This is a genomic window from Sulfuritalea sp. (assembly GCF_031426875.1).
Taxonomy (GTDB): Bacteria; Pseudomonadota; Gammaproteobacteria; order Burkholderiales; family Rhodocyclaceae; genus Sulfuritalea.
The window spans coordinates 48148-101323 of sequence record NZ_JASJPC010000024.1; the positions used below are offsets into that span (position 1 = coordinate 48148).

Consider the following 53176-nt stretch of genomic DNA (forward strand, 5'->3'; position numbering starts at 1 on the left):
TGATGCTGCCGCCTTCGGTCACGCTCGCCGCCGAGGCGGTCAGGGTCACGATGGTGGCATCGGCATCGTCGGTGACGTCGGTGCTGACCGTGCTGCTGATCGTCTTGGCTTCGAAGTTGCCGCCGGTGGCGCTGGTGATGCCGACCGTCAGGGTGTCGGTGCCCTGCAGGTAGGCGTCGTCGGCGCGCACGGTGTAGGCGGTGCTGTCGGCGGTGCTGTCGCCCACGGCGATGGTGATGATCTTGCCGTTGTCCAGGGTGACCACCAGCGGGCTGCCGGTGACCGGGTTGTTCACCGTCGCGGTGTAGATGATGCTGCCGCCTTCGGTCACGCTCGCCGCCGAGGCGGTCAGGGTCACGATGGTCGTCTCAGGCACCTCCCCTATCGGCGCGTTCCCAAAACCTCGTTCCGCATTCTCCTCGGCACCTAAGACGTCTTCGCCAGGAATGTCGCCCAGCCGTCCTCCATCCCTGATTCCAAATGCGTACCCCAAAGGATCAATGGCCTCGACAATACGCAACAACTGAACAAACGAATGGCTATCATCCAAATTGCCAACAATTCCCGCACGACCTGCGGCAGTTTCTTCCAGAAGTCTGTCGAGGCTATTACCTTCTGCAATCGCGCGGGAAATATCATCCAGTTCGCCAGCACGTTGCGGCAAAAGGGCAGCCTCCTTTGCATCCAGTATCCGGCCACCAAGTACCATGTCGTCCAGCGTGACAGCTTCCCGATTGCGGAGAAAGTAGGCAGTACCGTCATTAAGGGCCAACTCGACGCGACCGGCTTCAGAGGTCTGGATCACATCCCCCTCGTACACCGGATCACCGACCTTTAGCAGGCGCGTCGCACCGTCGAGCCCCTTGGCGGAGACCTGTCCCTGAACCAACGAGACCTTGCCAACAAATGCGCCTGATTCAGCCATGATGATTGCTCCGCACGAGACTATGGAATGCTCGTGACTCTACCTGCAGGAAGCAACACCCGCTATTGGACCAAAGGACAGTATCGGGGGAATCAGGTCGGCCGTTGGCCGTTGATGATCAAGGCAAGGTGTAGTCGGTCCCGCGCATTGAGTTTCCGGAACACAGAACCTACGTGAGCTTTCACCGTACGTTCGGTGATATCCAGCTGACGGGCGATTTCCTTGTTGCTGGAACCCCTGGCAACCGAGCGAGCTACTTCCTGCTCACGTCTGGTCAAGGCAGGCAAATGGTCAACGCGGTGAGGTTCGTTCAGCGGCAACTTAGCTGTCGGAATTCTTGCCATGGCTGCCTGAGTAGATGCAAGCAACCTCTGCATCAGCGCTTCACCAATCCATAATCCACCAGCCCGGACAACATTTGCGACCTGACGCAGATTCGGCGCTGTTGCGTGCGCATTGCAGTAGCCGCGAATACCGGCTGAAAACATGGCGAGCGCTTCTTCGCTGTCAGGACGATTCGCCAGCACGATAATGCGGGTAGCGCCGACTGCCTTGCGCAGTGCGGTCAACTGCTCCAGCGCCGGGGGGCCATCATCAAGTCTCAGCCACACGAGTGCCGCAGCAGATGGCAGTTTGATCGAAGCTCCAGGACAGGCTACCGCCGCCGACGGAAACGCCTGCAACCAGCGCGGCAACGCCGCTCCCGACGGAGACACAAAAAGATGCTGAATGGGGCGAGATGAACGAGACGGCACTGCATTCAACGCTCAGTCAGCGCCCCCTGCTTGGCTCTGAGCACCGGCTTCAGCAGATAAGCAAGAATGCTCTTCTGCCCGGTGATGATATCCACCTCGGCAACCATTCCGGGGATGATAGGCAAATTGGCACCGAGAGAGGACTTGTTGGTACGCACCTTGACGAGAAAAAAGGTATTCCCTTTCTCATCCGTGATCGAATCTGCGCCGATATGCTCCAGTTTCGCCTCGAGGCCACCATATGTGGAAAAATCATAGGCAGTGAACTTAACCATGGCCGGCTGGCCGGGACGCAAAAAAGCGATGTCCTTCGGGGCGACCTTGGCTTCCAGAATCAATGCGTCGTCGAGTGGCACAACCTCGATCAAGTCTCTCCCGGGCTGTACAACCCCACCCACCGTGTTCACCAGAAGCCGCTTGACGGTACCCTTGACCGGCGAGCGTACTGCAGCGTGCTTCACCTTGTCGGCGAGAGCCACTCCACCTTCGGTAAAGGCGTTGAGTCTGGCCATGGTGTCGCCAAGGTCCTTGCGCACTTCGTTGCGGGCGTTCAATTCGATCTCCTCGATCTTGCGTGACGCCTCCGCCATCGCCGCTTGCGAGCGCAATATCTGTGCTGCGGCCATGTCACGCTCACCCCTGAAACGAGTCGTATCTCGCTCCAACCTCAGTAATTCGACTTCGGATACCGCCCCCGAATTGATTAACGGTTTGGTAAGCGTCAATTCCTTGGCCGTAAGTTCATATGCTTGGGAGGCTTGTTCGCGTTTGACACGCATTTCCGAGAGTTCCTGCTGGCGTTGCACCAATTGCTGACGAGCGATCGATATCTGTGCCTCGACGTTCGACCGCGCAGTTTCATACAGACGCTGTTCATCCTGAACCGTTTTCGGGTCCTCAACCAGCACTTCCGGTGGAGGAACGAAAGGCAATCCTTCGGCCAATGCACGCAAACGTGCGGCCTTTGCTGTCAACGCAAGGTACTGCGAACGATTCTCACGTACCGATGACTCGAAGCGCGTCGGGTCGACGCGCAATAGAATTTGTCCCGCATCGACAACCTGGCCTTCCGTGACGTTGATTTCAACCACGATCCCGCCGTCCAGGCTCTGCAGTATCTGTATTTGACTTGATGGAATCACCTTGCCGTCGGCCTTGGTGATCTCGTCGACCAGGGCGACCGCCGTCCACATGACGAACAGCGCCAGTGCAATCAAGATGGTCCTGACCAATACCCGAGCCCGCAACGGCTCCTGGTGGATCATGAAGTAGTCGGCATCCTTGACAAAATCCGCCTCACGAATTTCCGGATTCTCTTCCCAGTCGGCCAACCAGCGGTCCACGCTCGGCTGCACCCGCAACCGGATCACTTCGAGCCAGTTCCGAACGCGGCCAACCACACCCAAGAATCGTTGCGCCAAAGCCTCAAGGCTCATGTCGCCCTCCCAACCCGCCCGGACTGGAGCGACTCGACCACCTGCTTCCGGGGGCCGTCGGTCACGATCTTGCCGTCGTCGATAACAATCATCCGCTCAGCCAGATCAATCAGGCTCATGCGGTGGGTCACGATGATCATGGTCTTGTGTTGCATGAAGCGACGCAGGCTTTCCTTGAACTGGCTTTCCGAGGTGAAGTCCATGGAACTGGTCGGTTCATCGAGCAGCAACACCGGTGGATCAAGCAGTACAGCACGGGCGATCGCAACGCCCTGGCGCTGGCCGCCGGACAGCGAAGCGCCGCGCTCCCCGATTACCATGTCGTAACCTTCGGGGTGCCGATTGACGAAATCCGTCAGACCGCCGACTTCGGCCGCAGTGACGATTGCCAGATCGTCGGCGTAAGGAGCACGCAAAGCAATATTATCCCGAAGGCTGCCGTAGAACAGCAGCGTATCCTGCTCAACATAACCGACATTGCGCCGTAAATCGGCAGGATCTAGCTGCCGCAAATCGACGCCGTCGAGGAAAACCGCCCCTTCCGTTGGCTGGTAGAGCCCCAGCATCAGCTTGTGCAAAGTGGTCTTGCCCGATCCGACCCGCCCGAGCACAACCACTCGTTCGCCAGGTCTGATGCGAAACGAAACACCGCGCAACACTTCTTGAGTGTGGCCAGGATAAGAAAAGCTGACATTACGAAATTCGATTTCACCGCGAATTTCAGGGCGATGAATAAACGAACTTTCCTCCGAGCGCTCGCCCGGCGTCGTCATGGTCGTCTCTAACGCAGAGAGAGCCATCTTGGCATTCTCGAATTGCATCAGCAAACCCACCACCTGGCCCAATGGCGCCATGGCGCGACCAGCAAGCATGGTGCAGGCAATCAGCCCACCCATTGTGAGCCAACGCTCGTGTATCAGATAGACCCCGGCGATGACTATCGTCAGGCTAACCAGCTGCGTCAGCGTCGCGGCTCCGTTCATGGCGGACGAGGAAAGCAGTCGCAGGCGGGCGCTGGTCCGCGCCAGAAACGCCGCTGTCTTTTCCCACTTCGCCTGCATCAGGCCCTCGGCTCCGTTGGCCTTGATCGTTTCCAGGGCCGTCAGGCTTTCCACCAATGTGGCATTACGCAAGGCCGCGGCGCGGAAAGTGGTTTCCGACAGTTCGCGCATCTTGTACTGGATCACGTAGCTATAGATCAGCACCCCAATGATGCCGAGTATCGGCAGGATCACCAGCGGCCAGGATATCCAGAGAATGACCAATAAAAAAAGTATCGCGAACGGCAGATCGATCACGGCGGTCACGGTGGCCGAGGCGATGAAATCCCGTACGGTCTCAAACGAACGCAAATTGGAAGCGAAGGACCCCACCGATGCCGGACGATCGGCCAGTCGCATGCCCAACACGCGCTCCATGATCAGAGCCGACAACTTCAGGTCGATCCGGGAACTGGCCAGATCGACAAAGTGTCCCCGCAACAAGCGGATGGCGTAGTCGACACCGAGCACCAGTAACAATCCCCCAGCCAACATCCACAGCGTCTCGACCGCGTTGTTGGGCACCACGCGGTCATACACGTTCATGGTGAATATCGGCATCGCCAGCGCAAAGACATTCACCAGGGCGGCGGCACCCAGAATGTCGCGATAGACCGGTAACTGTTCCATGATCGCGCCCCAAAACCAATGCCGCTGGGCGACTTCGACTACCTCCGGCGTGCGCTGATCGAAGCGGAAATGTGGCCGGGCAAACAGCGCAATGCCCGCATAGCGTGCCGCCAGAGTTTCACGCGACAGCAATACCGCACCCTGAGCGGTATCCGGGAACAGCAATCTGGCGTTGCCGCCGTCCTCGTCCCAGTCCAGCAAAATGCAGGCTTCATTGCCATTGAGTAGCAGGATGACGGGCAGCAAGGCCACGTCTATCTTGTCCAGAGGACGCCGTACCAGCTTGCTGGCGAACCCCGCCCGCTGCGCCGCACGAACAAACAGGGAAGGCGTCAATCCCTCGGCAGGCAGGGGCAAACCAGCCGTCAGTGCCGCGGGGGTACTCGGTCGTCCATGTATGCGCGTCAGCTCGACCAGGCAATCGAGCAGGGGATCGTGGTGAAGCAGATCCTCGCGGACCCCATCGACTCGCGCGTACAGCCCGAGACGCCGTTCCGGACCAGCATAGTCCGGATCATCGCCTTGGCGGCGATCGGCACCATCCCACTTGGCACCTGGACTCATGTCCACCTCGCTTCAGGCCGTCGAAAAGCTCGCGCGGATCCATCCATATTAGATTCCCGCCAATACCGTACAGAGAAGTATGGATTATGCCTTCAAACCTTCCGATTGCGAGTCGTCGCGCATAAAGCGATGAATCACTACATCATGTCAGATCGCAGACAGGCGAGCCGCACTTTCACACTTTGTGCAGCCTGCGCGCCAAATTGGCGACTGCCATCCACTTGTTCGCAGAACGGCTTGACGACGAACTCAAACGCTGGGTGCGAAAGCGCCCGTCATCAAACGATCTCAGCCCGCCAGCGCCGCCTTGATCTGTTCCAGGGTCGACGGATCGTCGATCGTGGTCAGGTCGCCCGCATCGCGTCCTTCGGCCAATGCCTGAATCGACCGGCGCAGCATCTTCCCCGAGCGTGTCTTGGGCAGGCCCGTAACGAAATGAATCCGTTTCGGCCGTGCAATGGCACCCAGACTGTTGTCGACCGCTTTCTTGATCTCCGCCTCCAGCGCGGTACGCAATTCAAGGGTGGCAACCCGCGCCGCGTCCTTGACCACCACGAAGGCGACCGGTTCCTGACCCTTCAACTGATCATTGACGCCCACCACCGCGACTTCGGCGACCGCTGTGTGGCCTTGTACCGCCTCTTCGATCTCGCGCGTGCCAAGACGATGGCCGGCAACGTTGATGACGTCATCGGTGCGGCCGAGAATGTAATGATAGTTCTCCTCGTCCCTGATGCCCCAGTCAAAGGAGGAGTAGACCAGCGGTTCCTTGAACAGACTGAAATAGGTACTGACAAAGCGCTCGTCGTCGCCCCACACGGTGGACAGGCAACCCGGCGGCAACGGCGGGACGATGCCGACGATACCCTTTTCATTGGCGTCGCACACCGTGCCGTCTTCGCGGAAGATGCGCAAATCGTAGCCATAAACCGGGAAACTCGGCGTGCCGAACTTGATCTTGGTGTCCTCGACGCCGCGCACGGCGGACAACATCGGCCAACCGGATTCGGTCTGCCAGTAATGGTCGATCACCGGCAACTTCAATTCGCCCATGATCCATTCGTGGGTCGGCTGGTCCAGCGGTTCGCCGGCGAGGAACAGATGCTTCAGCGAAGACAGGTCGTACTTGTGCAGCCAGCTGTTGTCGCTCTTCTTCAGCACGCGAATCGCAGTGGGCGCCGAGAACATGACGCTGACTTTGTATTTTTCGACGAGTTGCCACCAGATTCCGGGGTCCGGACGAATCGGCGTGCCTTCGTACATCACGGTGCACATGCCGGCGATCAGCGGACCGTAGACGATGTAGCTATGGCCGACCACCCAGCCGATGTCGGAGGTGGAGAACATCGTCTCGCCCTCGAAGCCGGTGAAAATATGCTTCATGGACGATGCCAGGGCGACTGCGTAGCCGCCGGTGTCGCGCTGCACACCCTTGGGCTTGCCGGTGGTACCCGACGTGTAGAGGATGTAGGACGGCTCGGAGGATTCCATCCAGACGCAGTCGACCTGGGCATCCATGTGCTGGGTGCGCAGACTGGAGTAATCGACGTCACGCCCCGCAATCTTCGGAAAGTTCTGGTCAAGGCCGCGGTCGACCATCAACACCTTCTGGGGCGGGAACTCGGCCAACTTGCAGGCCTCGTCGAGCAGATTCTTGTAGGGCACCGCCTTGCCGCCGCGCATGCCCGCATCCGCCGACACGATCAGCCTGGGCTTGGCGTCGTCGATGCGAGTTGCCAGCGAACCCGAGGCGAAACCGCCGAACACCACCGAATGGATGGCACCGATGCGCGCGCAGGCAAGAATGGCAAAGGTCGCCTCGGCGATCATCGGCATATAAATCAGCACGCGGTCGCCCTTGACCACGCCGAGCGACTGCATGAGCGCCGCCATGCGCATCACTTCCGCCTTCAACTCGGCGAAGGTGTAGATCTTCTCCTCGTTGGTCTCGGTCGAGACGTAGATCAGTGCGCGGTCATTGGGGCGCTTGGCGGCATGGCGGTCGACGGCGTTGTAACAGAGGTTGATTTCGCCGCCGGAGAACCACTTTACAAACGGCGGCTTGCTGTAATCGCGGATCGTCTGTGGCGACTTGTGCCAATCGACAAGTTTCGCCTCGTCAGCCCAAAAGGCCTCGGGCTGCTCGATGGAACGCTTGTAAAACTCGCTGTATTTTCCCATGACATTCCTCGCTGAATTTTTTTGTAAGGGTAAACGCTTGCTGACTTCAGGCCGCAATATTGACCACGACACGGCCTTTGGCCCGCCCCTGGATATAGTCGTCAAATGCCGATGGCAAATCGGCGAATGCAATGTCGCGGATCATCCGGTCCGAGCCAGGTGCCAGATGGGCCGGGCGCATGTCCGTCGCAAGATGTCGCCACACTTCCGCCCGCAGCGCCATAGGACAATTTACCGAATCGATTCCGAGCAGACTGACGCCGCGCAGGATGAAAGGCATGACCGTGGTGTTCAGGCTGAAGCTTGCGGCGAGGCCAATCGAGGCCAGCGTTCCGCCCACCTGCATGGTGCTGGCCATCCAGGCCAACACATCGCCGCCCAGATTGTCGACCGCGCCGGCCCAGGTTTCCTTGGCCAGCGGCTTGATCTTGGCCAGGTCGAGCGACTGGCGCAGCAGCACCTCCTTGGCTCCCAGGCCTTTCAGATAGTCGCTCTCGGCCTCCTTGCCGGTCAGGGCGACGACGTGATAGCCGCGCTTGGCAAGTATTTCGATCGCAATGCTGCCGACCCCGCCGGTGGCGCCCGACACCACCACCGGCCCCTTGTCCGGGGCCAATCCGTCGTGCTCCATGCGCACCACTGCCAATCCCGCCGTGAAGCCAGCGGTACCCAAAGCCATGGCGTCATGCAAGGAAAGACCGGGCGGCAGCTTGACTACCCAGTCGGCCGGCAGGCGCGCCTGTTCCGCATAACCGCCATGGTGTGCCACACCGATGTCGTAGCTGGTGGCCAGGATCTCGTCGCCGGCCTTGAAACGGGGATCCGTGCTGGCCTTTACGCGGCCGGCGAGATCGACGCCGCCGATACAGGGAAAGCGTCGAATGATGCGTCCCGCCCCGGTCGCCGCCAGGGCGTCTTTATAGTTGATGCTGGAGTGAGTCACGTCGATGGTGACTTCGCCGGGATCAAGTTGCGACTCGTCCAGGTCGACGAATCGGCTGACAATCTTGCCTTCCTCCTGATTGATCAGGTAAGCCTTGAAACTCACGGTAATCTCCTCGAATTCGAGCCTTGACAGCACCCGATTTTATTGTCGTATTCGGACTGGAGCGATCGATTATAGACAGCCGAGACTTACAAGACCCTGAATCAGCATGTAATGTGGGGTTTACAGCCTATCCCGGTCGGGGCTATAGTCCGCCCCCATGCAAGGCCTACCCATCCATGCGGTGAGAGCTTTTCTGCTCGCCGCCGTGCTGATCTCCCCCTGTGCTCATGCCGACGAACCGATTCTGGTTCCACCGCCATCGCAGGTGTCCTTCGTGGACCGCGCCACGGCAACTGCACAGGGTGCCATCGATCAGGCCATGGATCTGCTCGGCATCCGCTATCGGCGCGGCGGCAGTTCGCCTGAAGCCGGTTTTGATTGCTCCGGTTTCGTCAGTCATGTCTTCCGCGAAGGCCTGGGGCTGGTACTGCCGCGCAGTTCCAAGGAAATGAGCAAGGCAGGTGACCCCATCGGCCGGGACGAGCTCCGCCCCGGCGACCTGGTCTTCTTCAATACCATGCGCCGCGCCTTCTCCCACGTCGGCATCTATCTCGGCAACAACCAGTTTGTCCATGCACCGCGCAGCGGCGGACATGTCCGCATCGAAGACCTGAGCGAGGGTTACTGGAAAAAACGCTTCAATGGAGCTCGTCGCGTTAATCCCGACCAGCCCTAGCACCTGTCCAGATACCAGCCGCGCGCTGGTTTTATTTTGACTTGATATTGCGAATGATTCTTAATACAATTCTTAAGAATCTCAACTCGGCCTGGAACTGAACACTATGAACCTATCTCGCCTGCTTCTCGCCTTGCTTGCTCTCAGCGTAACTGCCACTGCCTCGGCACAGGAAAAAGTCCTCAATCTCTACTCGGCCCGCCATTACCAGACGGACGAAGCGCTCTATGCCAATTTCACCCGGCAGACCGGCATCAAGATCAACCGCATCGAAGCCAAGGAAGACGAGTTGCTCGAACGCATCCGCAACGAGGGCGCCAACAGTCCGGCCGACATTTTCCTCACGGTCGATGCAGCGCGCCTTGCCAAGGCAGACGAGTTGGGTCTTTTTGCACCGGTGAAGTCCAAGCTGCTGGAGCAGCGCATTCCGCCCAATCTGCGCAGCCCGGACTGGTTTGCCTTCTCGACCCGAGCCCGCGTCATTGTTGCCAACAAGGAACTGGTCAAGGCCGAAGATGCACAAAATTACGAAGACCTCGCCAGTCCCAAGCTGAAGGGCAAGGTCTGTTCGCGCTCGGGCAGTCACCCCTACAACATCTCGCTGATGGCCTCATTGGTCGCACACCTGGGCGAAGCCAAAGCAGAGGAGTGGGCGCGTGGCGTCGTCGCCAACTTCGCACGCTCGCCGAAAGGCGGCGACACCGACCAGATCAAGGCCGTCGCCGTCGGCGAATGCGGCGTGGCGGTGTCCAATAGCTACTACCTGGCCCGCCTCCTACGCTCGGACAAGGCGGAAGATCGCCGCCTGATGGAGCGCGTCGCCATCATCTGGCCGAACCAGAAAAGCTTTGGCGCCCACATCAACATCTCCGGCGGCGGCATGCTGAAGACGGCTCCGAACAAGGAAGCGGCGGTCAAGTTCCTCGAATACCTGGCCAGCGACGATGCGCAGCGCTATTTCGCCGACGGCAACAATGAATGGCCCGCCGTCGCCAGCGTCGCGGTGAAGAACCCGGCGCTGGAAGCCATGGGCAAGTTCAAGGCCGACAGCTTGCCGGTCGCCACCCTGGCGAAGAATTCCGCCGCCGCACAGCGAATTTACGACCGCGCCGGCTGGAAATAGCCACTATCGATCGGCCTCTGGGCGCATAGAGGCCGATCGATCGCCGTAGCGCCAGCGCCAACTCTTGTCGGCCACTGTTCATCCGAACGAAACAATCTGTTCCTGAACCGGGATTTCTTGCCATGACGAATGTCTCTATAGTCCGGTCTTCGCCAACCAGAACCGGAGAACAGCATGTCCAAGCCAGAGATCGCCGCAAAAAACCCCTTCGCCGTCGATGTAGAGAAGGGCAAGGATTACTACTGGTGCGCCTGCGGCAAGAGCAAGTCGCAACCGTTTTGTGACGGCAGCCACAAGGGTTCGGAATTCAATCCGGTCAAGTACACCGCCGCAGAGAGCAAGACCGTGTATTTCTGCGGCTGCAAGCACAGCGCCAACGGCGCGCTGTGCGACGGAACCCACAAGTCGCTCTAGCAGGAACTGACCTCGCTGCGCCCGGCGGCAATCTGCCGGGCCAGCAGGATGATCGGCAGCAGGCCGACCGCGACGATGGCCAGCGCCGCGCCTGAAGCTTCGGCCAGGCGCTCGTCGGCCGCCAGGGTAAAGGTCTGCGTCGCCAGCGTGTCGAAGTTGAAGGGACGCATCACAAGAGTAGCCGGCAGTTCCTTCATGACGTCGACGAACACCAGTAGCGAGGCAGTCAGCAGGCTGCCGCGCATCAACGGCAGATGGACGCGGCGCAGGGTTTCCCCCGGACCGCTGCCGAGGCTGCGCGCCGCCGACTCCATGCTGGGCGTGATGCGACCCAACCCGGCCTCCACGGTCTGCAGCGCAATCGCCAGGAAACGCGCGAGATAGGCATACACCAGTGCGGCGATGCCCCCGGTCAGAATCAGGCCCGGATTGGCCCCGGTCATTTGCTGCCAGAGGCCGGCCAGCAAATGATCGAGCCGGGTCACCGGAATCAGCACGCCGACGGCGATCACCGAGCCCGGCACCGCATAGCCGAGACCGACGACGCGGCTCGCCAATCTCGGCAGCTTGTGCCCATCGCGCGCGGCGAAGCCGAGCAGCAGCGCCAACAGCGCAGCCAGCCCGGCGGTCAGTGCCGCCAGCGAAAAGCTGTTCCTCGCCAATACCAGAAAGCGCCCGGTAAAGCTGCCGGCATCTTCGCCGGCATCGCCCAGCGACAAACGCAGCAGCAGCACCGCCGGCAAGCCAAAGCCGATCAGCACCGGAATCGCGCAGCCGATCTGCGCCAGCAGCGCATGCCAGCCGGTCAGCACTTGACGCGTGGCGCGACGTCGACCGCTGCTGTCGTGATAGCGGGCGCGGCCGCGGCTGATACGCTCCAGCAGGATCAGCAGCGCGACGAAGCCGAGCAGAGCCGCGGCCAACTGTGCCGCGGCAACGCGGTCACCCAGCGAGAACCAGGCGCGATAGATGCCGGTGGTGAAGGTTTCCACCGCAAAGTAGGCCACCGTGCCGTAATCGGCCAAGGTCTCCATCAATGCCAGCGCCATGCCGGCGGCGATGGCCGGACGCGCCAGCGGAATCGAAACGCGCCAGAACCCCTGCCAGGGATTGAGGCCGAGCGCGCGTGCCGCCTCGATCATGCCGCCGGCGCGTTCGAGAAAGGCGGTGCGCACCAGCAAGTACACATAGGGATAAAGCACGCAGGAAAACAGCACAATGGCGCCGCCGAGCGAACGCACATCGGGAAACCAGTAGTCGCCCATTTTCCAGCCGAAGCTCTCGCGCAGCCCGGTTTGTATGGGGCCGACGAACTGCAGGAAATCGGTATAGGTGTAGGCCAGCACATAGGCGGGCATCGCCATCGGCAGCAGCAGTGCCCATTCCGCGACGCGCCTGCCGGGAAAGTCGTTCAAGGCCACCAGCCAGGCGGCCCCGGTGCCCATCGCTGCGACGCCGATGCCGACCCCAAGGCAGAGCCAGACCGAATTCGCCACATACTCGGGCAGCACGGTGCTCATCAAATGACGCCAGGTTTCCCCAGTGCCGCCGGCGAGCAAATTGGCGCCAACGGCGAGCACAGGCAGCGCGACCAGAACAGCGAGCGCGAAGGCGAAGGCGGAAAGAGGTGAGGTGGAGAATGAACGAGCCACGGCCAGCCGATTATAATTGAGACTCATTCTCCACAAGCCGCAATCTACGCGACGATCATGTCATTGCTCGAAGTAGACCGTGTCAGTCATGCCTACGGCAAGCAGGCCGTGGTGCGTGATCTGTCCTTCAATCTGGCGCAGGGTGAGATTGCCTGCCTGCTGGGATCTTCGGGCTGCGGCAAGACCACCATGCTGCGGCTGATCGCGGGCTTCGAAATGCCTGCGGCGGGCAGTATCCGCCTCAATGGCGTGACGATTGCCAGCGAAAAAACCCATATCCCCGCCGAAGCGCGACGCATCGGCATGGTGTTTCAGGATTACGCATTGTTCCCACATCTTTCGGTGGCCGACAACATCGGCTTCGGCCTGCGCGGACAGTCGGCGTCGGCGCGACGCCAACGCGTCGATGAAATGCTGGAACTGATCGGGCTGGCCAAACGCGGCGAACGCTATCCACACGAACTGTCCGGCGGCCAGCAGCAGCGCGTGGCGCTGGCCCGCGCCCTGGCGCCGCAACCGCATCTGCTGCTGCTCGACGAACCCTTCTCCAATCTCGATGTCGAACTGCGCGAACGCCTCTCGCTCGAGGTCCGCGACATCCTCAAGCGCGCCGGCATGGCGGCGATCCTGGTCACCCACGACCAGAACGAAGCCTTCGCCGTCGCCGACATGGTCGGCATCATGCGCGAAGGCCGGATCGAGCAATGGGACACGCCCTACAATCTCTATCACCGCCCGGCCACACGCCACGTTGCCGATTTCATCGGCCAGGGCGTGTTCCTGCCCGGCGAAGTGCTGTCCCGCCAGGTCGTCGAGGTGGAACTGGGCCGGCTCGATTCGGAAGTGCCGATGGAATGCGCTTCGAGCTGCTTCGAGTGCCAGCGCAGCTGCCGGCTCGACGTACTGCTGCGCCCCGACGACGTGATCCACGACGATGCCAGCCAAGTCAAGGCCGAAGTCGTCGCCAAGGCTTTCCGCGGCGCGGAATTTCTCTACACGCTACGCCTCGCGTCCGGCGCGCAGGTACTCTCGCTGGTCCCGTCCCACCACAACCATGCGATAGGCGAAAGCATCGGCATCCGGCTCGATGTCGACCACGTCGTCACCTTTCCACAGGGCCGATGATCCCCTGGCTGCCTGAAGCACACCTGTTCCCACCGGTGGCGACGGCGCTCAGCGAACCCAACGGCCTGCTCGCCGCCGGCGGCGACCTGAGCCCACAGCGGCTGCTCGCCGCATACCGGCGCGGCATCTTCCCCTGGTTCTCGGCCGGCGAACCCCTTCTCTGGTGGAGCCCCGATCCGCGCATGGTGCTGTTTCCCGACGAGCTGAAGATTTCACGCTCGCTGGCGAAAACCCTGCGCAATGCCGACTACGAAGTGCGCCTTGATACCGCCTTCGGCGAGGTGATCCGCGCCTGCGCCCGCAAGCCGCGCGCAGGGCAGTCCGGCACCTGGATCACGCCGGAGATGCAGCAAGCCTATCGCGAGCTGCACCGCCTCGGCCATGCGCACAGCGTGGAAACCTGGATCGACGGCAAACTCGCCGGCGGCCTCTACGGCATCGCCATCGGCCAAGCCTTTTACGGCGAATCGATGTTCGCCGACGCGCGCGATGCCTCGAAAATCGCCCTCGCCCATTTGTGCGCTTACCTCAAACTGCGCGGATTCGGCATAATCGACTGCCAAATGGAAACCAGACATCTCGCCTCGCTCGGCGCCCGCCCCATCCCCCGCTGCGATTTTGCCGCGCGGCTGGAGGCCTTGTGCGCGCACGACGATGCAGCGGGACGCTGGCCGGCGGCGGCGATCGACGGTCATTTCAGGCAACGGCCATGACGCATCTGCGCGACCTGCCGCCGTTTCCGCTGCTGCAGTTCTATGCCACGGCTCCCTACGGCTGCTCCTACCTGCCCGGGCGCATCGCCCGTTCCCAGGTTGCCACACCCACCCACCTGATCGACAGCGCCACCTACAGCGAACTGGTGCGCGCGGGTTTCCGGCGCAGCGGCGTGTTCACCTACCGGCCCTATTGCGATGCCTGCCGCGAATGCCAGCCGGTGCGGCTCAACGTCGCGGAGTTCATACCCAACCGCAGCCAGCGCCGCGCCCTGGCCCAGCATGGCGGGCTCGTCGCGCGCGAATGCAGCCTGACGTTTCGCGAGGAACACTATCAGCTCTACCAGCACTACCAGGCCGCCCGCCACTCGGGCGGCGGCATGGATCAGGACAGCCGCGACCAGTACGCGCACTTCCTGCTGCAGACCCATGTCGACAGCCGCCTGATCGAGTTTCGCGAAAACGGCATCCTGCGCGTGGTCAGCATCATCGACGTGCTCAGCGACGGACTCTCGTCGGTCTATACGTTTTACGACCCCGACATCACCAATGCCAGCTACGGTACATTCGCCATCCTCTGGCAAATTGCGCAGTGCCAGCATGTGGGCCTGCCCTGGCTGTATCTCGGCTACTGGATCCGCGACAGCCGCAAGATGGCCTACAAGTCCCGTTTCCGTCCGCTCGAAGCCCTGCGCCACGGCAAGTGGCAGCCGATCGAGGAATAGCCGCAAGAGTTGCCGTTGGCGAGACGGCGACGACGGCTGAACAGGCTCTCGCCTATCGCGCCGTGGCCGTCTCGCGCCGCCGATAGCCGCGCCAGGCCGGCCAGATCGCCGCGCCGAAGACCAGCACGACCAGCAGCAAGGGCCACAACACCGGACGATTCCACTCGGCGCGGCGCTGCGCGCGCAAAGCCGCATCGATCCGCTGATACTTGAGCGTGTTGTGACCGACCTTGCTCGGCTTGCGGTTGGTCAGCCAGGCATGGCGCAAGGTGTAGTCCTTCGGATGGAAACCCCAGACCCAGGGCGCGTCATGGCGCAGGATATCCGTCATGCGATCGATCAGTTCCTGCCGCTGCGGGCCGCTTTCCATGGCCTTCATGCGCTCGAACAGGCGGTCGTACTCGGAGTTTTCGTAGTTCGCCGCGTTCTCGCCGGTATGCCTGACCTTGCCCTGCTTGCCGTGCAGCAGGAACATGAAGTTCTCGGGATCCGGATAGTCGGCATTCCAGCCGAAATAGAACAGCTGCACCGCGCCCTTGCGTACCTTTTCCTGGAAGCGGTTGTAGTCCGTGCTGCGCACCACCAGTTGCGCGTCGATCTTGGCGAACTGCTTGTTGAGCCAGTCGATGCGGGCCTTGGCGCCGACCCCGGTGGCCGTCGTATCGAGATTGATCACCAGCGGCTCGCCGGTTTTTGCATCACGGCCGTTGGGCCAGCCTGCCTCGGCCAGCAAGCGCCTGGCTTCGGCGATCGGCTTGCGCCGGGCGTGGCCGTCGACCCAGTCGTACATGTGCGGATTGATGCCTGCCGAACCTTCGCGATGACCGAAAATACCCGGCGGGATCGGCCCCTGCGCGGCAACGCCGCGACCGTTCTGGAATATCGAAATGAACTCCTCCTGGTCGATCGCGATGGAAATCGCCTGGCGCAGTTTGCGCGCGGCCTCCGCCGTCTTCGGGTCGGCACCGCCGACCAGCGGATCCAGCCAGTTGAAGCCCATGTAGAAACTCGAAGTCGCCACCGAAGTGGTCAGCACGATGCCCTGCGTCCGCATGTCGTCCGACAGCGTGATCTCGCCGGCGGTGACCTGCACCGCCTGATCGAAAGCATCCGAGGATATTCCAGATGCATCGTAATATCCCTGCAGGAACTTGTTCCAGTAAGGTATCTGTTCCTTCTCGCGGGTGAACACCACCTTGTCGATGAAGGGCAGCGGCTGGCCGCAATCCTTCAGCAAGCCCTCATTCGCATCCTCCGCTTCGCCTTCGCAGGGATAGCTTTCCTGGCGGAAGTTCGGATTTCGCTCCAACACCATGCGCGCGTTCGGATTGTTCTCGGTCAACATGTAGGGACCGGTGCCGATCGGATACCAGTCGAGCGTCAGGTTTTTCTCCGCCATGCCCGGCTGGCTGTGGAACTTGTCGGCTTCCCAGGGCATCGGCGCAAAAAAGGGCATCGCCAGCCAGTAGAGGAACTGCGGATACTTGCCCTTGACCCGAATCCGGTAACGGTAGCGGTCGATCACCTCGGCGCCTTCCAGACGGTGCTCGCGCAAGTCGATCCACGGCTGGTCCTTCGCGGCTTTCAGGCGCTGCGCAAGATCGCCCAAGCCGACCACGTAGTCGTCCATCAGGCCGAAAATCGGCGAATGCAGCCGCGGATGCGCCAGACGCTTGAGGCCGTAGACGTAATCCTCGGCCGTCAGCTCCCGCGTGTCGCGCCGGGAAAAGTCGCTCAGGCTGGCAATGCCGGCCAGTTGCGTGGTCGACAGCGAGTGATAGCTGTAATCGCCGGTCGCCGCGCGAGCGAAGGCCGGGTGCGGCTGGTAGCGGGTACCCGGCTTGAGCGCAATGACATAGTCGGTGAAGGCGATTTTCGCCGGATCGGTGCTGTCGACCAGCTCGCGTCCCTGTGCATCCAGATAACGCGGCAAGGGCACGGCCTCGGCGGTGGCTGCGGTCAGCGCATAGGGCCGCTTGAGATAGTGGTACTGCAGCGGCGGCTCATAGATCTGGCCGGTAAACGTGATCTCGTCCTCGCTGTAGGACTGCACCGGATCGAGATGCTTGGGCCGGTCGGTGAAGGCGCTGTAGAGGATGTTCCTGCCGCGATCCCCCGCCGGATAGGGGTCGTTCCAGGCATCGCCGCAGGCGGCGAGCAGCAGAACCAGAAGGCAGGAGAATACGCGACGCATGACGGCGAGTTTAGCTGATCCGCTATAATCCGCCGTCCGATTCAACCAAGGAAATGCGATGGGATTTCTCGCTGGCAAACGCATTCTGATCACCGGTCTGATCTCCAACCGGTCAATCGCTTACGGCATCGCCAAGGCTTGCCACCGCGAAGGCGCCGATCTGGCCTTCACCTACCAGAACGAACGCGTCCGCGATCGCATGGCCAAATTCGCCGACGAGTTCGGCTCCCAGGCGATCTTCCCCTGCGACGTCGCCGATGACGCGCAGATCGACGCCGTGTTCGCCGAACTTGCCAAGCACTGGGACGGCCTGGACGGCCTCGTGCATTCGATCGCCTTCGCCCCGAATGAAGCGATCGAAGGAGACTTCCTGGAAGGCATCTCGCGCGAGTCCTTCCGCATCGCCCACGACGTCTCCTCCTACAGCTATCCCGCGCTGGCCAAGGCCGCGCGACCGCTGCTGATGAAAGGCAGGAATCCGTCGCTGCTGGCACTGACCTACCTCGGCGCGGTGCGTACCATGCCCAACTACAACACCATGGGCCTGGCCAAGGCCAGCCTCGAAGCCGCGACGCGCTACCTGGCCTTCTGCCTCGGCCCGCAAGGCATCCGCGCCAATGCGCTGTCCGCCGGCCCGATCAAGACCCTGGCCGCCTCGGGCATCGGCAATTTCGGCAAACTGCTGGCCTACAACGCGCACCACGCGCCGCTGCGCCGCAACGTCACGATCGACGAGGTCGGCAATGCCGCCGCCTTCCTGCTGTCCGACCTCGCCAGCGGCATCACCGGCGAAATCCTCTACGTCGATGGCGGCACGCACACCACGGCGATGGGCAACGCCGACCCGCTGCCGGGCTAGACCGCGCGAAGCGGCGGGGAGGAGGCGCTCAGCGCTCTCGCCCCGCCTCGTGCCAGGCCTTCTGCACCGGTGAAAGCAGGTATTCCATCACCGAACGGTGGCCGAGAGATATCTCGGCGGTCGCCTGCATGCCGGCGCCCAGATCGAGACGCTCGCCCTCCGCATCGAGGCTCATGGCCTTGAGCGCCACCAGCGCCTTGTAGGTCAGCGGCTTGGCCGTCTGACGCTCGGCATTGGCCGCGCCGGCCTCCTGTGCAGCGGTGTCCAGCGCATCGGCGCCGACGTGCTCGACCACGCCATCGACCATGCCGTATTTCTGGAACGGAAACGCCGCGAGCTTGACCTTCACCGGCTGGCCGGCGCGGACGAAGCCGATATCCTCGTTCGACACCCGCACCTCGGCCTTGAGCAGCTCATTCTTCGGCACCAGGGTCAGCATCACCGTGCCGGGCTGCACCACCGTGCCGGCTGTGTGGGTCGCCAGATCCTTGACGATGCCGTCCTGCGACGCCCTGAGTTCCAGCAAACCGCGGCGGTGGCTCAGCTTCGCCGCCTCCTGCGACAGCTTCTCGACGCTGCCGTGGATCTCGTTGCGCTCGGTATAAAGCTGTTTGCGCGCATCGGAGTCGATCTGCACCAGCTTGCGCTCCGACTGGGCAATCCCGGCCTGCGCCGATTCGATCAGGTGGTCCTGGGCGCGCAGGTCCTCTTCCTTTTCCAGCCGTTCGCGGCGCTTGTCGCTGACCATCAGCGGCCCGGCGAAGCCCTGTTTCGACAGCTTCTCGAAGGCCTGTTCCTGCTCCTGGTAATGCGGCAGGCTGCCCTCCAGCTTGTGCCTGACCCGTTCCGCCGCGGCCTTTTCGGCGCGGGCCTTGGCCAGCCGCGTGCGCTCTTCGGCCAGTGCCGAGTCCACCGCCGCGCGGTTGGCGCGGTATTGGGCGGTGATTTCCGCCGCCAGCGCCGGCGGGTCAGTCGCCGCGAACAGCAGGGGCGTTCCGTTCAGTTCGGCATCGATGCGCTTCAGGGTCAGGCGTTTCCTGGCCAGATCGAGATCGACCGACGCGGCGTCGGCCTCGGCCGGCAGGGCATCCATGCGCATCAGCACCTGCCCGGCACGCACCGCTTCGCCTTCACGTACCAGGATGTCGAGCACGATGCCGGATTCCGGCGGCTGCACGATCTTGACGTAGCTTTGCGGCACCAGCTTGCCTTCGGCCACGGCGACGATATCCAGCCGCCCGACCACGCTCCAGACCAGCAGGCCCGCCAGCAGACCGGCGAGCGTCAGCACAACGCGCCGCCCCAGTGGATGCGGCGGGCTCTGCTGGATGCGCAGCAGGGGCGCTGCGAAGTCGGACGGATTCGGCTCGACCGTCCCGAACAGCCGCTTGCTCCATTTGGCCATCATGATCCGTGCAGGCGGTCGAAGCCTTCGTGCAGACCTTCGAAGGTTTTCAAAGCCGTGCCGGGAAGACCGATGGGGCCGCGGACGGCGAAACCGCCCGGCCCGGCGGAGGTCAGCGAGAATCCGTCCGCGCGCCCGCCGCCCACGCGACTGCACCAGGCGCCGCCCCAATCATTTTCATCATGGTGTCCGGCCAGCTTGTCGCGCAGGCGGGCCCAGCCCATGGCGTAGTCGATCGGCGAGGCGGACGGGGACGGCGCCGCTTGCTGCTGCCAGGATTGCCAGGCCGCCTCGACCTCGCGCTGACTCAGGAAGGGCCCCGACCCGCTGTGCCAGCCGAATGCGCTATCCCGATCACGCCGGTCATCCTTGCTGTGTCCATTGCTGCCGTGGTGGTCGCGATCCCCATGATCCCCGTGATCCCCGTGATAGGCGGGCTGCGGCGGCAGCGGCATATCGGGCAGGCAGTTCGTCGCCGTCGCGTCGCTGAGCGGCGTCGCCAACGCCGCGGACACCTGCTCCGGCCGAATGTCGGCCAGCGCACCGCTAGCGGCATAGGCGGCCGCGAGGCTGCCGCCGGCGACATCGCCGGTGGCTTCATTGAGCCTGTAGCGCGATGCATCGCTGCCCGGCGTCCAGGAGTCGGTGCGCTTGTTGGCGGCCAGCACGCTGTCGAATGTGCGCACCAGGGCGGCGAAGTCGTAGCGCTCGAAGCTCGTCCCGGTGGCATCCGCCGCCACTTGCAGCGTGGCGATGCTGCGCTTGGCGCTGTGCTTGTACCAGTCGTCGAACTGCAGGGAATCGCCGTTGCCGGCGTCCACGATCAGGTCCTTGCCGTGCTTCTTCAAGCGCAGGTCGCCGACGCGAATGCCGCCACCTAAGGACAAGGTGTCGTTCTGCCCGTCGCCGCCCGTAATGCGGTCCTCGCCGTCACCGCGGTTGAAGGCGATCACGTCGGCACCGCCGTCCAGGCGCAGGCTGTCGTCGCCGCGGCCGCCGGCGAGGAACCCGGCACCGGCGCCATCCTCCAGCGCGTCGTCTCCCGATCCGCCATCCAGCGCATCGAGCCCCGCGCCGCCGAGCAGCCGGTCGTCGCCGGCCAGACCGCGCAGAATGTCGTCCCCCGCCAGTCCGTCGAGACGGTTGTCGCCGCGGTTGCCGACCAGCAGGTTGCCCAGGCCGTTGCCGGTTCCGTCGTAGTCCTCGCCACCGATCAGAGCCAATCCTTCGACCTGATCGGGCAGCGCGTAGTCGTCCGTATCGGCCCATACCGTATCGAAGCCGTCGTCCGTCTCTTCGACAATGCGATCCTTGCGATCGGTCACCAGGTACAGGTCGTTGCCGTCGAGGCCGATCAGCGTGTCGACGCCGGCGCGGCCGTCGAAGACGTCGTCATCGACCGTGCCCGTCAGCGTGTCGGCTTGGCGCGTGCCGACGAAGGTCTGGCCCGGCAGGGTGAGGGCCACGGTCAGCGCCAGCATGCCCGCCGCCGCCGCGCCGCTGCTGTCGGTGGCGATAAGTTGCACGCTGAGCTCACCTGCGTCGCACGGCCCCGGCGTGCCTGACAGCGAGCCGCTGGCCGCGTCCACGCTGAGCCAGTCCGGCAAGGGCGCGCCATCCGCCAGGCTGGCGCTGAAGCTCAGCGTGTCGCGCGCATCAGCATCGACGAACGCACCCGCCGGCAAGTCCCAGGAGAACAGCCTGCCCGCCCTGACCTTGGCCGCGGCGAGCGGTGCCGTCACGAGCGGCGCATCGTTGCTGCCGCTGACGGTGATGTCCAGCGCGCCCTGCACGGTCACTTGCCCGTCGAAGGCGGTGTAAGCGAACTGCTCGCCCAGCGTTTCGTCGGCGCCCAGCGACTGGATGGCAGTGCTGTCGAGTTGATAACTCCAGTCCCCGTTCGCCGCCAGCGTGAGCTGTCCATAGCTGCCGGAGCGCAACCCGCTGTCGGCAACGCCGAGCACGTCGCCGACATCGGGGTCGCGATCGTTTGCCAGCACGTTGCCCGAGGCGGAGGCGGCAAGGTCTTCCGTCACGGCGCCGGCATCGCCGGTCGTCAGCGGTGCGTCGTTGGTGTTGACCACGGTGAGATCGAAGGACTGGGTCGCCACGGCGCCCGCCGTGTCGGTCGCTGTCAGGCTCACGCCAATCGCGCCGACATCGTCGTTGGCCGGCGTGCCGGAGAAGGTCCGCGTTGCAGGATCGAAGCGCAGCCATGCCGGTAAGGGTGCGCCTGTGGTCAGTGATGCAGACAAGGTCAGCGTGTCGCCAACATCATCATCACCAAACGCGTCATCCGGAGCGGTGAATGCAAGCGCCGCGTCTTCTGTCGCCTGCACCGCCGTGATGCCAGCGCCAACTATCGGGGCATCGTTGGTGTTGATGACGCCGAGATCGAAGGACTGGGTCGCCGTGGCGCCCGCGCCATCGGTCGCCGTCAAGGCAACGGTGACCGTGCCGACATCGTCGTTGGCCGGCGTGCCGGAGAAGGTCCGCGTTGCCGGATCGAAGACCAGCCACGCCGGCAATGGGTCGCCATTGTCCAGCGTTGCGGACAGCGACAGCGTATCGCCCGCGTCGACATCACTGAACGCGCCATCTGGAACAACGAATGCGAATGCCGAGTCTTCCATTGCCTGCGCCGCCGTGATGCCAACGCCGACAATTGGCGCGTCGTTGGTGTTGGCGACTGAAATCCGGAAGCTGCTCGATACACTTGTTCCCGCCAGGTCCGTCGCCGTCACCGTCAGGTCGAAGTTACCGACATCCTCGTTTCCCGGTGTCCCGGTAAAGCTCTGCGTCGTTGCGTCGAAGGCGAGCCAGATCGGCAGGGGCGTGCCGTCAGCGCGGCTGGTCGCGTAGCTCAACACATCGCCGGCGAGCGCATCGGCGTCGACAAAGCTGCCGGCGGGAACCGCGAACTCGAAGGCGGCATCTTCCGTCGCAGCCTGGTCGGCAAGCGCCATGGCCACGGTGGGTGGGGTAAGCGAAAGCCGACGCAAGACATCGCCCGCCTGCCACACCGTGCCGTCCGAAAACTCGATCTGCTCCACGGCGTAGCTGCCGGGACCGTTCTCCGCAAAGCGGATGCTGTCGGTATCGGACAGGCTCAGCGTCACCTCGCCGTTATCGCGCGTCACCGTAACCTGCGAAGAAGAAATGCCGGCGTCGAACACGATGCGATCGATGCCAGCCTCATCGTCTATCCGATCATGGCCACCACCCACCACATAGACATAGGCGTCATCGCCATCGCCGCCATTCAGAATATCGTTGCCGCCGCGGCCGGCAAGGATATCGTTGCCCGCGAGCCCCCTGATCGCATCGTCCAGGGATGTTCCCGACAAGGTGTCGTCGCCGCCTGTTCCGGTCGGCGTGAAGCCCAGCGCGTCGATCAGTTCCGCCTTGCTGAGGAAGCTTCCATCGGCGAAGTGGAAGAATTCGATGCCGCCTTCGGCATAGGGATCATCGGGGTCGAAGTCATCGAGGTGGATTTGCTGGCCGGTGGCGTCGACCGTGATCTTCAGCGAGCCGACGCCCAGCGAAATGTCGGCGAGATCGACGCCGTCCAGAATCAGCGTATCCATACCTGCACCATCGACGATGTGTGTGCTCGGGGGACTGCTTCCAACGAAGTAAGTGTCATCGCCAGCGCCGCCATTCAGAAGATTACTCGCCGCCGTGCTGACCAGCAAATCGTTGCCCTCAGTACCGGCGCTACCCGTGACCATCGACAGAAGGGTGGAGCGATTCCACACCGTGCCATCGGCAAATTCGACCTGCGGCAGGGTAGTAAGATCGGCATCGATTGCTATCGAGTCTTCCGTCCCCGCGATGGACAGGACATATTCTGCGTCGAAGGAGAAGCTCACGTCAGCAGGGGCAATTCCAGCGCCAAGCCGGATCAGGTCGCTGCCCACGTCCCGGTTACTGATCCGATCAAACCCGTCGCCGCGGTTGAATACATAGACGTCATCGCCAGCGCCACCACTAAGCCAATCGGAACCCACACCAGCCGTCAAGGTGTCGTTACCGTCAAATCCCTCGATGACATCGCGCAGAGCCGTACCCGTGAGAATATCCGCCGCCGCCGTACCGACGATGTGGCCGGCGACATCGAGCACGAAGTCGTCGCTGGCAATCGCGCCCGCGCGATCGCTGACCGTGACGCGCACGTTCCATAGCCCTGGCGAAGTTGAAGACGGAATGCCGCTGAAGGTACGTGTCGCCGCATCGAATACAAGCCACGCCGGCAGCGGGTCGCCGCTTATCAGCGTCGCGCTCAGCGACAAGTCGTCCCCGGCATCGGCATCAGCAAAGGTATCGGCCGGCAGAGTAAAGCCATACATACGGCCGCTGGTGGCTTCCTGATCGGCAATAGCGCTGCCGACAACCGGGGCGTGATTGGTCACTATCGGCTGCGGTACGCTACCAAAATCTGCCTCTCCAACTACAGCGCGGAGGACATCGGGCTGCATGGCGTCGAGACTGCCGTTGCGAGCATGAGCAGCCGCCAGACTACCGCCGTAGGCCCTGTCCATGCTGCTGCCAAGCGTATGGGCGGCCAATGCATCGCTGGCATTCCACGAGACGATGTTTGGATGCTGCTCCCGGACCGACACGAAGTCGCCCATTGTCGCGCTCAAGTCGAACCACGAGATTTCGTCGCCGATTACCTGCAGTCGAACGGCGGGCCACTGCGACAAGTCCGGCTGTCCATAATTGTTCAGCTCGATTTGGTCGCCTCCGCCAAGATCAAGAACAACGCTGGCTTCGTTCCACCGCAGACTGATATCCGCTGGCGTGATGTCGCCGCCGAGCGACAAGGTAAACGGCTGCGACATGCGCACCACGTCCATGCCGTCGCCGCGATTGAATGCCACGACATCATTGGATGCATCGGTGTCTATCAAGTCGGCACCTGCACCGCCGACAAGAAAGCTTGCGGCAAAGCCGCTCCAAACATAGTCATCTCCGGCTTCGCCCATGAGTGCCCCAATGCCTTCGTAATCCTCGATATCGTCGGCACCGTCGCCTCCGTGAAGGATATCCACACCTGTGCCCGCCTCGATGTAGTCATCACCGGCTCCACCCCAAACTACATCATTGCCACCGAGCGCGTAGACCTCATCATCGCCACCCAGCGAGTCGATCGTTTCGGACTCATCGGTCGCATAGATGATGTCACCGCTTTCGGTAGCCAGCGCCGTGACAACCCGCGCCTCGATTTCACCCGCGTTCCAAAATGTGCCATCCGAGAACTCGACGCGCTTGCCCTTGAAGTCGGAATAGGTCGCGTACCAGTTCATCAATTCAACGTAGTCACTACCGTTGCCGTAATTGAGGTAAATGGAGCCGTATCCCCGCGTCACGATCAAATCGTCAGGCGAGATTGTGTTGGCAAGACTGATGACGTCCACATCGCCAGCAGTCTGTTCGTCCCAAATCCGGTCAAGGCCATCACCAAGTCCGAAGCGATAAGTATCGCTTCCTGATCCGCCATACAACCAATCGTTGCCGGTGCCACCAATTAGCTCATCGTTTCCGCCGTTTGTTGCGACGATGTCATTGCCGGCAAGCGCATCCACCGTCTGAGGGCCATCGCCGCACTGGATATAGTCATCGCCATTGCTACCCCACTGGGCGTGGCCATCAAGGTATGTAGCATCCCAAACCGTGCCATCCGAAAACTCGACCCGCTTGTTTTTTGCAGACATCGAAAACCACCCCTGGAGGACCACCGAATCGTCTCCATAGTGCAGCTTGAGTCCGTCCTGGCTGATCAAGATCGACACGTCGCCCGGCCCAATGTCCGCCGCAAACTGTATGACATCTACAACACCTTCCTCGACAGCATCGTAAATCGTGTCGTTTCCTGAACCGCGACGGAGCAAATACGTATCGCTGCCTGTACCGCCGCTCAAATAGTCTGCTCCGCCCCGTCCATCGATCAAATTGTCCGCTGCATTTCCAGATATTTGATTGACACCGTCATTGCCTGTCCCGGCAGTTGCGTTCGAAGCCAAGTAGAGATTTTCGACGCTAGCCGACAGCGCGTAGCTGACGGTACTCGCAACCGTGTCATAACCGTCTTGCGACGGATCGACGGAGGCTTCGATTACAACATCCTGAGCGCTGTCGACCCTGTAGTAGTCGCCTCCGCTACCGCCGACCATTGTGTCGTTGCCTGCCTGTCCATCGAGATAGTCCGATCCCGCACCCCCGATCAGGACATCACCGCCGGCATTCCCGTAGATGTAGTCAAAGGAATCGCCACCGATCAGGATGTCGCCCTCGGAGGAACCAAATAGCTGATCAAAACCAGCGCCGCCGTTCAATACACGGTTCAACGCGATACCATTCCAATTGCTTCGCGAAATGAGAACATCTTGTCCAACGGTCCCATTCTGGATTCGCGTCAAGCTCATCCAGCGATCTGGATTGTCCGCCTGATAGGTCGGGTTGGCGGCCCGCGCGAGGATATCCCCGATCGAGTAGACCGACCCATCGGCAAACTGAAAGAACTCGACACCGAAACCGTCCGAACTGTTTAGGTCATACCCTTCTTCGGGGCCGACCAACCTTATTCCGCCACCGCCTCCCCACGATATATCGAGCGTCGAATAGGGCCGAGCGGTAGTCTGGTTGTCGACCACCTCGGAATGCCACCAACCGTTTGAGAACCTCAGGCTGTCCAATGTCACACTTGCGTCAAAACGAACGGTATCGGTGCTACCGTGCCCGGCGTCCTCGTTATAGCGGTGCTGGACGTAGCCGTTATTTGGCAGCACCACATTGATACGTGGCACCGCCTCGTCGATTACATCCCAACCAGATTGCTGTCCGACAATCAGAAAGGTATCGTCACCTCCTCCTCCGGCAAGGAAATCGTTGCCCTCGCCACCGGCGAGAACGTCGTCCGCACTCCCGCCAATAAGGGTGTCATCGCCGCTGCCGCCAAACGCCAGGCCCGTTTCGGCGATATTGGAAATGACCAAGTCATTGCCGGCGCCGCCATCGACCAGAACATCCCATTCGAAGTAAAGCACATCGTCACCCGGTCCACCGCGATAGCCCTCGATAAGGTAAGTCTCGTAGTACGTAACGTGGGTTCCCTGAATGCGGTCGGGTAGCGTCAAATTCAGGACTCCCTCGGTGTCGCCGGTAAGATCGATGGCGGCATTCGTTGCGCCGACCAATTGCGAAACCACGTCGGCCAAAGTGGCAGAGTCCTGGGCCCGCGGCAATATGCTGGTCGAGGACGCACTCACACCGGCGGAGAGATTGCCCAGCCAAGTCTTGGCCTCCGCCCACTCGATCATCGCTGGCGCGCTGCCGTCCGTCGGCACGAGCCACGACAAGGGCGTGATGTACTGTCCCAGATAGTAGTAGGAAAGATACTGGTAGCTCGCAGTATTCCAGGTCACCGCAAAGTCAACATCGGTACTGACCTGGGTCCTGCTATAACCTCCGCGCCATGGCTGCTCACCACCGACAGTTTCGCGATAGCCGAAACTGTCGTGATTTTCGCTGTTCGAAAACTCGCCGCTGGCTATGGAGCTGAGGTGTGGAATACGAGTACCGCCGTCGACCAAGACATAGCTCAAACCATCGGCTGCAAGACGATGCTCAATGGTGGATGTAACGTAGACCTGTTGCGATACCGCCGCTCCGAGATAGGAATATCCGGACTTGTATTCGTCGTCCGTCACTTTCTGCCAACTGTCAGGATTTTCGGCATACCATGTGCGCCACGAGTAATTCGAAGCCGCAATCTGGTCGTTCCAAGCGTCGGTAAGCAAATCGCCGGTTCCAGGGGAGGTGGCAATAAAGTCTTCCATGGACTGGGCTGTTCCGTCCGCAGCCTCGAGTTGCCATACCTGGTTGCCGTCGAAATAGTCCTTGATCAGGAAACCCGTATCCGCTCCGCGGACATGAAACCACAGATCGTTGTTGCGGCGATCGGCTCGAAATAGGTCTGCGGTCATGCCTTCCCGCAGCACGATGGTGCTGGTTTCCCCGCCGGCCTCGATCAACGTGTGACGCGCCGATGCCCAATCGTCAAAATAGAACTTGGTCCAATCCACAACATAGCGATCGTGACCCGCCCCTCCCATCAGCGTATCTTCGTTCCAACTCTGGCGTCCGCTACTGAGGGTGTCATCGCCCGCCAGGCCCATGATCGTATCGCTTTCATTGGTTCCGGAGAGGGTATCGTTGCCCGCCGTTCCAAAGATGGGACCCACGACCAGGCCCGAAAGTATCGACATATCGAAAAGCGACCCATCGTCGAAAGCAAACCGTTGAATTACCGGCGTCATGCCACTGGTACCATACCAGTTGGGAATTGAAATGCTGTCGCTTGATTCGCCGATACGGATATGCAAACTCCCGTCAGCGCGGCGGCTGAACACCAGATCGGATTGTGCGATACCGGGACCGAATTCGAGTGTATTTACGCAATCCGGTTGGTCGACCCAATCACCGCTGATCAGGTCTCTACCGTCCCCCCGAGCAAAGTAGTAGGTATCGTTCCCCGCGCCGCCACCAAGCGTATCGTCGCCCGCTCCGCCGGTGAGGGTGTCCTGACCATCGCCACCACTGAGATTATCATCCCCCGCGCCGCCGACAATGCGGTCGGTAACATTAGTCCCTTCGATTGTGTCCGCACCCTCGCTGCCCGCCAGATCGAAGCCATTGGCCATCAACGCGTCGTAACCGAGTGTCGAGCCATCGTCGAACTCGATGCGATCGAAAGGGCGCTGCGAAAACACGTCATTCCGACTGAAGTTCTCGAAGTGAATCACGTCATTGACATCCGGCCCGACCTGGATCGCCAGCGAGCCAAGTCCAAGCCTCAAATCGTCCGCCGTGACACCGGACAAGCGCAGGACATTACCGTTACTGGCACTGGTGGCAGTCGTTGTCACGCGGTCAGTGCCATCGCCCACCGTGTACAGAATCGCGTTGTCACTACCCTGCACAGTGATCAGGTCGTTTCCAGCTCCACCGGAAACCCGTGCACGGCCCCCTGTGGCAACGATGGTATCGCCTTGCGTGCCGCCAACCAGCGTGGCATCGGCCACTCCGGATGTAAGCGAAATCGGCTCGCGCCATGTCCTGCCGATGAACTGCGCATAGCTATAGCTGCTGCCATCAGCCAACTCAAAGCGCTCAATTACGCCGTTGGCCCCGTTCTTGATGCCCAGCCGATCGCTGCCGATCTCGAGCAGGAGATCGCTGCCATTGACCCGCAACGCGCGAATGTTGCCCAGCTCGATACCGGCGCCAAAGCGCAGCGTATCCGTGCCGGATACATCCGTAATCCCTTCGACAAACGTCGCCCCTACCGGCGCATCCCCGAGTGCAACAACGTAGATGTCGTCGCCCGTGCCACCATGCAGAATATCGGTGCCGGCACCGCCGATCAGCGTGTCGTTACCACCATATCCCTGCAAGATGTCGTTATCAGCGCCACCATCGAGCAGGTCGTTGCCCTGGCTGGCAGCGGGGGCATTGTCGGCGTCGCCCCCCAATATGTCGTCACCGATCCCACCAAGCAAGGTATCGTTGCCGCCGTCACCTTGCATGCGGTCGTTGCCACCACCGCCATCGAGGAAATCGTTCCCTGTCAGGTCGAGCTGGATGATTCCACCGATCTCGCCACCGTCGCCCTCCATATAGTCGTCGCCCTCGCCGCCCAGGAGGCTGTCGTCGCCCCCGTAGCCGTACAGCGAGTCGTTGCCGTCTCCCCCGTCCAGGGTATCGGCGCCGTGGTAGTCCACGGCAAGATCGTCGGCATCGCCAACCAGTTCATCGTCACCCGTACCGCCGACCAGCGTGTCCGCGTCACCCCCGCCAAACAGGCGATCATTTCCGTCCTCGCCGTCCAGATAATCGCTGCCTTGGTAGCCGGCAGCCACATCACTCCCGTCTCCCATCAACTCGTCATTGCCACTGCCACCCCAGAGCTCGTCGCTACCCCCTGTGCCAAAAAGTATGTCGTTGCCGTCCTCGCCGTCGAGGTAGTCATTGCCGTGCAGACTTGCTGAAATCAGCGGGTTGTCGCCGACGATCCGATCATCATCGGCACCGCCAAACAATGCATCTCCCCCCTCTTCTCCCCACATTTCATCCTTGCCCTCGCCGCCGTCGAGGTAGTCGGAGCCATCGCCCCCGAGCATGTAGTCGTTGCCGCTGCCGCCATCGAGGTGGTCCGATCCGCGGCTCCCTTCCATCAGGTCGTTGCCGGCCCCGCCATACAAGGCATCGGCCACTTCGACGGTGCCGGCCGAGGTCAGCAGATCAGCATTGCCCCAGCCCCAGGACACAACCCGTTGCGTGTCGGGATCGCGGTTCACCGTGGCCTGCCAGTCCGCGCTGACGATTTGTGTCGCGCGACTGCCGAGCAGCATGTCATCACCCGCCCCGCCGTACAGAACGTCGGCGCCCTCGCCGCCGAGCAGCATGTCATTGCCGCCCTCGCCCGCCAGGATGTCATCGCCCGCACCGCCATCGAGCCAGTCGCCGCGCAGGCCCGTTGCGCTCTGGGTTTCGCCTTGTGCGTAGAGCTGATCCAACGCCACCGCGTCTTCGGCGTAGAGCGTGTCGTCGTCCGCTTCGCCCTGGAGGATGTCGCTGCCGCTGCCGCCGAGAATCCGGTCGTCGCCGGCGCCGGCCAGGACGCGGTCATCATCGGTGCCGCCCTCGATGCTGTCGTCGCCGCCATTGCCCCGCAGAGTGTCGTTGCCGGCGTAGCCGCGTATCTGGTCGCCGTTGCCGCTGCCGTTGAGGCTGTCGTCGCGGCTTGGCCCGCCGAGAGTGCCGGTAAGGTTGCCCAGCGCGTCGACCTGGTTGTACTTGACGTCCCTCGATGCGATGCCGGCGATGTTGCCGTCGGCGTCATACTGGAAGGTGGTGTCGAGCACCTGGATATTGCGCCAGGTGGGGTCGTAGGTGATGACGCCGCCGACGGCGGCGACGGTGGCGGTGTACTCGGTGAGATTGAGGTCGCCGTCGATGCTGCTGCGGCTCGGGGTGGTGGCGGGGCTGCCGGCCAGGGCCAGGCCGAGTTCGCCGCTGGCCCAGTCCTGCAGGATGATGCGGGCGCCGGCGGGGTCGATGATGACGAGACTGCCGCGCGCGCCTTCGGCGCCGATGTAGCGGAATTCCAGGGTCGGATTGTCCGGATGGCGGTAGAGGTTGCGGGTTACCTTGTCCTGGGTCAGCGTGCCGGAGAGCGTGCTGCCGTTGTAGATGATGCTGCCCTGGCCGTCGCTGCCGTCCGCCCCGCCAGCGTCCAGGATGGTGTCGAGGCCACCATTCTTGTCGATGCGGTAGGTGTCGGTGCCCAGACCGCCACGCAGGGTGTCGTTGCCGGTGCCGCCGACCAGGGTGTCGGCGCCTTGGCCGCCGCGTAGCGCATCGTTGCCTTCATTGCCTTCCAGCCAGTCGTCAACAGCGCCTCCGGTGAGATTGTCATCACCGGCGCCGCCATAGAAATGCACTTTGTCGCCGCGGGTGTGGGTGAAGTTGATGGAGTCGTTTTGCTCGGTGCCAAAGATGACGCCGACCTGGGGCAAGGTGTTCGGTCCGAAGTCGAGCTTGCGCGTCAGATCCTTGTAGGCGGTGTTGCCGGAGATGAGTTTGTCCGCACTGTCCTGAAGGTTCTTGTCGATCACGGTCTTGAGCAGGCCCGCTCGGTCTTCGATCCATTGCGGGGTGAGCCTGCCCAGTGTCCCTTCTTCGGTATCCGCGTTGAACAGGTCGAGTTCGTGGTTCAGGTTGAACTTGCCGTAGAGACTATCGTCGCCGAGGACGACGAAGGGGTTGAGTTCCTTCAGGGCATAGCGGGTGGCGAGGGCGTCCGGGTTGTTGGCGGCGGATTGGAGATCGGCGGCGCTGAGGGTGGTGAGGGAGACGATGTTTCGCTGAGGCTGTGGACCGCTGTTGAGTTCCGTGCTGATGGCATTGAGAGCTTGGTAGAACTTCTCTCGTTGATCCGGCTTCCACCAGGTGTTGCCTTCGTTCAGGCCCGTCAATTCAAGCGCCGTGTAGTTCTTGCCAAGGAACAGCTTGCCCAAGGCATTGACCACCGTTTCCAGGGTGTCGCCTTCGGCGATTCCCTGTCGCCCGGCTTGGGTCTGGGCCTTGCTCGTAGTGAATGCCTGGAACAGCTTGCCGATGTCACCCGGCCTGGTCGCAAGTGTCGGGTCGATGCGGGCGAGCGTATCCATCACCGACAGCGCATCCATCAGCAGCACCAGACTGTGGGTGTCGCCGAAGTCGTTCGCACTGTAGCTGGGACCCAGCAACTTGACACCGGCATTGACGAAGGACGTAATGGCGCTGGTAATCGGAGCGATGCCTCGGTAGCCCGGCTGATCTTCGATGAACAACGGGATGCTCTGTCCATAGTGCACCTGCGAGTTGGCCACCATGGATGCGGCGATCGCGGCGTCCATCTCGGTACCGACGATGTCGATCTGGTTCGCCAGCGGGCTGCCCGCCCCCATGGTCTTGGCAATGAAGGCATTTTCTATACTGGCTACATTGCTCAGCGCCGATGTGCTGAAATCGCGGGCAGTAACCAGGACGGCTAACTGGTAGTCGAGCGATTCAGCGGCGATGGCGAGACGGGTGACGTCTTGGTGATCTAAGTACGTGTCCTTGATGTTGGCAGGATTTTGGATGCCCTCAGTGCTGCCCGAGGTAAGCCCAGGGGCGCGGTGGGCTTCGCCATAGACAGCGAGAGCACGACTCAATGCCTCGTTCAGAAGAGTGTAGTCAGCCAGCGTGGCGGGCGTGAATTGTCGGCCACCACTGACAAAGGAAGCATACAAGTTACTCACCATGCCGGACGACGGAACGCCATTATTGGCATAGATTGCGGACTTCATCGATAGGTACGCGACGTTGCCGGCGTCAGTTTGCAACAAACGCCCCAAACCAGTTTCCTCTGCATCGGCGCGAAGCCCGTTGAAGGTCTGCACCATCCGCAGCAACTCGACGCGCATGCTTTGCAGATCGTTGGCACTGCCGATCTTGCCAACCCCGGCGCCGTTGAAGGTGACGACCTGCTGCGCTGCACCCTGATGCATGAGGTTGAAGGCGGTGGCGAGGTGGCCGCCGAGGCTGTAGCCGGTGACGCTCAAGGGACCGTCGATCTTGCCCGCCGACTGGAGCGACTGGTACCACGTCTCCATGTCGGAGAGTTGGCCGAAAGCGAAGCCTTTTTCCTTGATCTCCAGCTTGTTGGCGGCTTCGCTGTCGCGCGCGGAGTCGTCGATGAATTCGGTGCTGCGGAAGGACAGGACGAGTTCGTTGGTGAACCGGTTCTTGAACAACGTTCCGGAAAATCCCGTCGTGGTATTCGAGATGTGTTCGACGACGGTCCAGTCGGTGGTGAGTCTGGACAGAGCAATTTCGGTCGGGGTGAATTTGCTGGCGTGCTCGTTTCCAGTGGTGAGGTTGTCAGGGTCGAGTGCCTCATTCTGACGAAGCGCTCCGGGGACTAGATTTGCGCCTGATTTGGTCGCGTCATAGTTATACAGCGCCTCGGCCGCCATCTGCAGGTTGGCAAATTTCAGGTAGTCGGCAATCGTAAGTGTGGGCATTTCAGTTCCCCTTCTTCGGAATCAGGATTCGGTCAACAAACATACGAATAGTGGTATTGGCGCTTTCCGCGTGTCCTGGGCATGTGTAGGCGGTAAGCCACGGACTCGGATTAGCCGAACTTGCGGGTACGCTCCACGCATAGCGGACCAGTTCGCCTAGCACCTCCTTGGTCTGGAGGTCGAGCACCTTGACCGTGCTGGTGGCGACCCCAAGCGCGCGGTCTTCGGGGATGACGTGGTCCTCGTAGGTCACACCGTAACGAAGACTGGTATCAGGGGCTGCGGCTTTATCGAGTGTCCAGCGATAGACGTTGAGGTCGTAATTCGGGTTTTTTTGAAGCGCCATTTGGACGCCAAGCGCACTTGTGTTTTTCCGCCCAACGATCTTCTCAGACCCTGTGTATCGATACCGTTTGCCATCCTTCTCTTCGATGACGTCGACGTAGCGGTAGCCGGGGAATTCCTTCTCTCCGGGTTTGAAAGTCGTGTTGATGTAGCCGCGATACTTGGGCGTGATGGGTCGCGGCTTCCCGTCTGGCGCAAAGGCTTCCTCGTATCCCAAGAATGTCTTGATGTACTCGTCGGCTCGCGCCTCGCGTGCAAACGCCGCGCCCTCCCACATCGGATCGGCCCATTCGCGGTCGCCCGCTTGCGGCCGCACCTTGAGCAGTACCAGCCCCTCGACGTTCTCCACCTTACGGTAAATCTTTTCACCGGCCACGGTTCGACACTTCTCCTCCCACAATGCCTTGCCGGCCTTGGCTCGATCCAGCGCACTGGGTTTGCCGAAGAGCGTGGCGCTCTGGCTACTGGCGCTCGGACCAAGCAACAGCAGCGCCCCCCAGAACAAGAATGTATGCCGCTGACTCATGCTGCCACCCTCCATTGCGGATCGTTGCTTGCCGAGCGCGTCTCCGCGCCGTCTCGCCAGCGCCGACTTTTAAGCATCCATACGAGCAGCGTACCGCCGAGCAGCATGTCATTGCCGCCCTCGCCCGCCAGGGTGTCATCGCCCGCACCGCCATCGAGCCAGTCGCCGCGCAGGCCCGTTGCGCTCTGGGTTTCGCCTTGTGCGTAGAGCTGATCCAACGCCACCGCGTCTTCGGCGTAGAGCGTGTCGTCGTCCGCTTCGCCCTGGAGGATGTCGCTGCCGCTGCCGCCGAGAATCCGGTCGTCGCCGGCGCCGGCCAGGACGCGGTCATCATCGGTGCCGCCCTCGATGCTGTCGTCGCCGCCATTGCCCCGCAGAGTGTCGTTGCCGGCGTAGCCGCGTATCTGGTCGCCGTTGCCGCTGCCGTTGAGGCTGTCGTCGCGGCTTGGCCCGCCGAGAGTGCCGGTAAGGTTGCCCAGCGCGTCGACCTGGTTGTACTTGACGTCCCTCGATGCGATGCCGGCGATGTTGCCGTCGGCGTCATACTGGAAGGTGGTGTCGAGCACCTGGATATTGCGCCAGGTGGGGTCGTAGGTGATGACGCCGCCGACGGCGGCGACGGTGGCGGTGTACTCGGTGAGATTGAGGTCGCCGTCGATGCTGCTGCGGCTCGGGGTGGTGGCGGGGCTGCCGGCCAGGGCCAGGCCGAGTTCGCCGCTGGCCCAGTCCTGCAGGATGATGCGGGCGCCGGCGGGGTCGATGATGACGAGACTGCCGCGCGCGCCTTCGGCGCCGATGTAGCGGAATTCCAGGGTCGGATTGTCCGGATGGCGGTAGAGGTTGCGGGTTACCTTGTCCTGGGTCAGCGTGCCGGAGAGCGTGCTGCCGTTGTAGATGATGCTGCCCTGGCCGTCGCTGCCGTCCGCCCCGCCAGCGTCCAGGATGGTGTCGAGGCCACCATTCTTGTCGATGCGGTAGGTGTCGGTGCCCAGACCGCCACGCAGGGTGTCGTTGCCGGTGCCGCCGAGTGGCGCTATTGGCGCTATTGGGGTCAGCATCACATTCATTTTCATCCTTCTCTCCTCATCTCAAACATTGCATCATCCGGTCGGACTCGCCCGAAGGCTTTGCAACTGCATAGTTTTGGTCCTTGTCTTCCGGGGTGCTGCTCATGCCGCCATCCTCCCGCCTTCGGCATTGCCTTGGCACAGGTGGGCGCTTCCGAATGCGCCGTCCCGCCAGCGCCGACTCTTGCTGCCCCGCGTCGCGCCGTTGCTTCGCATACGTGCCCTCATTCCTTCGCCTCGCCCTTCGCCCCATCCTCCACCAATTCCATCCGCATCGCGCCCTCCGTCCCGCGTAGGTGATACACCTCATCCACCTGCAAGCCTCGCGGCACATGGTGGGTGATGAACAGAATGGTCGCCCGCCCCTTGAGGCGATTGATGGTTTTCGCGAACTGCTCCGCGGTGTGCTGGTCGAGGTTGGAGGCCGCTTCGTCGAAGACCAGCACGCGCGGCCGTTTGAGCAGGGCGCGGGCGATGGCGATGCGTTGACGCTGGCCGCCGGAGAGGCCGATGCCGCGTTCGCCGATTTCGGTGCGGTAGCCTTCGGGCAGGGTGTCGATCAGCTCGTGGATCTCGGCCATCTTGCAGGACTCGATGACGTCCTCGAAGCTTGCATGCGGGTGGGCCATGATCAGGTTGTCGTAGAGCGTGCCGGCGAACAGCACGGTCTCCTGCGGCACCACGCCGAAGCTGCTGCGCAGTTCGTTGGCGGCCAGATGCCGGATGTCGCGGCCGTCGAGGCGGATGCTGCCTTCGCTTGGCTGGTAGAAGGCCTGCAGCAGCTTGGCCAGGGTGCTCTTGCCGCTGCCCGAGGGGCCCATGATCACGGTGAGATGCCCCGGCTTGAAGTCGAGATCGAGGCCGCGGTAGAGCCAGGGGTGTTGCTCGGAATAGCGGAAGGAAACGTCGGCCAGTTCGATGCGGCCCTTGCCTGTGTTCTCGCGTGCCGGGCTCAGGGCATGCGGCTCGACGGGCATGTCGAGGATGTCGCCGAGGCGCTTGACGGCGATGTTGGCCTGCTGGAACTCCTGCCACAGGCCGACCAGGCGCAACAGCGGCTGGCTCATGCGGCTGGCGAACATCTGGAAGGCCACCAGCATGCCGATGGTGAAGCCGTCGTTCTTCATCACCAGCAGCGCCCCGGCGAGCAGGATGCCCAGGGTCATGAGCTGTTCCAGGCCGTTGGCCAGGGTGTTGTAGGTGTTGGCGACCTGCTTGGTGCTGAAGCCGGCGGCGAGATAGCTTGCGAGAAAGCCGCCATAGCGCTGTTCGACATGCGGTTCCATTTGCAGCGACTTGACCGTGGCCATGCCGGAGACGTATTCGGTGAGGTAGGACTGGTTGCGCGCACCGAGCAGGAACTGCTGGTTGAGGCGTTCGCGGAACACCGGGGTGACCAGTACCGAAAGGGCGGCGATCAGGCTCATGATGCCGACGGCGATCAAGGACAACTGCCACGAGTACCAGAACATCACGGCCAGGAAGATCAGCAGGAAAGGGAAATCCAGCATCAGGGTGACGGCGGCGCCGGTGATGAATTCGCGGATTGTTTCGACGCCCTGGAGGCGGGCGACCACGGTGCCGGTGGGGCGCTGCTCGAACCAGGGCAGGGGCAGGCGCAGCAGGTGGCGGAAGACCTGGCTGCCGAGCACGGCGTCGATGCGGTTGCCGGTGTGCAGTACCAGGTACTGCCGCAGCCAGCCCATGGCAGAGGTAAAGAGCATGAACATGATCAGCGCGACGCCGATCACGGTCAGCGTGCTGGTGCTCTGGTGCGCGACCACCTTGTCGATGATGACCTGGGTAAACAGCGGCGTGGCGAGGCCGACGAGTTGAATGGTAAGCGAGGCGATCAGCACATCGCGCCAGATGCTGCGATGTTTGGCAAGTTCGGGGAGGAACCAGCTGAAGCCGAAGGCCGGCTTTTTGTCGCCGCCGTCGGGGTCGGCGACCGGCTCTTCCTTCGGCGCGAACTGCAGCACTTCGCCGCGGTAGCGTGCGGCGAATTCGGCCAGCGGCAGTTCGCGCGGCTCCTGCGTGCCCGGCTCCAGCCAGGTGATGCGATCATTGTCGCAACGCAGGAAGAGCACGAAGGCCAAGTTGGTATCTGGCGCGTCATCCGGCGCAACTTCCGCTGCGTTTTCCGCCGCGTTGTCCACGGTAACGGCAAGGAAGGCCGGGCCGGCGAGTTGCGCCAGGGCCGGCGCCGGCAACGCGGTCAGCGCGACCTTGAAGCCCAGGGCCTGGAAGGCCTCGATTACCGTTGTTGTGGTTTGCGGCGGAGGGAACTGCTGCGCCAGCAGACGCGCGTCGAAGGGAACCCGGAACAGCTGGCAGGCGGCGCCCGCGAGCCAGGCAAATCTTTCGCCTGCAACGACTTCGGATGCCGCCATGAACCCCTCTCGGTTTGCAATCGGCGGGGAGCCCTCACGGCCCAGCGCAGGCCTATCCTGCTGGACGGCTCCCCGGTTATATCAATAATATTAGTATGGTTATTTAAGGTCGAGGTTAGCACTTCCGGCTGGGAAAAACACCTGACAGAAATGTCAGGTTATGAAACTGGGGTGCACGGTGAGGGTGGGTAGTGGCAATGCGAGAGCTGCCCTCCATCTCCCCCATAAAAGGGGAGGGCCGGCCGGCGGGGCACTTCGGCTAATCATGAAAGACAAAGCCCCGCAATGCGGGGCTTTGTCTTTGGCGTTCAAGCGGGCTCAGCGGTCCTTGCTTTCCAGCGCGGCCTTGTTGATCTCTACCGGATGTTTTTCCTTCAGGGTCGACATCCAGGCGGCGAACTCTTCCTCGGCGACAAAGCGGGCATATTGTTGAGCCAGTGCACGCGCGCCCGGATCATCCGTGCCGCCTTCGCCTGACTTGACCGCCGTGATGCGATACAGCGCATACCCCTTGCCGGGGAAAGCCACGCCGGTGTGGGCCGGCAGTTTCCCCGCATCGGCCTTGAACACGGCACGCACGGAATCGGCCGGCAGGCCTGGCGCCGCGGTGCGGCTCACGCTGCGTGCAGGCGACCATTTCAGGTCCACCGCCTCGCCCTTGGCCAGCCGGGCCAGCTTTTCCTCGCCATCCTTGATCGCCAGTTTCGCCGCTTCCTCGCCGATCAGCCGCTTCTCGATGTCGCCCTTGACCGCGTCCAGCGGCAGCAGGGCGGCCGGCTTATGCTCCAGCACCCGTGCCGACACCAGCGTACCCGATGCGATTTCGACCGCCTCGGTGTTGCGCTTGTTCTTCAACCCATCGTCGCTGAACAAGGCTGCAGCGAGCTTGGCATTGTCGAAGGGCGCCGGTAATTTGCCTCCCCTGGCAAGCCAGGCTGTCTGGCGAATCTCCAGCTTCCATTTTTCGGCAGCCGGCTTGAGACTGTCGGCCTGCTCATAGACCATGTTGCCGAATGCTTCCGCGGCCTCTGCATACTTTTTCATGCCTGCTTCGCGCTTGAGTTCGGCCAGGATTTCCACCCTGACTTCTTCGAGCGGTTTGACGCGTTCGGGGCGCACGCCGGTGACGCGAATGATGTGATAACCGAAATCGGAACGCACGACCTCCGAGGTCTGGCCTTCCTTGAGGCTGAATGCGGCTTCCTCGAAGGCCTTGACCATCGCGCCACGCCCAAACCAGTCGAGATCCCCGCCCTTGGCGGCAGACCCGGGATCCTGGGAGCTCTGCTTGGCCAGCTTGGCAAAATCACCGGGAGCCTTGCGCAACTGCGCCAACAACTCATCGGCCTTGGCCTTGGCTGCCTTGACTTCGGCGTCCGGCGCATCCTTGGCTGCGGAAATCAGGATATGGCTGGCACGTCGCGTCTCGGCGCCCTTGTAGCGATCACCATGCGATTGGTAGTAGGCCTTGACTTCCTCTTCACTGACAACGGCCTGCGCCGTCAGCGCCTCCTGGCTCAAGGTCAGGAGCTCGGCGCGTACCTGCTCCGGCACTTCGAACTGCTTGCGGTTCGCCTCATAGTGCTTTTGCACCGCATCGGGCGCAAGCTTGACCTGGCTGCCGTAGGCTTCCGGCAGCAGCAGCAGCTCACCGACCTCGCGCCGCTCCAACTGGGTGGCCAACCAGCGACCTGCCGCGGCCCGACCGGTGATGCCGGCTTCGGTCACCGGCAGCATCAACTGCTGCATGGCCATGTCCTGGCGCAAACGAGCTTCGAACATCTCCTTGCTCATGCCCTGGGCGGCGACCAGCGCCTCATAGCGCTCGTTCGAGAACTTGCCGTTCTCCTGCAATGAGGGAACTCCGGCAATGAACTGAACCAGTTGGTCGTCGCCCACCGCCAACCGGGCGGTCCTGGCCTGTTCCGCCAGCAAACGCTGGGTAATCAGCGAATCGAGCACGGCGCGACGCATCTGCGGCGTTTCGAACAACGCCGGATCGATTTTGGTACCCAGTTGGGAACGCATCCGGTCCTGCTGTTCGCGCATCGCCGCCTGCAATTCCTGTTGTGTGATCTTGCGCCCGCCGACGCTGGCAACGTTGGCGTCGACGCCAGCGTTGCGGACGTAGGAATCAACGCCCCAGAAAGCGAACGGGAGCGTGATGAGTGCGAGGAAACCCTGGGTGATTTTCTTGTTGTTGCGAACGAAATCGAGCATGCGCTGAAAACCCTAGATGCGACAAAGGCGAACAGCTGTTCGCCTTTGTTCGGTGGTGGGTGCTGACGGGGTCGAACCGCCGACATTCTGCGTGTAAGGCAGACGCTCTACCAACTGAGCTAAGCACCCGCTGAACGGTCGCTGCCCACAGCGGGCAAGCGGCCGCAATTCTATCAGGTCGTGCTCGCCTTGCGCGCCGGGAATGCCGCTTCGCGGGCCGGCGTCATCCGTAGCGGCGAGGTCAGCGTTTTTTGCTGGCCCGTCCGCTACGCAGGGGCTTCATCAGTGGGTCACCACGCCGGTCGCCGTAGCGTCATCGGCAACTACTGCTACCGCAGGCGCTGCGGCCGGCTCGGGCAAAGGCTGGGGCACGCGCTCGAGAGCGAGTTCCAGCACCTTGTCGATCCAGCGCACCGGCAGGATTTCGATCCGGTTCTTGATGGTGTCGGGAATCTCCGTCAGATCCTTGACGTTCTCCTCCGGAATCAATGCCAGGCGAATGCCGCCGCGTACTGCCGCCAGCAGCTTTTCCTTGAGGCCGCCGATCGGCAGCACCTCGCCACGCAAGGTGATCTCGCCCGTCATCGCCACGTCGGCGCGCACCGGGATCCCGGTCAACACCGACACCAGCGCGGTACAGATGGCTATGCCGGCGCTGGGACCGTCCTTCGGCGTTGCCCCTTCGGGCAGGTGGATGTGGATGTCGTTCTTCTGGTAGAAGTCGTCGACTATGCCGAGCGACTGGCTGCGCTTGCGCACCACGGACAAGGCCGCCTGGATCGACTCCTGCATGACCTCGCCCAGCTTGCCGGTGGTCATGGTCTTGCCCTTGCCGGGCAGGGCCACGGCTTCGATGGTCAGCAACTCGCCACCGACCTCGGTCCACGCCAGACCGGTCACCTGGCCGATCTGGTTTTCCTTTTCCGCCATGCCGAAGCTGTAACGACGCACACCGAGGAACTTGTCGAGATTCTTGGCATTGACGACGATCTTGTTCTTGCGCGCCTTCATCACCAGAGACTTCACCACCTTGCGGCAGATCTTGGAAATCTCGCGCTCCAGCGCGCGTACGCCGGCCTCACGCGAGTAGTAGCGCACGATGTCGCGCAGGGCGTCCTCGGTAATCGAGAGTTCGTCCCGCTTGATGCCATTGGCCTTCATCTGCTTCGGCACCAGATAGCGCAGGGCGATATTGACTTTTTCGTCCTCGGTATAGCCGGCGAGGCGGATCACCTCCAGACGATCAAGCAGCGCCGCCGGGATGTTCAGGGTATTCGCGGTGGCGACGAACATGACATCGGACAAGTCGAAATCGACCTCGATGTAGTGATCCTGGAAGGTGTGGTTCTGCTCCGGATCGAGCACTTCGAGCAGCGCCGACGACGGATCGCCACGGAAATCCTGGCCCATCTTGTCGACTTCGTCGAGCAGGAACAGCGGATTCTTGACCCCGACCTTGGTCATGTTCTGCAAAATCTTGCCCGGCATCGAACCGATATAGGTACGCCGGTGACCACGAATCTCGGCTTCGTCACGCACGCCGCCCAGCGCCATGCGGATGAACTTGCGATTGGTGGACTTGGCGATCGACTGGCCGAGCGAAGTCTTGCCCACGCCGGGGGGGCCGACCAGGCACAGGATCGGCGCCTTGACCTTGTCTACCCGCTGCTGCACCGCGAGGTATTCGACGATGCGCTCCTTGACCTTTTCCAGACCGTAGTGATCCTTGTCGAGGATTTTCTCGGCGGCCGAAAGATCCTTGCTGATGCGCGACTTCTTCTTCCACGGCAGCGCCAGCAAGGTTTCGATGTAATTGCGTACCACGGTGGCTTCGGCGGACATCGGCGACATCAGCTTCAGCTTCTTGACCTCGGCATTGACCTTGACCAGGGCTTCCTTGCTCATGCCGGCAGCCTTGATCTTCTTTTCCATTTCGTCGATGTCGGCACCCTCTTCGCCTTCACCGAGTTCCTTCTGGATCGCCTTGACCTGCTCGTTGAGGTAGTACTCGCGCTGGCTCTTTTCCATTTGCCGCTTGACGCGGCCACGGATGCGCTTTTCGACCTGCAGGATGTCGAGTTCGGCTTCCAACTGACCGAGCAGCTTTTCCAGTCGCGCAGAGACGCCGAAAACTTCCAGAATTTCCTGCTTCTGTTCAAGCTTCAGCGGCAGATGGGCGGCGATCGTGTCGGCCAGACGCCCGGCCTCCTCGATGCCGGCCAGCGAGGTCAGCACCTCGGGCGGGATCTTCTTGTTGAGTTTGACGTACTGATCGAACTGAGCCAGCACCGTGCGGCGCATCGCCTCGACCTCGTTGTCGGCGCGCTCCTCGATCGGGATCAGGCTGACGTCGGCGACGAACAGGGCGCGCTGGTCTTCAATGCGCAATACGCGTGCGCGCTGCACGCCTTCGACCAGCACTTTCACCGTGCCGTCGGGCAGCTTGAGCATCTGCAGGATATTGGCGAGACAGCCGATCTCGTACATATCCTCCGGCACAGGCTCGTCTTTCGCAGCGGACTTCTGCGCCACGAGAAGGATGTTCTTGCCGGTTTCCATCGCCGTTTCCAACGCCTTGATCGACTTCGGGCGCCCGACAAACAGCGGAATCACCATGTGCGGGAAGACCACGACGTCGCGCAGGGGCAACAGCGGCAGGGATTGGGTCTCTACGGGGGTAGCGGGTAGGCCAGACATCATCGTGTCCTTCGGTTATGAGTCACGCCGTCCACATTGGGGCGGCTGACCGGTATTCAAGGCGATCTCTGTCAAACCCGGCCGCCGGATCAGTTCGAGCCAGAAACCTTGGCCTGGTCGGCGTAGATCATTAGCGGCTGGGCGCTGGATTCGATCGTGCTCTCATCGATCACGACCTTGCTCACACTCTCCATGGTCGGTAACTCGTACATGGTGTCAAGCAGCACGTTTTCGAGAATGGAGCGCAGACCCCGCGCACCGGTCTTGCGCTTCAGCGCCTTCTTGGCGATGGCCTGCAAGGCCGAAGGGCGTACTTCCAGTTCGACGCCTTCCATGGCAAACAGCTTGTGATATTGCTTGATCAGCGCATTCTTCGGCTCGATCAAAATTTCGACCAGTGCCGCTTCGTCGAGTTCCTGCAAAGTGGCGATTACCGGCAGGCGGCCGATCAACTCGGGAATCAGGCCGAATTTGATCAGATCCTCGGGCTCGACCTGCTTCAGCATCTCGCCGACGTTGCTCGCGTCGCGGCTTTTGACCTCGGCGCCGAAGCCGATGCCGCCCTTCTCCGAACGACTGCGGATCACCTTGTCCAGGCCGTCGAAGGCGCCACCGCAGATGAACAGGATGTTGGTCGTGTCGATCTGGATGAAATCCTGGTTGGGGTGCTTGCGCCCGCCTTGCGGCGGAATGCTCGCCACCGTGCCTTCGATCAGCTTCAAGAGCGCCTGCTGCACGCCTTCGCCGGAGACATCGCGGGTAATCGAGGGGTTGTCCGACTTGCGTGAAATCTTGTCGATCTCGTCGATATAGACGATGCCCTGCTGCGCCTTTTCAACTTCATGGTCGCATTTCTGCAGCAGCTTCTGGATGATGTTCTCGACGTCCTCGCCGACATAGCCGGCCTCGGTCAGCGTCGTCGCATCGGCCATGACGAAGGGAACATTCAGCGTACGCGCCAGGGTCTGCGCCAGCAGGGTCTTGCCCGAACCGGTGGGGCCGATCAGCAGGATGTTGCTCTTCGACAGCTCGATGCCGTCGCTGCCTTTTTCCTGGTGCCGGATGCGCTTGTAGTGGTTATAGACCGCGACGGCGAGAATCTTCTTCGCCGAGTCCTGCCCGATCACGTACTGATCGAGCATCTCGCGGATTTCCTTCGGCGCCGGCAACTCGCGCTTGGCCGATCCCGCCGGCTCGGCGGCGATCTCGTCGCGGATGATGTCGTTGCACAGCTCGATGCACTCGTCGCAGATAAAAACCGAGGGGCCGGCGATCAGCTTCTTGACTTCATGCTGGCTCTTGCCGCAGAAGGAGCAATACAGCAGCTTTTCGCCGCTGCCCGATTTTTTGTCCGCCATCTTGGTCTCCGTCCCTGCGCAGGATCAAGCCGCTACGGCTTCGTTGCGGCTGGTCAGCACCTTGTCGACCAGACCGTACTCTACCGCCGCTTCGGCTGAAAGGAAGTTGTCGCGATCGGTATCGCGTTCGACGCGCTCGATCGACTGCCCGGTGTGATGCGCCAGCATGCCATTGAGTTTCTGCTTGAGGAACAGGATTTCCTTGGCATGGATCTCGATGTCCGACGCCTGGCCCTGGAATCCGCCCATCGGCTGATGGATCATCACGCGCGAATTCGGCAGGCAGTAACGCTTGCCCTTTTCGCCGGCGGCGAGAAGAAATGAACCCATGCTGGCGGCCTGACCGATGCACAGCGTCGACACGGCCGGCTTGACGAACTGCATCGTGTCGTAGATGGCCATGCCCGCCGTGACCGAACCACCCGGCGAGTTGATGTAGAAGAAGATGTCCTTGTCCGGATTTTCCGATTCGAGGAACAGCAACTGCGCCACGATCAGGTTCGCCGTGTTGTCATTGACCGGGCCGACCAGGAAAATCACCCGCTCGCGCAACAGGCGCGAATAGATGTCATAGGCCCGTTCGCCGCGCCCGCTGGTTTCGATGACCATGGGCACCAGACCCAGGGCTTGCGTGTCGGAACCCGGTGCGTCGTAAGCACCACCATTTTGTCGCGAACCGTACATGGATATCTCCGGCAGGATCATGCTGCATTTCCCATCAGCGCATCGAAGGCGATGGGGGCTTCGCTGACTTTGGCATTGGCGAGCACCCAATCCACGACGTTGTTCTCCAGCGCCAGCGCCTCGGCTTCAGCCAGCCGCTGTGGCTGAGAATAGTACCAGCGGACCACTTCCTTGGGGTCTTCGAAGGTTTCGGCGAATTCATCGACGATGGCGCGCACTTGCTCGGGTTTGACGTGGAGGTCCTTGGCCTTGACCAGTTCAGCAAGAAGCAGGCCAAGTTTCACCCGGCGCGTGGCCTGCTCGGTAAACCAGGAGGCCTCGACCGGAATGTTCTTCATTCCCATGCCGCGCGATTCCATGTCGCGACGCGCCGTTTCGGCCATCTGTTCCGATTCCATCTGCACCAGCGCCTTCGGCACCTCGATCGGATTCACCTTGAGCAGCGCCTCCATGACCTGCTCCTTGACCTTTGCCAGCAGGCGCTTCTTGACTTCGCGTTCCAGGTTGGCACGCACTTCGACCCGCATCTTGGCAGTGTCGCCATCGGCAACGCCGAGCTGCTTGGCAAATTCGGCATCGATTTCCGGCAGGCGGGCGGCCTCGACCTTTTTCACGGTCATCTCGAATTGCACGGTCGAACCGGCAAGTTCCGCAGCCTGGTAGTCGGCCGGGAAGCTAACGTCGAAGGTCTTGGTCTCGCCTGCCGTGACGCCTTCCATCTGTGCCTCGAAATCCGGCAGCATCATGCCGCCGCCGACCATCACGGAATAATCGCTGGCTTTGCCGCCGGGAAACTCCTCGCCATCCTTGCGCCCGACGAAATCGATCACCAGGCGGTCATCCTTGGCCGACGCGCGGTCGGTCTCGACATAGGTGACGCGTTGCTTGCGCAGGACGTCGAGCGTCTTGTCGACTTCGGCGTCGGTGACGGTCAGTTGCGGCTTTTCGATCGCCTGGCCGGAAACATCGCCCAGGGCAATCTCCGGGTAGACCTCGAACACGGCGGTGAAGCCCAGCAGTCCGGGGCTGGCATCGGCCTTCGGCTCGATGCGCGGATAGCCGGCGACGCGCAGGTTCTGCTCGCGCAGCTTTTCGCCATAGGCTTTTTCCACCGCTGCGCCGATCGCCTCCGAGCGTGCCTGGGAGCCGTATTGCTGCGCCACCATTTTCATCGGCACCTTGCCCGGACGGAAGCCCGCCATTTTCACGGTGCGCGACATCTGCTTCAGACGTTGCGCGACATCCTTCTCGATCTCCGCCAGCGCCACCGTCATGTCGATGCGCCGTTCCAGCGCGCTGCTGGTGTCGATTGCCACGTCCGTCGTTGCCTTGTCCGTCATCTCTGTATCCGTCATTTAAGAATTCATTGAAAAAAACACGCCACCACCAAAAGCGACCAAACCCCGGGTCGAACTCCGGGTCTGCGCCAAAACGCTGGTGCCCAGGAAGGGACTCGAACCCCCACGCCTCGCGGCGCCAGAACCTAAATCTGGTGCGTCTACCAATTCCGCCACCTGGGCGCATGTCGCAGCCGGCCCTGCATGCAGACCCGATCGACACGACGTGGATTGTGAATTTTACCTGCTTTCAACATTTCTTTCCGGCTTCAACAGTACTCGCTGCCGCCGCTGCGGAAGGATGAATCCGGGCACCCCGCCGGTTTTCCGAGCGAATTCCCGTGTTCCTCGCTCAGGCTTTCGTGCCCAGTGGATATACTCCTGCCGCACCATGGCCGTCGATCACTACGAAAACTTTCCCGTTGCCTCGATTCTGCTGCCGGCGCCGCTGCGCGAACCAGTGGCGGCCATCTACGGTTTCGCCCGCAGCGCCGACGATTTTGCCGATGAAGGCGATCTGTCGCCACAGCAGCGCAGCGCCCTGCTGGCCGGCTACCAGGCCGAACTCGACGCCATCGAACGGGGCCAGCCGACCCAGCATCCGGTGTTCCTGCGCCTGCGGCCGGTGATCGAGCGCCACGGCCTGCCGCTGCAACTGTTTCGCGACCTGCTCGATGCCTTCGTGCAGGACGTGAGCAAGGACCGCTACCGCAACTTCGCCGAACTCATGGATTACTGCCGTCGTTCGGCCGATCCGGTCGGGCGCCTGCTGCTGCATTTGTTCGGCCACGCCAGCGAGGAAAACCTGTCCCGCTCGGACGCAATCTGTTCCGCACTGCAGTTGATCAACCACTGGCAGGACGTGGACATCGACGCCGCCAAGGGAAACAACGGCCGCATCTATCTGCCGCAGGACGAGATGGCCCGCTTCGGCGTGGATAACAGCGATGTTCTGCGCCGCTCGGTTCGCAAACCCGTTGGCAAACCCGTCAGCGCCAACTTTCAAAAGCTGCTGCGCTTCCAGGTCGAGCGCGCCCGCGCCCTGATGCTGTCCGGCGCGCCGCTGGGCTGGGATCTGCCGGGGCGCATCGGCCTCGAAATCCGCGCCATCGTGGCCGGCGGCCTGCGTATCCTGGATAAAATCGAGGCCGTCGATTACGATGTGTTCAGCCGCCGGCCAAAACTCGAAACCTTCGACTGGCCGCTTATCCTGTGGCGTTCGCTGGTCCGCCCCTTGGACACCCATCGGTAAATTCGCCGTGACTCCAGATCAATATTGCCAGGAACGCGCCGCCGCCAGCGGCTCCAGCTTCTACTACAGCTTCCTGTTCCTCGAACCGCTGCGGCGTCAGGCGATCACGGCGCTGTACGCCTTCTGCCGCGAAGTCGACGACGCGGTCGATGAATGCCCCGACTCCGCCGTAGCGCGCACCAAGCTGGCCTGGTGGCGCAGCGAGGTGCAGGCGCTTTACGAAGGCCGAGCCAGCCACCCGGTAACCCAGGCGCTGGCCGTAACGCTCAAGCACTTCTACCTGCCGCAGGAACAATTGCTGGAAATCATCGACGGCATGGAAATGGACCTCGACCAGGTCCGCTATGCCGATTTCAAGGCGCTGCACCTTTACTGCTACCGCGTCGCCAGCGTGGTCGGCCTGCTCGCCGCGGAAATCTTCGGCTACAGCGACCGCCAGACGCTCAAGTACGCCCACGACCTGGGGCTGGCCTTTCAGCTCACCAACATCATTCGCGATGTCGGCGAGGATGCGCGGCGCGGCCGCATCTACCTGCCGCAGGACGAAATGGCGCGTTTCGAAGTCAGCAACGACGATTTGCTCCAGGCCAATTACTCGGACAAGTTCCGCCGCCTCATGGCCTTCCAGGTCGAGCGCGCCCAGGCGCTCTACAGCCAGGCCTTCGCCCAGCTTCCCGTCGCCGACCGCAAGGCGCAGCGCGCCGGGCTGATCATGGCCGCGATCTACCGCGCGACACTGGACGAAATCGTGCGCGACAGCTTCCGCGTGCTGGACCAGCGCATCTCGCTGCCGCCGCTGCGCAAGCTCTGGCTGGCGGGAAAAACCTGGTGGCTGGCGTGAAGCTGCAAAAGGCATTTGATCCGAGGGTATCGGGTTGAAAATCGCCGTCATCGGCGCCGGCTACGCCGGCATGGCCGCCGCGGTGGAACTGGCCGCCGCCGGCCGCCAGGTCGAGGTCTTCGAGGCCTCGCGGGTGCTCGGCGGCCGCGCCCGCGCGGCAAAGATCGAAGGCTTCAGCGTCGACAACGGGCAGCACATCCTGATCGGCGCCTATGCCGAAACCCTGCGCCTGATGCGCGCGGTCGGCGCCGACCCCGACCAGTTGCTCAGGCGCACCCCGCTGCGCTTCGAATTCCCCGGCGAATTCCTGATGAGCGCGCCGCGCTTGCCGGCGCCGCTGCACACCGCGTTTGCCCTGCTGCTCGCGCGCGGGCTCGGCTGGCGCGAGAAGTGGCGCGCGATCCGCCTCATGCAAGACCTCAAGGCCAAGGGCTACCGCATTGAGCCGGACACCACGGTCAGCGCGTGGCTGGACGCCAACGAAACGCCGTCGCGCCAGCGCCAACTCTTGTGGGAACCGCTGTGCGTAGCCGCCTTGAACACCCCGGCCGAGCGCGCCTCGGCCCAGGTGCTGGCCAACGTGCTGCGCGACAGCCTCGGCGGCAGGCGCGCCGCGAGCGACCTGCTGCTGCCGCAAGTCGACCTCACCGCGCTGTTTCCGGAACCCGCCGCGCAGTTCGTCGCCGAGCGCGGCGGCGCGGTACATAGCGGCCGGCGCGTCGGCTCGATCAGGCGCGAAGGCGAAGCCTGGCGGATCGACGATGCCGGCCCCTTTGCGCAAGTGGTGCTGGCGGTGGCGCCCTATCATCTCGGCGGCCTGATGCCGGAACTGGCGGCCCGCGTCGCCCATTTCGACTGGGAACCCATCGTCACCAGCTACTTCAGCTACCCGGAATGGGTGCGCCTGCGACAGCCCATGCTGGGTGTGGACGCCGGGCTCGCGCAATGGCTGTTCGACCGCGGCGCGCTATGCGGACAATGCGGACTGATCGCCGCCGTGATCAGCGCGCGCGGCCGGCATCTGGATCTGCCCGTGCAAGAACTCGAACGCCGCATACACCGCGAAATCGCCCGCCTGGTGCCCGATTTGCCGGAGCCGCTGAATGTGCAGACCATCACCGAAAAACGCGCCACCTTCGCCTGCGTGCCGAATCTGCAACGCCCTTCCGCCCGAACCGAAATGCCGGGCCTCTGGCTGGCCGGCGATTATGTCGCCGGCGACTATCCGGCGACCCTGGAGGGCGCGGTGCGCAGCGGCGTCGCCGCGGCGCGGCAGATACTTGCCGCCTCGCCAGGGAACTGAGGCGCAGCACGGTTACCGACCGTAATTCGCCGTGTCACCAACGCCGACTCTCCGGCATCCGCCTCAATACCAGGCAAGAATCTCCTGAATCTGGGCCGGCTGAAACGCCGCGTCCCAACACCGGATACCGAAGCCGCCCATGGCGTCTATCGATTGCACAACAACCGGAAGCGGCGCGAAAACCGTATCAAACCGCCATCACCATGACGCCGTAGCCCGCCACGGCGGCGTCGCGCGACAGCAGACGCAGGGGTTCTGCCATGGCCTGGGCGACGAGAATGCGGTCGAAGGGATCGGCATGCAGCGGCGGCAGGGTTTCCACCACAACGGCATGCTGCCAGGTCACCGGCAATTCGCGGTAGCCCGCCGCCGCGCAAAGTTCGGCAGCGCGTCCGCCGCTGACCGGCATATCGCCGCGGCCGAGTGCATGCTTGATGGCGATTTCCCAGATCGACGCGGTGCTGACGTAAATATCGTTTGCCGGATCGGTGATCAGATCGCGCGCCACCGCACGCAGCCGGCTTGATCCGGTCAGCGCCCAGAGCATGATCTGGGTGTCCAGCAGCACGCGCATGATCAGCGCCCGCCGAGGAACAGGGCCGCGACCTCGGCGTTGTGCGCGTCGATGTCGTCCGGCACCTTGAATTCCCCCTTGGCCAGGCCAATGCGACGCGAGACATCCGGCTGGATCGGTACCACGCGCGCCACGGGCTTGCCGTTGCGGGAAATCACGATCTCGGTTTCCGCACCGGTGGCAATCTGGTCGATCAGGCGCGAAAGATGGGTTTTGGCGTCGAACAGGCTGACGGTTTGCATGAGTTCACTCCATTTAATACTGGCCTAACTAGTCTAGCCAGAATACTACGGACTGGCAATGCTGTTCGCGGCCAGGTCGGCGCCGTGTCACCATCCGCTACGGCGCGGAAAGCGTCCTTTGCTCGACCGCCTTGTAGCGCAGGGGCTTCATCAGCGCCGACTTTAGTTGCGGCTAACGCTGATAGGGCTGGCGTTAGCCTCCACTGAAACTTCGTTTTCAGCCGACGATACGTCCGGCGTCGAGCCGTAGCGTGCGCCCGCAGCGATGCGCCAGCGCCTCGTCGTGGGTCACCAGGATCAGCGTGGTGCCGGCCTCGGCATTCATGTCGAACATCAGCTCGATGACCTGCGCCCCGGTAGCGGCGTCGAGATTGCCGGTCGGCTCGTCGGCCAGCAGGAGTCTGGGTCGCATGGCGAAGGCGCGCGCCAGCGCCACACGTTGCTGCTCGCCGCCGGAAAGGTGCTTCGGATAATGCGCCAGTCGCTCGGCCAGGCCGACCCGCGCCAGCATCGCCCCGGCCGTGGCGCGGGCGTCGCTGCGGCCGGCCAGTTCCAGCGGCAACATGGTGTTTTCCAGCGCGGTCAGGGCCGGTAACAACTGGAAGGACTGAAAAACGAAGCCGAGCAGCCGGCCGCGCAGTTCCGCGCGGGCATCCTCGTCGAGCAGGGCAAGATCCTGTCCGCCCAGATGCACCGCACCCGAGGAAGGCAGATCGAGTCCCGCCATGAGTCCCAGCAGCGTCGACTTGCCCGAGCCCGAAGCGCCGACAATGGCCACCGCCTCGCCGGCCGTCACGGCAAATGAAATCTCGTGCAGAATCGTGAGCGTGCCTTCGCCGCTGGGTACGATCTTGCCCAATGCCGCCACATCGATCACCGTGTCTGTCATCAGACCATTTTCAACCATGTTCAAGAAACTTGCCTCCTGCCTGTTGGTCCTGTTTTTCTGCAGCTTACCTGTCGCCGCGGCGGAAAAGCGCATTCTGGTCTATGGCGACAGCCTTTCCGCCGGTTTCGGCATAGCCGTCGCCCAAAGCTGGCCGGCCCTGCTCGGACAGCGGCTGAGCGCAAACGGTTCCGGCCTCACCGTGACCAACGCCAGCATCAGCGGCGAAACCACGGCCGGCGGACGCGCGCGCCTGGCCGCGGTGCTGACCCAGTTCAAGCCGCGCATCGTCATTCTCGCACTCGGCGCCAACGATGGCCTGCGCGGCCTGCCGGTCGCGGCGATGAAGGACAATCTCGCCGCGATGCTGAAGCTGGCGAAACAGCACGGCGCCCGGGTACTGCTGGTCGGCATGCATCTGCCGCCCAACTACGGGCCGCAGTACACCGCAGAATTCGATGCCGCCTTCCGCGATCTGGCCCGGCGCGAGAAAGTTGCCCTGCTGCCCTTCCTGCTCGAACCGATCGCGCTGGACCGCGAGGCCTACCAGGCCGACGGTCTGCACCCGACTGCCGCGGCGCAGGCGAAGATCCTCGATCACGTCTGGACGGCGCTGAAACCGCTGCTCACCTAGGATTCCATGGCCGAAAAACTGCCCAAGGGCGTGGCGACGGTAGCCCAGCTCGCCGAATTCGACACGATCATCGATGCCCGCGCGCCCGGCGAATTTGCCGAAGACCACCTGCCCGGCGCGATCAGCATGCCGGTGCTGAACGACGAGGAGCGGGCGCGGGTCGGCACGCTGTACAAGCAGGTTTCGGTATTCGAAGCGAAAAAGCTCGGCGCCGCGCTGGTGTCGAGGAATATCGCGGGCCACATCGAGCAGCACCTGCTCGACAAGCCCAAAAGCTGGCGGCCGCTGGTCTATTGCTGGCGCGGCGGCCAGCGCAGCGGCGCCTTCACCCACATCCTGCGCGAAATCGGCTGGGACGCACATCGCATCCAGGGCGGCTACAAGAGCTGGCGCCACCACGTTATCGAGCAACTGGCGCTGCTGCCGCCGCAAGTGCAGTTCCGCGTCGTCACCGGCGCCACCGGCAGCGGCAAGAGCCGCCTGCTCGAAGCCCTGGCGGCGCGCGGCGCGCAAATCCTGCACCTCGAAGAGCTGGCCGCGCACAAGGGTTCGGTGCTGGGCAACCTGCCCGGCCAGCCGCAGCCCGCGCAAAAGGGCTTCGAGACGCAATTGCTGGCCGCCCTGTCGGCGCTGGACCTGGCGCGGCCGGTGTTCGTCGAGGCCGAAAGCCGCAAGATCGGCCGCCTGCAGGTGCCCGATGCGCTGCTGGATGCCATCCGCCGCGCCCCCGGCCTGTGCATTGAGGCGCCGCTCCCCGCCCGCGTCGAGTTCCTTCTGCAGGACTACGACTATGCCGTGACCGATCCGGCCTGGCTGCTCGAACGCCTGGGTCACCTCAAGGGCCTGCAGAGCAACGAGACCCTGGAGCGATGGAGCGCACTGATCGCGGCGCGGAATTTCCCGGCCCTGGTGGCGGAGCTGCTGACGCTGCACTACGATCCGCTGTACCAGCGCTCGCAGGCGCACAACTATGAATCGTTTGGCGCCGCAGCCCGGTTTAGCGCAGAACGGCTTGATCCTGCAACGCTCGACCGGCTGGCCGCGGAAATTCTTGCTGCAGTGGCCTGATCGGGGCTCAAACCCGGCTCAAACGGGACTCAAACGGGACTCAAGCGGGACTCAAGCGGGCAGCAGGAACTCGCTGCGCTTGGTGGCGCACAGGCGCTGCATCACGGCCTGTCGCGGCGCCTGGACTTCCCCCTGCTCGAAGGCCACCACCCTCAGCCGGTCCCGCACCAGGTCCAGCAATTCGCCGGGGCGCAACAAAAACGCCGGATTGGACGGCTTGCCGAAGCGCTCATTGCCCAGCATGAAAGTCTCGTATATCAGCACGCCATCCTCGGCCAGCGCATCGAAAATCTCGGGCAGCAGCGGCCGATGGAGGTAGTTGGTGACCACGATGCCGTCGAACGCCCGCCCCCGATACGGCCAGGCATCGCCTTCGAGATCGGCCAGGCGCGTCACGATGCCCGGTGCCCGGTCCGCAATCGCCGCCAGCGCTGCGGCATCGCGATCAAGCGCCTCGACCCGAAAGCCGGATTCCGCCAGCAGCAGGGAATGCCGGCCGCGGCCACAGGCCAGGTCGAGCACCGTGCCGCCCATCTTGATCACAGGTGTGAAACGCTTCACCCAAAGCGATGGGTTTTCGCTCATATATCTTCCCTTGTCGGGTATCATTTTGAATCACTGCTGTCCGGTTAAATTGAAGGTGGAATCGCTGTAAGCCATGACTGACA

At 62.5% G+C, this 53176-nt stretch carries 34 protein-coding genes and 2 tRNA genes; 12 read left to right on the forward strand and 24 right to left on the reverse strand.

The window, feature by feature from the left end; all coding sequences use genetic code 11:
- The 6 genes from RMO95_RS11445 to RMO95_RS11470 form a co-directional block, all read right to left on the reverse strand.
- The coding region (locus tag RMO95_RS11445) for a retention module-containing protein (protein WP_310450763.1) at window positions 1–925 on the reverse strand (925 nt) is incomplete at its 3' end.
- Between the two features lie 92 nt (window positions 926–1017).
- On the reverse strand, window positions 1018–1680 hold the full coding sequence (locus tag RMO95_RS11450; RefSeq protein ID WP_310450796.1) for a response regulator transcription factor: 663 nt from the start codon (window positions 1678–1680) through the stop codon (window positions 1018–1020).
- A gap of 5 nt (window positions 1681–1685) precedes the next feature.
- Window positions 1686–3116 (reverse strand): HlyD family type I secretion periplasmic adaptor subunit, encoded by a 1431-nt coding sequence (locus RMO95_RS11455; protein WP_310450764.1) that lies wholly within the window; start codon window positions 3114–3116, stop codon window positions 1686–1688.
- Entirely contained in the window at window positions 3113–5350 is a 2238-nt protein-coding gene (locus tag RMO95_RS11460; protein ID WP_310450765.1) for a type I secretion system permease/ATPase, read from the reverse strand. The genes RMO95_RS11455 and RMO95_RS11460 overlap by 4 nt, the downstream gene beginning before the upstream one ends.
- Window positions 5351–5638: 288 nt before the next feature.
- Window positions 5639–7603 (reverse strand): propionate--CoA ligase, encoded by a 1965-nt coding sequence (locus tag RMO95_RS11465; RefSeq protein ID WP_310450766.1) that lies wholly within the window; start codon window positions 7601–7603, stop codon window positions 5639–5641.
- Window positions 7578–8579, reverse strand: a complete 1002-nt coding sequence (locus tag RMO95_RS11470) for an oxidoreductase (protein ID WP_310450767.1) — start codon at window positions 8577–8579, stop codon at window positions 7578–7580. The genes RMO95_RS11465 and RMO95_RS11470 overlap by 26 nt, the downstream gene beginning before the upstream one ends.
- A 274-nt stretch (window positions 8580–8853) precedes the next feature.
- Between RMO95_RS11470 and RMO95_RS11475 the strand changes: the two genes are divergently transcribed.
- The 3 genes from RMO95_RS11475 (at window position 8854) to RMO95_RS11485 (ending at window position 10792) form a co-directional block, all read left to right on the forward strand.
- The gene (locus RMO95_RS11475) at window positions 8854–9255 is read left to right on the forward strand and encodes a C40 family peptidase (protein ID WP_310450768.1); all 402 of its coding nucleotides are present in this window, start codon (window positions 8854–8856) and stop codon (window positions 9253–9255) included.
- A 106-nt stretch (window positions 9256–9361) separates the two neighbouring features.
- Window positions 9362–10378 (forward strand): Fe(3+) ABC transporter substrate-binding protein, encoded by a 1017-nt coding sequence (locus RMO95_RS11480; protein ID WP_310450769.1) that lies wholly within the window; start codon window positions 9362–9364, stop codon window positions 10376–10378.
- Window positions 10379–10552: 174 nt separating this feature from the next.
- Complete coding sequence (locus RMO95_RS11485; protein ID WP_310450770.1) at window positions 10553–10792, forward strand: CDGSH iron-sulfur domain-containing protein; 240 nt, start codon at window positions 10553–10555, stop codon at window positions 10790–10792.
- Here the strand turns inward: RMO95_RS11485 and RMO95_RS11490 are convergent.
- Entirely contained in the window at window positions 10789–12471 is a 1683-nt protein-coding gene (locus tag RMO95_RS11490) for an iron ABC transporter permease (protein WP_310450771.1), read from the reverse strand. The two genes, RMO95_RS11485 and RMO95_RS11490, sit on opposite strands and share 4 nt — an antisense overlap.
- 30 nt (window positions 12472–12501) lie before the next feature.
- On the opposite strand from RMO95_RS11490, the gene RMO95_RS11495 reads away from it, so the two are divergent.
- The 3 genes from RMO95_RS11495 to RMO95_RS11505 are packed head-to-tail and all read left to right on the forward strand — an operon-like array spanning window position 12502 to window position 15007.
- A complete protein-coding gene (locus RMO95_RS11495) occupies window positions 12502–13569 on the forward strand; it encodes an ABC transporter ATP-binding protein (RefSeq protein ID WP_310450772.1) in 1068 nt (355 codons plus the stop codon).
- The gene (gene aat, locus RMO95_RS11500) at window positions 13566–14282 is read left to right on the forward strand and encodes a leucyl/phenylalanyl-tRNA--protein transferase (protein ID WP_310450773.1); all 717 of its coding nucleotides are present in this window, start codon (window positions 13566–13568) and stop codon (window positions 14280–14282) included. The genes RMO95_RS11495 and aat overlap by 4 nt, the downstream gene beginning before the upstream one ends.
- Entirely contained in the window at window positions 14279–15007 is a 729-nt protein-coding gene (locus RMO95_RS11505; RefSeq protein WP_310450774.1) for an arginyltransferase, read from the forward strand. Before aat ends, RMO95_RS11505 begins: the two co-directional genes overlap by 4 nt.
- A 52-nt stretch (window positions 15008–15059) precedes the next feature.
- Here RMO95_RS11505 and RMO95_RS11510 read toward each other — a convergent pair whose 3' ends face one another.
- Window positions 15060–17201 (reverse strand): ABC transporter substrate-binding protein, encoded by a 2142-nt coding sequence (locus tag RMO95_RS11510; protein ID WP_310450775.1) that lies wholly within the window; start codon window positions 17199–17201, stop codon window positions 15060–15062.
- A 58-nt stretch (window positions 17202–17259) separates the two neighbouring features.
- Here RMO95_RS11510 and fabI point away from each other — a divergent pair, with 58 nt between their 5' ends.
- The gene (gene fabI, locus RMO95_RS11515; RefSeq protein ID WP_310450776.1) at window positions 17260–18060 is read left to right on the forward strand and encodes an enoyl-ACP reductase FabI; all 801 of its coding nucleotides are present in this window, start codon (window positions 17260–17262) and stop codon (window positions 18058–18060) included.
- A 28-nt stretch (window positions 18061–18088) separates the two neighbouring features.
- Here the strand turns inward: fabI and RMO95_RS11520 are convergent, their stop codons facing one another.
- The 12 genes from RMO95_RS11520 to RMO95_RS11575 form a co-directional block, all read right to left on the reverse strand.
- Window positions 18089–19468, reverse strand: a complete 1380-nt coding sequence (locus RMO95_RS11520; protein WP_310450777.1) for an HlyD family type I secretion periplasmic adaptor subunit — start codon at window positions 19466–19468, stop codon at window positions 18089–18091.
- Window positions 19465–33081, reverse strand: coding sequence for a putative Ig domain-containing protein (locus tag RMO95_RS11525; protein WP_310450778.1), 13617 nt, complete (start codon window positions 33079–33081; stop codon window positions 19465–19467). Before RMO95_RS11525 ends, RMO95_RS11520 begins: the two co-directional genes overlap by 4 nt.
- A 1-nt stretch (window position 33082) precedes the next feature.
- Window positions 33083–33952 carry a hypothetical protein gene (locus RMO95_RS11530; protein ID WP_310450779.1) on the reverse strand — a complete coding sequence of 290 codons (870 nt, stop codon included), beginning with the start codon at window positions 33950–33952 and terminating at the stop codon, window positions 33083–33085.
- Window positions 33949–35025 (reverse strand): calcium-binding protein, encoded by a 1077-nt coding sequence (locus RMO95_RS11535; protein ID WP_310450780.1) that lies wholly within the window; start codon window positions 35023–35025, stop codon window positions 33949–33951. Before RMO95_RS11535 ends, RMO95_RS11530 begins: the two co-directional genes overlap by 4 nt.
- A 218-nt stretch (window positions 35026–35243) precedes the next feature.
- Window positions 35244–37412: a peptidase domain-containing ABC transporter gene (locus tag RMO95_RS11540; RefSeq protein ID WP_310450781.1), complete on the reverse strand. Its 2169-nt coding sequence runs from the start codon at window positions 37410–37412 to the stop codon at window positions 35244–35246.
- 318 nt (window positions 37413–37730) lie between these two features.
- A complete protein-coding gene (locus RMO95_RS11545; RefSeq protein WP_310450782.1) occupies window positions 37731–39632 on the reverse strand; it encodes a SurA N-terminal domain-containing protein in 1902 nt (633 codons plus the stop codon).
- 53 nt (window positions 39633–39685) lie between these two features.
- A tRNA-Val gene (locus RMO95_RS11550) sits at window positions 39686–39761 on the reverse strand.
- A 153-nt stretch (window positions 39762–39914) separates the two neighbouring features.
- Entirely contained in the window at window positions 39915–42332 is a 2418-nt protein-coding gene (gene lon / locus RMO95_RS11555; protein WP_409574946.1) for an endopeptidase La, read from the reverse strand.
- Window positions 42333–42418: 86 nt separating this feature from the next.
- Window positions 42419–43687 (reverse strand): ATP-dependent Clp protease ATP-binding subunit ClpX, encoded by a 1269-nt coding sequence (gene clpX / locus RMO95_RS11560; protein WP_310450784.1) that lies wholly within the window; start codon window positions 43685–43687, stop codon window positions 42419–42421.
- Between the two features lie 24 nt (window positions 43688–43711).
- Entirely contained in the window at window positions 43712–44371 is a 660-nt protein-coding gene (gene clpP / locus RMO95_RS11565) for an ATP-dependent Clp endopeptidase proteolytic subunit ClpP (RefSeq protein ID WP_310450797.1), read from the reverse strand.
- Between the two features lie 17 nt (window positions 44372–44388).
- Window positions 44389–45726, reverse strand: a complete 1338-nt coding sequence (tig, locus tag RMO95_RS11570; protein WP_310450785.1) for a trigger factor — start codon at window positions 45724–45726, stop codon at window positions 44389–44391.
- Between the two features lie 80 nt (window positions 45727–45806).
- Window positions 45807–45891, reverse strand: a tRNA-Leu gene (locus tag RMO95_RS11575).
- 208 nt (window positions 45892–46099) lie between these two features.
- On the opposite strand from RMO95_RS11575, the gene hpnC reads away from it, so the two are divergent.
- Genes hpnC through hpnE form a run of 3 tightly spaced genes read left to right on the forward strand, consistent with a single transcriptional unit; the run spans window position 46100 to window position 49104 of the window.
- Window positions 46100–46960 (forward strand): squalene synthase HpnC, encoded by an 861-nt coding sequence (gene hpnC / locus RMO95_RS11580; RefSeq protein ID WP_310450786.1) that lies wholly within the window; start codon window positions 46100–46102, stop codon window positions 46958–46960.
- Between the two features lie 7 nt (window positions 46961–46967).
- The gene (gene hpnD, locus RMO95_RS11585; protein WP_310450787.1) at window positions 46968–47801 is read left to right on the forward strand and encodes a presqualene diphosphate synthase HpnD; all 834 of its coding nucleotides are present in this window, start codon (window positions 46968–46970) and stop codon (window positions 47799–47801) included.
- A 34-nt stretch (window positions 47802–47835) separates the two neighbouring features.
- Complete coding sequence (gene hpnE / locus RMO95_RS11590) at window positions 47836–49104, forward strand: hydroxysqualene dehydroxylase HpnE (RefSeq protein ID WP_310450788.1); 1269 nt, start codon at window positions 47836–47838, stop codon at window positions 49102–49104.
- Between the two features lie 187 nt (window positions 49105–49291).
- On the opposite strand, the gene RMO95_RS11595 is transcribed toward hpnE, so the two are convergent.
- From RMO95_RS11595 to RMO95_RS11605, 3 genes are all read right to left on the reverse strand, one after another.
- Window positions 49292–49678, reverse strand: a complete 387-nt coding sequence (locus tag RMO95_RS11595) for a type II toxin-antitoxin system VapC family toxin (RefSeq protein WP_310450789.1) — start codon at window positions 49676–49678, stop codon at window positions 49292–49294.
- 2 nt (window positions 49679–49680) lie between these two features.
- Window positions 49681–49920 carry a type II toxin-antitoxin system prevent-host-death family antitoxin gene (locus tag RMO95_RS11600; RefSeq protein ID WP_310450790.1) on the reverse strand — a complete coding sequence of 80 codons (240 nt, stop codon included), beginning with the start codon at window positions 49918–49920 and terminating at the stop codon, window positions 49681–49683.
- 217 nt (window positions 49921–50137) lie between these two features.
- Complete coding sequence (locus RMO95_RS11605) at window positions 50138–50827, reverse strand: ABC transporter ATP-binding protein (RefSeq protein ID WP_310450791.1); 690 nt, start codon at window positions 50825–50827, stop codon at window positions 50138–50140.
- On the opposite strand from RMO95_RS11605, the gene RMO95_RS11610 reads away from it, so the two are divergent.
- Window positions 50826–51440, forward strand: a complete 615-nt coding sequence (locus tag RMO95_RS11610) for an arylesterase (RefSeq protein ID WP_310450792.1) — start codon at window positions 50826–50828, stop codon at window positions 51438–51440. The genes RMO95_RS11605 and RMO95_RS11610 overlap by 2 nt on opposite strands.
- A gap of 6 nt (window positions 51441–51446) precedes the next feature.
- Complete coding sequence (gene mnmH, locus RMO95_RS11615; protein WP_310450793.1) at window positions 51447–52508, forward strand: tRNA 2-selenouridine(34) synthase MnmH; 1062 nt, start codon at window positions 51447–51449, stop codon at window positions 52506–52508.
- A gap of 51 nt (window positions 52509–52559) precedes the next feature.
- Here the strand turns inward: mnmH and RMO95_RS11620 are convergent, their stop codons facing one another.
- Complete coding sequence (locus tag RMO95_RS11620; RefSeq protein WP_310450794.1) at window positions 52560–53093, reverse strand: class I SAM-dependent methyltransferase; 534 nt, start codon at window positions 53091–53093, stop codon at window positions 52560–52562.
- Window positions 53094–53176: the final 83 nt, after the last annotated feature.

Excerpts from the sequence above, each read along its gene's own strand:
- RMO95_RS11455 (WP_310450764.1), bottom strand. The coding sequence starts at position 3,116 with ATGAGCCTTGAGGCTTTGGCGCAACGATTCTTGGGTGTGGTTGGCCGC.
- RMO95_RS11460 (WP_310450765.1), bottom strand. The coding sequence starts at position 5,350 with ATGAGTCCAGGTGCCAAGTGGGATGGTGCCGATCGCCGCCAAGGCGAT.
- RMO95_RS11480 (WP_310450769.1), top strand. The coding sequence starts at position 9,362 with ATGAACCTATCTCGCCTGCTTCTCGCCTTGCTTGCTCTCAGCGTAACT.
- RMO95_RS11485 (WP_310450770.1), top strand. The coding sequence starts at position 10,553 with ATGTCCAAGCCAGAGATCGCCGCAAAAAACCCCTTCGCCGTCGATGTA.
- RMO95_RS11490 (WP_310450771.1), bottom strand. The coding sequence starts at position 12,471 with ATGAGTCTCAATTATAATCGGCTGGCCGTGGCTCGTTCATTCTCCACC.
- RMO95_RS11495 (WP_310450772.1), top strand. The coding sequence starts at position 12,502 with ATGTCATTGCTCGAAGTAGACCGTGTCAGTCATGCCTACGGCAAGCAG.
- aat (WP_310450773.1), top strand. The coding sequence starts at position 13,566 with ATGATCCCCTGGCTGCCTGAAGCACACCTGTTCCCACCGGTGGCGACG.
- RMO95_RS11505 (WP_310450774.1), top strand. The coding sequence starts at position 14,279 with ATGACGCATCTGCGCGACCTGCCGCCGTTTCCGCTGCTGCAGTTCTAT.
- RMO95_RS11510 (WP_310450775.1), bottom strand. The coding sequence starts at position 17,201 with ATGCGTCGCGTATTCTCCTGCCTTCTGGTTCTGCTGCTCGCCGCCTGC.
- fabI (WP_310450776.1), top strand. The coding sequence starts at position 17,260 with ATGGGATTTCTCGCTGGCAAACGCATTCTGATCACCGGTCTGATCTCC.
- RMO95_RS11520 (WP_310450777.1), bottom strand. The coding sequence starts at position 19,468 with ATGATGGCCAAATGGAGCAAGCGGCTGTTCGGGACGGTCGAGCCGAAT.
- RMO95_RS11525 (WP_310450778.1), bottom strand. The coding sequence starts at position 33,081 with ATGCCCACACTTACGATTGCCGACTACCTGAAATTTGCCAACCTGCAG.
- RMO95_RS11530 (WP_310450779.1), bottom strand. The coding sequence starts at position 33,952 with ATGAGTCAGCGGCATACATTCTTGTTCTGGGGGGCGCTGCTGTTGCTT.
- RMO95_RS11535 (WP_310450780.1), bottom strand. The coding sequence starts at position 35,025 with ATGAAAATGAATGTGATGCTGACCCCAATAGCGCCAATAGCGCCACTC.
- RMO95_RS11540 (WP_310450781.1), bottom strand. The coding sequence starts at position 37,412 with ATGGCGGCATCCGAAGTCGTTGCAGGCGAAAGATTTGCCTGGCTCGCG.
- RMO95_RS11545 (WP_310450782.1), bottom strand. The coding sequence starts at position 39,632 with ATGCTCGATTTCGTTCGCAACAACAAGAAAATCACCCAGGGTTTCCTC.
- lon (WP_409574946.1), bottom strand. The coding sequence starts at position 42,332 with ATGATGTCTGGCCTACCCGCTACCCCCGTAGAGACCCAATCCCTGCCG.
- clpX (WP_310450784.1), bottom strand. The coding sequence starts at position 43,687 with ATGGCGGACAAAAAATCGGGCAGCGGCGAAAAGCTGCTGTATTGCTCC.
- clpP (WP_310450797.1), bottom strand. The coding sequence starts at position 44,371 with ATGTACGGTTCGCGACAAAATGGTGGTGCTTACGACGCACCGGGTTCC.
- tig (WP_310450785.1), bottom strand. The coding sequence starts at position 45,726 with ATGACGGATACAGAGATGACGGACAAGGCAACGACGGACGTGGCAATC.
- hpnC (WP_310450786.1), top strand. The coding sequence starts at position 46,100 with ATGGCCGTCGATCACTACGAAAACTTTCCCGTTGCCTCGATTCTGCTG.
- RMO95_RS11595 (WP_310450789.1), bottom strand. The coding sequence starts at position 49,678 with ATGCGCGTGCTGCTGGACACCCAGATCATGCTCTGGGCGCTGACCGGA.
- RMO95_RS11600 (WP_310450790.1), bottom strand. The coding sequence starts at position 49,920 with ATGCAAACCGTCAGCCTGTTCGACGCCAAAACCCATCTTTCGCGCCTG.
- RMO95_RS11610 (WP_310450792.1), top strand. The coding sequence starts at position 50,826 with ATGTTCAAGAAACTTGCCTCCTGCCTGTTGGTCCTGTTTTTCTGCAGC.
- RMO95_RS11605 (WP_310450791.1), bottom strand. The coding sequence starts at position 50,827 with ATGGTTGAAAATGGTCTGATGACAGACACGGTGATCGATGTGGCGGCA.
- mnmH (WP_310450793.1), top strand. The coding sequence starts at position 51,447 with ATGGCCGAAAAACTGCCCAAGGGCGTGGCGACGGTAGCCCAGCTCGCC.
- RMO95_RS11620 (WP_310450794.1), bottom strand. The coding sequence starts at position 53,093 with ATGAGCGAAAACCCATCGCTTTGGGTGAAGCGTTTCACACCTGTGATC.